Consider the following 57671-nt stretch of genomic DNA (forward strand, 5'->3'; position numbering starts at 1 on the left):
ACCGGCGCGATCGTCCGGCCGGATGCTCCGGCCCACACCTGCCCCGAGCACCTCCGGCGGCTCGGCCTCGCGCCGGTCCGGCGCCCTGCCTTCCTCACCCGCCTGGACGGGGTGGCGATCCCGACCGGACGAGGCGCCGATCCCCCCGGCACCGACCTCCTGACCGGAGGGCCCCCGATGTGCCGGGCGAGGGTCCTGCTGCCACTGACGCAGCTGGTCGTCGCGCTGCGGATGGCGCCCGTCCCGGAGGAGATCGACGAGACCGCGACCTGCGAGCTGACCCATCGCCGCGGCACCCATCACAGCCTGGTCGCCGAGGTCGACGCCGACCACGCCCTGTGGGCGGCATGGGAGGTGAACGGCTCCCCCTACCTCCAGATCCTCCCGGACTGCCCGTCGACGAGCCCGGACCACATGGACGGCTGCTCGCTGTACGGCCGCCACAAAGGCCCGCACACCTGGCAGTTGCGCGATCCGGAGCGCGCCACCGCCCGGTCGGCGGTGGCGGCACCGCTCCCGTAGCCGCCGCGCCGCGCCCCCGCGGCGAGGACGGCCCGCGCTCCCGGACACTTCCCCGGGCGCTCCCGCCGTACCGCCCTCGTGTTCCGATACGGGGGGGAGCCGCCCGGACCGGCCGGTGCGGTGCGTGACACAGGCCACAGGAACTCCCCGTGGGTCACGGAGAGAACCGGGTGTGAGGGACACAGACAACGAAACGCGCCGACGCGTACGCGAAGGGGACCGCGAGGTCTTCGCCCAGCTGTACGAGCAGTTCGCGCGCGCGGTGTACAACCACGCGCTGCGGCTGACCGGTGACTGGTCGACGGCCGAGGAGGTGATGTCCGAGACGTTCCTGGCGGCGTGGCAGGCCCGCGCGCGCGTCGAGGAGGACGGCGGGACGCTCCTGCCCTGGCTGCTGGGCATCGCCACCCACAAGGCCGGCAACGCCAGAAGGGCGCACGGCCGCCGCCAGGGCTTCCTGGCGCGGCAGCCGCGGCCCGACGCCCAGGAGGACTTCGCACCGGAGGCCGCCGGACGCATCGACGACGCGCGGCGCCTGCGTGCCGTGCACGCGAGCCTCGACCGGCTGCGCCGCCAGGAACGGGAGGTGCTGGCCCTGTGCGTGTGGGGCGGCCTGGACTACCAGCAGACCGCCGAGGCGCTGGGCGTGGCGGTCGGCACCGTACGCTCCCGGCTCTCCCGCGCCCGCAGGAGGCTGGCCGCTCTGGCGGAAGAAGGCATGGAACGGCCCGGCGCCCGCGGAGAGATGACGGGTGAGGCCGTGACCGCGGCCCTGACCGTAGGAGAGAGGCCCGCATGAAGGACACCACGTCGCCCGCCACCCGGGAGCCGCGGCACGATCGCGAGGCGATCGCCCGGATGCTGCCCGCGCCCGCCGAATGGGACGTCCCGCAGGCGCGGTTGGCGCACCACCGGGACCGGCTGATGCGCCACATCGACCAGCACGGCGGCACTGCCCCCGCTCCGACCCGGACCCGGCCCCGGCTGCTGCGCCCCGCGCTCCTGGCCCCCGTCACCGCGCTCACCCTGGCCGGCGCGCTGACCGCCGGCGTCGTGCTGGCCCACCCCGGAGCGCGAACCTCCCGTGACCGGGCGGACCTCCGTACGGAGCCCGCCGCGGCCCTGCTGACGCGGATCTCCGATGTCGCGGAGCAGCGGACCGTCCCGACCGTGCGCGCGGACCAGTACGTCTACACCCGGGAGAAGGTCCGCGGCGCGGACCTCAGCAGCGGCAAGGCCGTGCTGGGGCCGTTGCAGGACTCCGAACGGTGGCTCTCCCAGCAGGCCGGCCCGGTCCGGCAGGAGGGTCTGCAGCGCGTCGACGGGCAGACCAGCCGCATCAACGCCGAGTTCGGCGACACCGCTGGCACCCCCGCTGGCATCTCCCGCCCCACCTACGCGTGGCTCGGGTCGCTGCCCACCGACCCCGACGCTTTGCTCGCCGCTCTCAAGGCGCAGCAGCCCTCGACGAACGACAGCGCGCCCGACCAGTGGGTGTTCGACGAGATCGGCGACCTGCTCGGCGGGGTGATGCCGCCGCGCACCGCCGCCGCGCTCTACCGGGCCGCGGCGAGGATCCCGGGCGTGACCCGCGCCCCCGGGGCCCGGGACGCGCTCGGCCGCCAGGGGCTCGGCATCGCCCGGGTGGACAGCGGGCACGCCCTCCGGACCGAGTGGGTCTTCGACCCGGCGGACTTCAGGTTCCTCGGTTCCCGCACCGTGCTCGTCAAGGACACGGCGTACGCCAAGGCCGGCACGCTGATGTCCGGCTCGGCCGAGATCGAGAACGGCGTGGCCGACCGGGCGGGTCAACAGCCGGCCGCGGGCGAGCTGACACGGACGCGTGACGCCGGCTGACGTGGGCTGACGCCGGTCGACGCCGACTGGAGCCGGTCGACGCCGCGTTGAGGCCGGGGCGGGGCCGGCCCGGGTCGCCCGACGCGACGCGGCACCGTCCCCCGTCCGCCCGGGCGACGAGCGGTGCGGGACTCCGGGACGCTCAGCCGTACGGATGCGCGTTCAGTCGGTCGTGGATCGCGCGCAGCCACGGCCGGCGGACGGCGGGCAGCCGCGCCAGCGCGTGCAGGAGGATGCGCCGGTCCGGCTCGAACAGCCGCGTCGGGTGCAACGGCAGCGGATCGTCGCGCAGCACGCCGGCGGGCAGACCGCCCGTCGCGGGAATCGGCAACTGCCGCCGGGGGAAGGCCAGATACGTCCAGACCTCGGCGGCCAGCGGCACGGTGTCCGCGCTGCCGGCCGGCTGCCGGGCCGTGCCCGTCCGCGGGTCGAGCGGGACCAGGGCGATGTCGCGCGGTGACCCGGGGGCGGGCAGGCCGGGCCCGGCCAGGACCACCCGCCTCGCCGGCGGCCCCGCCGGGAGCACCGCGTCGAGCGTGCGGGCGAAGAACTCCGCGGTAAGGCGGTCGGCCACGTCCACCGCGGCACCGGCCGAGGCCGCCAGCAGAGGGGCCAGCGCCGCCCCGATCGCCGCCTCCCACCGCGGGTTCCACCTGCCGGAGGCATCCATCGGGGGCGTACCCGCCGGTTCCTCCGGCGGCGTCCTCCCACCGCTCACCGTGGCCGTGCGGCGCCCCGTCCGGTGCTCCGCACGGTCGTCGGGAAGGCGGAACACGGCGCGCGGGTCCAGCCACACCGCCTGCCAGAACGTGCAGTCGTCGATCCTGGTCGCGACCGGCCGGCCGCATCCCGCGCACGCCAGGTTGGGGCCGTCCCGCCCGTCGAGTCCCAGGCAGTAGCCGTCGCAGCGCTCCGGGATCAGGACGGTCCCGCGGGTGTCCCCGGGCGCGACGGCGACGGCTCCGGGCGCCCCGAAGGAAAGGGCCGGCACGGGCGCGAACACGCCGCGGACAGAGGCCAGTTCGGCCCCGATCTCGCTCCACGGCCGCCAGGGCGGCCCCGAGGGTTCGTCATCGACCGCGTAGGTGCCCGGCTCCATCAGCGCGGGCAGCAGATCGTGCCCGACGTTCTGCCGGGCGTGGACGGGAAGGGCGACCCGTGACACGGGGACCGTCAACACCGCGCCGCATCCCGCGCACCCGAATACGGCCACGCGCCCTCCCCTCGCTCGGACACCGGCATCATGCCGGGCGCCCGTGCGGCGGCCAACAGGTTTTCCCGTGCACCGCCGCTCATATGACTCTCGCTCATTCGTTCTCGAACCGGTCGTGCGTTCGCACGCCCATTCACGGGCCCGCGGGTCCGGCGGCCGGAACGCGCGAACTCCGCACCACGGACCGGGGGCAGAGCATTTCGGCCGGTCATCGCCCCTCTGGCACGGGCGGTCCGGCCGACCTCGATCTTCGGACCCGGAAATTCGGCCGCCCGGCGCGACCGGCAGGCCGTTTTCCCCGTCCCGAGGCGCGCGGTGGCGGAACTCATTGGCCGTAAAAACGGGCGTTCGATTCACGGGCATTTTCGTCTCGCATATTCTTTCCTTCACAGGCCAGCCACAACTTCCAGGAGGACGCGCCCGAATGGCTGCTCGACGAATCGTCACTCGCCCGCCCAACGAGCGGCTGCAGGCCCTCATCAGCGAGGCGGGTTGTTCCAACGTCGGATTGGCGCGCCGGGTCAACCAGGACGGTGCCGATCGCGGCCTCGACCTGCGCTACGACAAGACGTCCGTCAGCCGCTGGCTGAGGGGCCAGCAACCGCGCGGCTCGACCCCCGCGATCATCGCCGGCGTGCTCGGCCGGAAGCTGGGGCGCGAGGTGTCGGTGGAGGAGGTCGGCATGGCGCGCAACCGCGAAATGGACGCGTCCGAGATCGGCCTGGCCTTCGCACCGACGCTGGCGGAGGCCATCGACCAGGCCACCGGCCTGTGGCACGGCGACGCCTCCCGCCGCGACCTGCACACCGGTTCGCGGCTGGCCGTCTCGACGCTGCTCGCGCCCAGCCGGGACTGGCTGATCGCCGTACCGGACCGCGAGGTGGCCCATATCGGGGACCAGCCGGTCACCTCCGACGAGGTCGAGCTGATCGCCCGGGTCACCCGGTACGTCGGGGATCTCGACCACCGGTACGGCAGCGAGCACGTCCGGCCGCTCGCCGTGCACTACCTCGACACCGTCGTCTCCCGCATGCTCAAGGGCTCCTACGGCGGCGACGTGGGACCGCAGTTGTTCGCCGCCGCCGCGCGGTTGACCGAGCTGACCGGCTCCATGGCGGCCGACAGCGGCAAACCCGCCCTCGCCCAGCGCTGCTACATCCAGGCCCTGCGGCTGTCCCAGGCCGCGGACGACCGCCGCTACGGGGGCTACGTGCTGGCCGCGGGGATGAGCCACCTGGCAGCCGAACTCGGCTACCCGCAGGAGGTGGCGCAACTCGCCCGCACCGCCCAGGAGGGCGCCAGAAGGAACGTCACCCCTGCGCTGGAGGCGTGCCTGTATGCCGCCGAGGCACGCGGGTACGCGCTGCTCGGCGACCGCCAGTCCTGCAGCCTCGCGGCGGGACGGGCGCTGCAGGCCATGGACAGATCCGTGCCGGACCGCGAACCCGACTGGATCGCGCACTTCGACCGCGCCCGCCTGGCCGGCGAACTGGCGCACTGCTACGTCGATCTGCGGCATGCCGCGCTCGCCGCGCGCCATGCCGAGGAGGCGATCATCGGCACCCCGGAGCACCGGGTGCGCCGGCGCGCGATCAACCTGCTGCTGCTCGCGACCGCGCAGATCCAGGCCGGCGAGGTGGACGAGGCGTGCGACACCGCCACGGAGGCGGTGGGCGTGCTCGCCCGCGTCCGGTCCGGGCTGGGCGTGGAGTACCTGAAGCGGGTCCGGTACCAGCTGCGGGCCTTCGCCGAGCGGAGCGCGGTACGCGACTTCGAGGAGCTGCTGCGTGAGGGGACGGCCCGGCGGAACGCCGACTCCCTGACCGTGCAGGGCGGATGACCGGAGCCGCCGCGGGGACCGCGCCGTAGGCGCCCCGCGGCGGCGGCCCCGCGGCGATCACTCGCCTGCAGACACGTCGCCGCGCCGGCCACCGGGGCCGGCGCGGCGACGTGTTTGCAGGCACCTTTTTTCAGCCGCGGCGGACGAAGGGAAGCCGGATAACCGTCCGATCAGTGAATCAGCATGATTTTCACTCCGTACCCGCCGACCCGCGAAGCGGAATTCCGCATGGCCCAAAACGGCCCGGTCAATGCCGAATTCCGGAATTCCGGCGGCAGGGAAGAACCGCCGGATCGCGGCCGGATGGCACCGGGCCGCACCGGTGGGCAGGGGCGCCGACGCGTGACAGCGCACGCGCAAGCGGCACCGAACAGACCGCCATGACACATGAAACTAGCAGGTCAGGCAGACCGTTCCGGTGGGGCACGGGTGGACCGCAGGGGGGCGAGGAAGCACTGGGGGGGTGCGGCGTTGGCACGCAGGGGTGGTACACCGAATACGCGCAATTCCGCGCGCCACGTTATACGACTACTTTCCCCGCCTTGCTTTCCATTCCCCCTGGTGATTTGCTGTGCGCATCCAAACCGGTGGACCGCCCATCTTTCTGGGGGAGCTCGACAGGCGGTCCCCACCGGCCCGAAAATCCGAAAGGGATGTCGTTCGTCCGCCTGTGTCGTGGGCACACTCCTCCCGGAGATGTGAATCCGCCATCCGGTGCAATTCCGGACAGTGGCTGGTGCGGCCCGCGACCCAGGACGAAGGAGCATCCCCATGAGGCGCCGCACGCGCGCCGCCCCCGGACCGGGGAACCTCTGGGAGTTCCCCAGCCGCCGGACCCCGGCCGACCGAACACCCCCACGATCGGCCGGGGTTCCGCGTGGGCCCGCAGGAGCGATCCGCAGCGGGCGATCCACACCGGGCGACCCGTTCCTCGCGGCTCCCGCGACAGAACCCCGAATCGGCCCGAAAGCACCCCCCTCATGAACGAACCCACCATGGACCTGGCGCCCCCCTCCTCGCTGTCGGTTCCGGCCCCACCCCCCGGCGGGCCCGCGATCGGTGGCTCGACGATCCCGGGCTACGGCCACCGGCTCGGGGGCTGGGCCTTCGTGCCCGCCACGTTCGGGCCGCCGGGCGGCCACACCGTGCCCTACCTCGAACGCGACGGCCTGCGGGTGCACCTGCACCACTGCGGCACCGAGTTGGAGCGGTTCGCGGATTCGATGGCCGACATCCAGGCGAAGGTCGCACGTCTCTACGACGCCTGCCAGTGACCGGAGTGACCGGGGCGGGCGGGCCAGGATGCCCGACCGGTCCGGCATCCGACTAAGGACGCATCTACTTTCATGTACGACTTCCCCTACGCTCCCTACCCGCGCGACCTTGACGGCAACGACCTCTTCCCGCCGCCGCGTTCGGAGCCGTGGCCCGACCTGGAGACGACGAAGCCGCAGGTCGTCGTCGCCGAGTACGAGGGACTCGACGGGATCTGGCGGCCGGACCCCGAACCGGCACACCCGTCGAACATGCCCGGCATCCAGGTCGAACCCGCGCGGGTGCAGGTGCCGTTCGCGGCGGGCGAGGACCCCGTGCCCCGGCAGCGTCACCGCAAGCCGCGCCGAACGCAGCAGCCGGGGCAGGAGACGGGCCGGTGGGAGAGACTCGGGCTCGCGATGCTCTACATGACCATCGCCATCCTCGGCATGGTCTGCGTCCTGGGCGGCACCGTCACCCACGGTTCGCTGCGCCACCTGGCCGGGACGGACACCCCGCAGGGGCTCGCCGCGTACTGCCCGCTGCTCGTCTACGGGCCCTGGACGGTCGCCTCGCTGTCCATCCTGCACGCCACGTTCCACCGCCGCCGGGCACCGCATGCCTGGTGCGTGGTCCTCTTCTTCTCGGTGCTCACCATCGTCTTCTGCGTCCACCAGGCCGCTCCGCTCACCGTGTTCACCACGACCGCGGCGAGCCTCCCGCCGGTCGCGACGGTGATCTGCCTGCACCAGCTCGTCCGGCAGATCACCCTCACCCGCCCGCTCCAGCCCCGACGTGCCGTCAACCTCACCAAGCCCTGGACGTCCTCCGAGACCCCCGGCTGAACCACTCCTCCGGGCCGCGGCGTCCGTTCGGCCGTCGGCGGCCGGGTCGGCCTGCTACCTTCCCCCGGTGCATTCCCTCACCGAGCAGGCCCTGTTCACCCGGCTGCGGGAGGCGCGGCGGGTGCTGGTCGCAGGCGCCGGCGGAGGATTCGACATCTACGCGGGGCTCCCGCTGGCCCTCGCCCTGCGTGCGGCCGGCAAGGAGGTGCACCTGGCCAACCTCTCCTTCGCCGACCTCCACGGCCTGAGCCTGGACGTGTGGCTGGACCAGGACGTCGCCGCCATCCGCCCGGACACCGATGCCCGCGGCGACTACTTCCCGGAACGGACGCTCGCCCGCTGGCTCGACGCCAACGGGCTCCCGTCGACCGTCCACGCCCTCAGCCGCACCGGTGTGCAACCGCTGCGCGCCGCCTACCGGGCGCTGCTCGCCCACCTGGGCGGCGTGGACGCCGTCATCCTCGTCGACGGCGGCACCGACATCCTCATGCGCGGCGACGAGCACGGCCTCGGCACCCCCGAGGAGGACATGGCCAGCCTCGCCGCGGTGGACGGGCTGCCCGAGGTGCCCCACCGGCTGGTGGCCTGCCTCGGCTTCGGCGTGGACGCCTACCACGGGGTCAACCACTCCCTGGCGCTGGAGAACCTGGCCGCCCTGGAGCGCGACGGCGCCTACCTCGGCGCCTTCTCCCTCTCCCGGGACAGCACCGAGGGCGCCCTGTACCTCCAGGCCGTCGCCCACGCCCAGGCGTCCACCCCCGACCACCCGAGCATCGTCAACGGCTCCATAGCCGCGGCCGTCCGCGGGGACTTCGGGAACGTCCAGTTCACCGAACGCACCCGGCGCAGCGAGCTCTTCATCAACCCGCTCATGACCCTCTACTTCTGCGTGGACCTGCCGGGCCTGGCCCGCCGCAACCTCTACCTCGACCGCCTGGAGCACACCCACCTCACCCGCCAGATCAGCTCCGCCATCGAGGACTTCCGCGCCGCCCTCCCCCGCCAGCGCCCTCCGCGCACCTTCCCCCACTGAGCCCACAGGGTCCGTTCCACACGGTCCGCATTCGGGGGGTGCCCCGGTCGGGCGGCGACTGGTCGTGTGGCCTGCGGGGCGCGAGCGCGGCGTGCGGGCCGGGCGAGCGGGTCGGTATCCCATGCTGATGGAGCGTCAGCAACGGGCTGGCGGGGGGCGGCTGGAGGCGGGTGTCGCGTTCATGAGCTATCGGCTGCGTGCGGGATGGGCTGCTGCGCTGTGTGCCGTGTCCTTCGTCTCCGTGTGGGTCGTGCAGCGCGCCGTGCACGTCTCGCTCATCGACGTCATGGTCTACCGGGCAGCAGGGCAGACCGTGCGCGACGGCGGCGACCTGTACGCCATGCGGGCCACGCACGCGATGCTGCCGATGACGTACCCGCCCTTCGCCGGGCTGCTGTTCATCCCGCTGACCTGGCTCGACGTCGCCCACATGCGCACCGCGGTGACCGCGGGGAACCTGCTGCTGACGGTGGTCCTGGCCGCGCTGTCGCTGCGCCTGGTGCTGCGCCGCCGCCCCGGCACGGCCGCCGTGCTGGCCACGGCCGCGTGGGCGGCGTGGAGCGAGCCGGTCTGGGCCACCATCCGCTACGGCCAGGTGAACCTCCTCCTGGTGTGCCTGGTGCTGTGGGACTTCACCCGCCGGGCCGGCAACCGGTGGGCCGGCATCGGCACCGGGCTGGCGGCGGCCATCAAGGTCACGCCGCTGCTGTTCCTGGTCGTCCTGGCCGGGGCGGCCGCGGCCACCCGCGGGCGCGACGCCCCTTGGCTGCGGCGCTGCCTCACCGCCACCGGCGCCTTCGGCGGCGCGACCCTCCTGGCGGCCGCGGCCCTCCCGCACGACTCGCTCCGCTACTGGACCAGCTGCGCCTTCGCCCCCGACCGGTCCGGCTCCGCGGTGAACATCGCCAACCAGTCGCTGCGCGGTGTCGTCGCCCGCGCCCAGCACACCGCGCATCCCGGCCCGCTCTGGCTGGTCGTCGCCGTCCTGGTCGCCCTGTGCGGCATCGCCGTCGCGGTCGCGGCGCTCGCGTCGAGCGACCGGGTGCCGGACGCCACCGCGTGGGGCGCCGTCACCTGCGGCATCACCGCGCTGCTGGTCAGCCCGATCACCTGGACCCACCACTGGGTGTGGGAGGTGCCCATGACGATCCTGCTCGTCCACGAAGCGCTGCGCCGGCGTGATCCGCGCTGGTCCGTCGGCGTGGCGGCGTGCGTGGTGGTCTTCTGCTCCGACGTGGTGTGGGCCCTCCCGCACGGCCCCGGCCGGCCCGAACTCCACGAGGGCGCCGGCCAGATACTGCTCGCCGCGAGCTACCCGCTGGCCGGGCTCGCCTTCCTCGGGACGGCCGTCGCGGTCACGGTGCGGCCCCGCGTGACCGCTCCGGCGGAGACCACCACCGTCTACCCCTGACAGCCGCGGCCGGGCCGCCGGACCCGCACGCCGGCCCGGCCGGCGGCGGGCCGCACGGACGGGAGAGGGCCCCATGAGCATCGCGTCGCGCGGCAGACTGGTCGACCTGGCCCGGGAAGCGGCCAGGTTCGGCGCGGTGGGAGTCTGCGGCATCTTCGTCAACCTGGGCGTGTACAACCTGCTGCGCGACTCCACGTCCCTGCTCGTGCTGCAGGCGGGGGTGATCGCCACCCTGACGGCCGTCGCCTTCAACTACGTGGGCTTCCGCTGGTTCACCTACCGCCACTGCGACCCGCGCCGCAGGCTGCGGCGGGTCGCGCTCTTCCTCGCCTTCAGCGCGGTCGGCGTGGTCATCGAGAACGGCGTCTTCTACGCCGCCACCCGCGGGCTCGGCTGGAGCAGCCCGCTGCGCAGCAGCACCGGCAAGGCAGTGGGGATCGCACTGGCCACCGCGTTCCGCTTCTGGGCCTACCGGACGTGGGTCTTCACCCTGCTGCCCTCCTTCCCGGAGCCCACGCGGCAGCCCGCCGGGGAGTGAGGAGCCGCGGCCGCGGGGGGCGGACCGGCGCCCGGGGAGCGCGGACCGGCCTCGCGCCGATCGCGCCGCACCGGACGCAGGCGCGCGGTCCGGGGAGCACGCACCGCCTCCCGCGGAGTCCGCGCCCCGGACCGGGAACCAGCCTCGCGCGGCCGCGCCGCATTGGTCCCGCCACCGCACCCGGCGCGAACCCGCGGCACAAGGAGCACGCACCGGCACCGGAGGAGTCCGCGGCCGGAGCGGTGAAGTGTCCTCGCGGGGTGGCGCCGCGGGTCCCCGGCGCGGACCCGCGGCCCGGGAAGCACCCGCCGGCGCCCGCATCGGTCCCCCGCCGCAGCCGGTGTCGGGGGGGTCCGGGCGAAGAAGGGCCTCGTCGCATGTCCGCCCGGGGCCTCGCGGCGGGAGACTGGAAGGGGAAGGCGTCCCGCCCGGTGGCGGGCCGCCGGCCTGGAACGGGTGTGGGAGGTGCGATGAACGGATCGCTGCCACTGGGCCGGATCGCCGGTGTCCCGCTGCGGATGCACTGGAGTGCCCCCCTGCTGATCGTCTTCCTGGCCTTCGGGCTGGCCGGCGGGGTGCTGCCGGTCTGGGCCCCCGGCCACTCCCAGGGGGTCTACGACGCGCTGGCCGTGGTCGGCGCACTGCTGCTGATGGTCAGCCTGGTCGCGCACGAGGCGGCGCACGCCCTCGTGGCGCGCCGGGCCGGCGTGGAGGTCGAGGACGTCACGGTCTTCGCCCTCGGCGGGGTGACCCGGATGGGGTCGGCCACCACCCCGCGCAGCGCCGGCTGGATCGCCGCGTGGGGCCCGCTGACCAGCCTGCTGCTGGGCGGCGCCGGCCTGGGCGCGGCGGCGCTGGCCGGCCACGTCCTGCACTGGACCCTGCTCGCCGCGCTGCTGGCGTGGACCGGCTGGGCCAACGTGCTGCTCGGCGGCTTCAACCTGATCCCGGCCGCCCCGCTGGACGGCGGCCGGGTGCTGCAGGCGGTGATCTGGCGGATCCGCGGGGACCGCGAGCGGGCGGCCCGGATCGCGGCGCGCTGCGGGCAGGTGGCCGGAGCGTTGATGGTTATTGGCGGCTGGCTGGAGATCCTCACCGGCCGCGTGGGCGGCCTCTGGCTCGCCCTGCTCGGGTTGTTCGTGCTGATGGCCGCCGCCGCGGAGGTGCGCCGGGCCGCGGTGTTCGAGGCCGTGCGCGGGATGCGCGCGGCCGACGCGATGCGGCCGGTGGTCACCGGCCAGGACTGGCAGAGCGTGGACCGGTTCCTCGCCGAGACGATGCCGCGGGCCGCCGGCCAGTACGTCGTGCCGGTGACGGACCTCGACGGCCGGCCCAGCGGCGTGGTGACGCTGCCCGCGCTGAGGGCGGTGCCCGCCGCGCGGCAGGCCGGGGTCCGCGTCCGCGAGGTCGCCGCGCCCCTGGACACCTGCACGCTGGCGGGGCCCGACGATCAGCTCACCGACGTCCTCGACCACGCGGTGACGACCGCGAACCGGCCGATCCTGGTGATGGCCGACCGGCAGCTCCTCGGGATGATCACCGCCCAGGACATCCTCGGCCTCACCCGCAAGCCGCATCCGCCGGCCTGGCCGCCCTCCACGCGCAGGGCCGGGCACAGCCACTGACGAAGCGGCGCCCCCGAAGCTTGGGCTCAGCCGTACAGGCGCGGGACGTTGCCGCGCGGCGCGGGCCGGTGCCGGGCGGCGGGCCCCGCGGCGAACCCGGTCAGCACGTTCTCGGTGACCTGGGTGACGAAGGCGCGGGTGCGGGCGTCCATGGTGTGGTCGACGCCGTCCAGGCCGGTGCCGGCCATCAGGCCCTCGACCCAGCGCATCGTGCCGGTGGCGAAGACGCCGGCCCCGCTCGGCGCCGTGTAGTACGCCGAGTCGGAGTGGCTGCGCCGCCCCTGGCAGACCAGCGGCGAGTGCGCGACGACCTCGATCGGCGCCGGTGTGGGCGAGTCCGGGGTGACCCGGTCGTACTCGACGCCGACCAGGTGGGCGAAGCTCTCGCCGCGGCGCACGCCGGTGCCACGGAAGGCCCAGTGGTCGGGGTTCTCCACGACGTAGGGCGCGTCGGTGGGGAAGCCCTCGTAGAGGACCCCGGTCAGCGAGGACTCGGGGTCGGATCCCGGGCCGCTGCGGAAGTCGGTGGTCGCCATCGTCGGGTGGTCGGCCAGGTAGGGGTCGGCGGAGAAGTCGGTCTTGAAGCACACCACCGCGGGCGGCGCGGTGGCCGGGCCCGGTTGCAGGCGGATCCGCCGGAAGCAGGTGTTGGCGCCCAGGAAGAGCAGGTTGGTGCCGGCGTCGCGGGCCGCGGTGACGTGCTGCCGCTGCTCCGGGGTCCAGTACTCGTCGTGGCCGAGCGCGACCGCGGTGGTCGCGCCGGCCAGCACGCCCGGGTCGCGGTGGACGTCCATCCCCGTGGTGTACGCCAGCGGGATGCCCGACCGCTCGGCCAGCACCACCGCGGCCCGCTCGTAGGCCAGGAACTTCTCGGCGCCCCGGCCGGCGTAGGGCCGCTCGAAGGAGACCTCGTACGCGCGGCGCTCGTAGGAGCGCCCAGCGCCGTAGTAGAGGCAGTTGCCGCCCCAGTCGTTGTACGCCTGCCACGTCGCCGGGGCGTGCATGAGCAGGGTGCGGCCGCGGGCGCGGGCCGAGCGGACCACCAGGGGGACGTACCGCTGGTACCCGCTGTCGGCCTCCAGCCGCAGCACGTAGGCGCCCTCCGGCCAGCCCCGGGCCGAGATCTCCAGGCTGGGGTCCCAGCCGGCCCGGATCATCCGGGTGTCCAGGCTGGTGCTGATGGGGCCCTGCCGCCGGCCGGGCACCGTGTGCGAGGCCCACACCAGCGCCGCCTGCGCGCCGCCGTACCAGCCGATCCGGAAGGCGGAGACGCGGAAGGCACGTGCCGTGGTCGACACGTGCAGGCCGAAGGTCTCGCCCGGCAGGACGCTGACGCGGTCGGCGTAGCCCTCGATCGCGTCGGGCGGGCCGGTCGAGGAGAGCTGCCAGCCGTCGTTGCCCTTGAGCGCCCCCTGGCCGTGGATCCGGAACCGGCCCGGGTCCGTGGTGGACGGCGTGGGGTGCGGCCGGGGCGCGCTCGCGTCGCATCCGGCTCCGGCGGCGGCGAGCAGCCCGGTGGCGGCGACCCGCAGCACCTGACGCCGTCCGGGGTGCCCGGGATGTGTAGGACCGCGCGGTGCGGCGCCGGTCCCGTCAGGACCCGGGGGGACCGGTGGAGCGGAGGCGTCGGGGCGGGGCCGGGACCGGTCCTCCCTGCTGTGCATGACGCCGCCCTCTCCGTCCGTGCCCGCTGCTTCCCTGCCCCGATCGTCCGGCAGCAGGTGCGCGCGGGCGAGCCGGACGGGGCCGAAGGGCGCCACCGGCTGAGCCCGTTGGCGCATCCGGGGGCGCACCGGGGCGCCGGCCGGGCCGGGTCAGTGACGGTGGGCGAGGGCGCGGCGCAGGTCGTCGAGGCCGTCGGCGAGGTGGCGGCGCAGGGAGGGGGTCAGGTCGGTCCGGGCCAGGCACTCCTCCGCCGCGCGCACCGTGTCCGGGTGGGCCGCGCCCGCGGGGAAGAGCTGCCGGCCGAGGGCGGCGGTGACGGCGCCGCCGCGCTCCCCGACCGCCGGGATCTGCTCGAAGTACCTTCGTACGTAGTCCTGTTGGGCCTGCGGTGCACCGGAGCGCCAGAAGCCGTCGGCGGTCGCGGCGAGCAGCGGGCTGGAGAGCGCGTCAGGGGTGAACAGCCGCTGCCAGGCACGTTCCTTGGCGGCGTCGTCCGGGAGCGCGGCGCGGGCCCTGGCGGCGCCCCGCTCACCGGTGTCACTGGGGTCCGCCGCCAGCTCGGCGGCGATCCGCTCCTCGCCGGCCGCCCCGGTCGCGACGAGCCGGGTCAGCGCGTCCCAGCGCAGGTTCGCGTCGAAGACGACGCCGGTCGGCCGGTCGCTTCCGTCCAGCCAGCCGGACAGCTCCGCCAGCCGCTCCTCCCCCGCGGCGGTGGCGATCACGGCACGCAGGGCGGCGATCCGCAGGCCGGGTCCGGCGTCCGGGCGGGCGAGCAGCGCCCGTGCGGCGTCGCCGAGCAGGTCCAGCGCGGCGGGCCGGTCGTCCGGGCCGAGGTACCGGGCGACGACGTGGTCGGAGGCGAACGCCAGCACCGCCGCGACGATGGAGTCCGCGCTCTCGGCCGGGAGGTGGGCGGCGACCAGGCGCAGGTAGCCGGCGGCGGTCAGTTCGGCGCTGCGGGTCAGGTCCCGGAGGTGTTCCCAGAGCACGGCCCGGGTCAGCTCGTCGGCGACGGCGGACAGCGAGGCGCCGGCAGTCGCCGCGGAGTGCGCGTCGAGCCGGATCCGCGCCCACGTCAGGTCGCCGTCGTTGGGCAGCAGCAGGTCGGGGCGCGGCGCGCCGGCGAGTTCGGGCAGCGGGGTGCGCCCGCCGGGAGCGACGTCGGCGTCCAGCCGCCGGGCCGCCACCAGCGCCCCGCCGTCCCACCGGTAGGCGCCGACCCGCACGCGGTGCGGGCGGCTGCCCTCGTTGACCAGCACGGCGGAGGTGACGGTGCCGCCCGTCTCCTCGACCTCGATCCGCAGCGTGTCGACGCCCGTGGTGCGCAGCCACAGGTCCGCCCAGGCCGGCACGTCGGAGCTGCCGGCGGAGGTCAGTGCGGCGAGGAAGTCGGGCAGGCCGGCGTTGCCCCGGCGGTGCCGGGCGAAGTACGTGTCGAGGCCGCCGAAGAACGCCTTGTCGCCCAGCGTGTGCATCAGCTGGTGCAGCGTGGAGGCGCCCTTGGCGTACGAGATCCCGTCGAAGGTGGAGAGCGCCTCGGCGACGGAGGCCGCACCGGTGGCGGCGACCGGGTGGGTGGTGGGCCGCTGGTCGGCGTCGTAGCCCCAGCTCTTGCGGCTCGCGGAGAACAGCGTCCAGGCGCCGGTGTGGCGGGTGGCCTCGGCCGCGACCCGGTAGCCGAGCACCTCGGCGAAGGACTCGTTCAGCCACACGTCGTCCCACCAGGCCAGGGTGACCAGGTTGCCGAACCACATGTGGGCCATCTCGTGGCACACCACCACGGCCCGGAGCGTGCGCTGCTCGTCGGTCGGCGCGGAGCGGAAGAGCATCGCGTCCTGGAAGGTGACGCAGCCCGGGCTCTCCATCGCCGCCCAGTTGAGCTCGGGCAGGAACGCCTGGTCGTATCCGCCGAACGGGTAGCGCTCCGTGAAGAGTTCGTGCAGCCGGTCGAACGACGCCCGGGTCACCTCGAACAAGTCCGGCGCCTCGCGGTCGAGTTCGGCGGCCAGCGAGCGGCGGGCGTACAGGCCGAGCGGGATGCCGTCGTGCTCGGCGTGCACGGCGTGCAGGGGGCCGGCGACCACGGTGGTGAGGTAGGTGGAGATCGGGCCGATCGGCGCGATCTCCCAACGGCCGTCGGGGCGCTGCCGGGAGGCGCCGTTGCCGATCACCGTCCAGCCGTCGGGAGCGGCGACGACGAAGGTGAACGGCGCCTTCAGGTCCGGCTGGTCGAAGCAGGCGAAGACCTTCGGGGTGAGATCGGGAGCGCACGCCGCGTAGACGTACACCTCGCCGTCGGCCGGGTCGGTGAAGCGGTGCAGGCCCTCCGCGGTGCGCGAGTACGGCATGTCGGCCTCGACCAGCAGCTCGTTCCCGGCAGCCAGGGCGGGCAGCGGCAGGCGGTTGCCGTCAAGGGTGGCGGGGTCGAGCGGGCGGCCGTTCAGCTCGGCGCGCAGCAGGGTGCCGGGCTCGATGTCCACGAAGGACGCGGCGCCGGGCTCCGCGCAGTCGAAGCGGATCACCGCGGTGCTGCGGAAGACCTCCTCGCCGCGGGTGAGGTCGAGCGTGACGGTGGAGGAGAGGACGTCGAGCAGGTGCGCCCGGGTCTCGGCTTCGTTGCGCAGAAGGGCCGGCATTCCCGCATGCTGCCGCAGTCGGCGCGGGTCGGACAACCCGAATTGCCGCGGCCGCGCCCGAGGCGCGCGGCCCCGGACGCGGCGGGCGCCCGGGGTTCAGGGGCGGCTGCGGCCCCACGTCTGGAGCGCGTAGGGCCGCCCCTTCTCCTCCCCCGTGATCAGCGGCACGTCCAGCAGGTGGAAGCCCGCCCTGGTGGCGACGGCGACGCTGGCGGCGTTCTCGGGCTCCAGTTCCAGGATCACCTCCGCCGCGCCGAGCCGGTCGAAGGCGTACCCGGCCATCACCCGTACCGCGCGGGCGGCGAGCCCCTGGCCGCGGTGGGCCGGGCCGATCGCGTAGCCGAGTTCGGTGCCCTCGGGGGCCCGCCGCAGCATCACCTCGCCGAGCGGCGCGCGGCCGTCGACCGTGACGGCGAGCAGGATCGCGGTGCCCTCCGCCCGCAGTTGCCGTGCCCGGTCGAGCCGGGCGCGGGCGGCCGCCTCGTCGAAGGGGGAGACGATCGGCGTCCAGTACGCGATGTCGGGATGGTCGAACAGCTCGGGCATCGCGGCCAGGTCCGCCTCGGCCCAGTCGCGCAGGACGAGGCCCTCCCCGGCCAGCTCGATCCGGTCGGGAAAGGGCGGTGCGGACGCTGCGCTGCTCATCGGACGAACCTCTCCGGCCTGTTCGGGACGAGGCAGCATAACCGGACGCGGGCCGTCCTCCCCGCGGACCAGGCACGCAGGCCGGAGCGATCGACGGGCACGGCCGTTCATAGCCGTTGGTTATCACCGAGGTTCTTGGACAGGGCCGCACCGGGGACCCGACGATCGAACCCGCAACGATCCGGCGCCGGTTCGACGAAGGGCACTCCTATGGCCACCCTCACCCCGCACCTGGTCGTCCGCGACGTGGAGCGCGCCGCCGAGTGGTACGCGAAGGCACTGGACGCGCGGGAGCGCGGCCGCATCCCGCTGCCCGGCGGCAAGGTCCTCACGATCGAACTCGCCTTCGGGGACTCGACCGTGATGATCGCCGACGAGTTCCCGGAGCAGGGCATCGTCTCGCCCCTGGCCCTCGGCGGTACGTACGGGGCCCTTCAGATCACCACCGCCGACGTGGACACGCTGTGGCAGCGCGCCCTGGACGCGGGCGCCACGGTGTTCCACCCCTTGCAGGACACCTTCTGGGGCGAGCGGCACGGACAGGTGGTCGATCCGTTCGGGCACCGCTGGGGCCTGGCGCAGCACCTGCGCGACGTCTCCCCGGACGAGGTCGCGCGGGAGGCGGCGCGCTTCTTCGGCGGCTGACCGGGCACGAACGCACCACCACGCACCACCACGCACGACGACAGGAACCACGAAGGGGGAGAACGACTGTGCGCTACCGGCTGCTGGGTCGGACCGGGCTGCGGGTCTCGGAGCTGTTCCTCGGTGCGATGACCTTCGGCGAGCAGGGCGGAGTGGGCGCCCCGCCCGAGGAGTGCCGCGCCATGCTCGACGCCTACGCCGACGCCGGCGGCAACGTCGTCGACACGGCGATCAACTACCGCGGCGGGGAGAGCGAGACCATCCTGGGCGAGCTGCTCGAAGGCCGCCGGGACCGCTTCGTCCTGGCCACGAAGTACACCGTCTCCCGGGACGGCGGCGATCCGAACGCCGCGGGCAACCACCGCAAGAACCTCACCCTGTCCCTGGAGACGAGCCTGCGGCGGCTCCGCACCGACCACGTCGACCTGTACTGGGTGCACCTGTGGGACCGGCACACCCCGGTCGAGGAGACCATGCGGGCGCTGGACGACGCCGTGCGCGCCGGGAAGATCCTCTACGTGGGCATCTCCGACGCACCGGCCTGGGTCGTCGCGCACGCCAACACGCTGTCCGAGTGGCGCGGCTGGACGCCGTTCGCGGGCCTGCAGGTCCCCTACAACGTGCTCAACCGCGACATCGAACGCGAACTCCTGCCCATGGCCGAGGCGTTCGGGATGAGCGTGGCCGCCTGGGGGCCGCTGGCGGGCGGCGTGCTGTCCGGCAAGTTCACCCGGGCCGGCGCTCCCCCCGGGCCCACCCGGATCGCCCCGGACTCGCTGGGCGAGCGCGACCTGGCCGCGGCCCGGGCCGTTCAGGAGGTCGCCGACGGGCTGGGTGCCACCGCCTCCCAGGTGGCGATCGCCTGGACCCGCGCCCGTTCCCGCGCGATCCACCCGATCCTCGGCGCCCGGAGCGTGCGGCAGCTGCGGGACAACCTCGGCGCCCTCGACGTCACCCTGCCCGCGGACGCCGTCGAACGCCTCTGCGCGGCGGTCGAATTCAGCGCGGGCTTCCCTACCGACTTCATCGACCGGACCAGCCCCTGGGTCTTCGGCGAGGCGTCCGCGCGGCTCGACGGGAGGCGTTGACCCGGTGATCCCCGCGGACGCGGCCGCTCGGTCAACCGCCGGGGCCGCGGGTGGTCCACGTGGAGCCGTCCGCGGTGACCGCGAAGGAACGGGTGCCGGGAAGGGACTCCAGCCAGCCGCAGGCGAGGTCCCCCATGGCGTAGCCGGCGGTGGCGCAGGTGTCCGCCTCGGTCAGGCCGCGGCAGATCACGGTGAGGGAGGCCGGCGCGGCGCGCGGCGGCCGGCCGGTGCGGGGGTCGACGATGTGGCAGCCGCGTTCGGCGGACCCGGAGGTGGCGACGGCGAGTTCGCCGTCGGCGTGCACGACCGTCGCCAGGGCGCCCTTGCGCAGCGGGTCGCTCACGCCGATCCGCCAGGGCCCGCCGTGCACCTGGACGTCCCCGCCGCCGTTGACGCACACCGCCGCCGCGCCGGCCGAGGCGAGCATGGCGGCCGCGCGCTCCACCGCCCATCCCTTGACCAGCCCGGTGGGGTCGAAGGCGCCGCCGGCCCCGTACCGGGCGCTGAACCAGCCGTCGCTGCGACGTTCGGCGTCCTCGCAGAGCCGCATCACCTCCCACACCTCCGGCGTGCACTTCGACAGCGCCAGCGTCCCGGCGCCCAGGCGGCTGATCTGGCTCTCGGGCCGGTAGGGGGAGAACACCTCGTCCACGTGGTGCAGCCAGGCCACCGCCGCGTCGAGGGCCGCCTCGACGCGCGGGCCCGTGCCGCCGCGCACGTCGAAGGAGAAGACGGTGCCCATGGTGTGCTCGACCCGCCGCACCCGGTCGGCCCGCGCGTCCTGATCAGCCCGGTCCACCCGGTCCACCCGGCCCGCCCTGCCGTCCGTGCCCGGCACGCCCGCCACGTCAGCCAGGTCAGCCACCTCAGCCACCCGCCTTGTCGAGGGCGCTCTGCAGGGACTGGATGTAGCCCTCGCTGGTGTAGGTCGCCCCGGAGACGGTGTCGATCTTCGCGCTCTGCGCCGCGATCGCCTCCTGCGTGAGCTGGGGCACCGCGAAGGTGGTGATCTCCTGGTCGCGGGGGCTGTCCTCGGGCACCTGGAGGGCCGACACCGCGGTGATCCTTCCCGCCTTGAGGGTGACTTTGAGCTGGACCGGCCCGTAGCGGGTCTGCACGGTGTCGCCCTGCACGGTCCGGGTCCCGGCAGTACCCCCGGACGCCCCGGACGAGCCGCCCGACCCCGCGGCGGGGGACGTCGCGGAGGCGGACGGGGCGGGCGCGGGGGCCGCGGACCGGGTGGTGGCGCCGGCCGCCTCCGCGGTGGTGTGCGGCTTGAGGCTGAGCAGGAGGACGACGCCGCCGGCGGTCGCGACGGTGCTGAGCAGGACACGCCGCAGGGGGCGGCGGGAAAGGCTGTTCACGGGCGTCTCACAGTTCGAACGACTCGTGGTGGATGTGGCGGGCCGGTACTCCGGCGGCGCGCAGCGCCTCGTAGGACGCCTGGGCCATGCCGGGCGGTCCGCACAGGTAGACGTCGTGCTCGGCGACGTCCGGCACCGCGACGCGCAGCAGGTCGGCGGTGAGCCGCGGGCTTCCGCCGTCGGGCTGGTTGAGCAGGTAGTGCAGGCGGGCGCCGCGGGAGCGGGCGATCGCCTCCAGCTCGCCGCGCAGTACCAGGTCGTCCGCGGTGCGGGCCCGGTGGATCAGGGTGAGGTCGCCCGGCCGTGCCGGCAGCGACTCGAACAGGGCGCGCAGCGGCGTCACCCCGACCCCGCCGGCGAGCAGCAGCACCTTCCGCCGGGTCCTGCGGTCCGCGGTCAGCGCGCCGTACGGTCCCTCGGCCCAGATCCGGGTGCCGGGGCGCAGCCGGGCCAGCGCCGCGCTGTGGTCGCCGGACGCCTTGACGGTGATGCGCAGCAGGTCCGGCCGCGGCGCCGTGGACAGCGAGTACGGGCTCGCCGTCCACCACAGCCCGGGGGCCAGGAAGCGCCAGCGCAGGAACTGGCCGGAGCGGGCGGCCAGCTCCGGCAGCCGGTCGCCGCACACGATCACCGACACCACGCCCGGCGCCTCCCGGACCACCCGCGCCACGCGCAGCCGGTGCCGCAGGTTCAGCCGGAGCGGCGCCGCGATCCGGTACCAGAGCACCGCCGCCGCGGCGGCCGCGTACAGGGCGTACCAGAAGGCGCGGGCCAGGGGGTGGGTCGCGAAGTCCGCGCCGAGGGCGAGCTGGTGCCAGAAGGCGAGGAAGACCGCGAGGTAGGTGAGCAGGTGCAGGTAGTACCAGGTCTCGTAGCGGACCCGGCGGCGCACCGCCCTCGCCGAGACCACTCCCACGGCGAGCAGCAGCAGCCCCCCGATGGTGCCCTTGAGCATGTCGGGATAGGTCAGCACGACCGAGGTCGTCTCGCCGACCAGGCCGGAGTGGGCCTGCACTGCGTAGCCCCACAGGACCAGCGTCACGTGCACCAGCAGCAGGCACACGGTGTACCGGCCCAGCGCGGCGTGCCAGCGGGCCACCCGGTCGCTGCCCACGCCCTGCTCCAGGGCGGGCACGCGCGCCATCAGGCCGACCAGCAGCGCGCAGGAGTAGCCGCAGAGCAGCCCGGCGATCCGGCCCGCGCCGATCAGCCAGTCCGCGGTGCCGACCACGGTGCTGGTGTCCTGCCACCACAGCGCGAGCACCGCGGCGACGCCGGCCCAGCCGAGCACGAGGACCGGTACGGCCGGGGAGCGCCGCCCGGGCGTCGCCACCGCGTGCCGCGCCGGACGCGGGCCGTATGTGGTGGTCATGGGGGAAATCCTTTCCTTCGCCCTGCACGGCCACTGTGCGGGCGGAACCTCTCAACCAGCTCTGAGTCCGCCGTCCCCGGGACGGGTCACAGCGGATTCAGAGGAGAACCGGAGCCCGCCCCACCTCTTCGGCGAGGGATGCTGGACGGACCATGGACACCGCACCGCGCGTTCCGCCCGCGCCCCTCACCCGCCCCGACGGCTCCCCCGTCCGGGTCCTCGTGGTCGACGACGAGCCCGACCTGACCGAGGTCCTGGCCGGTGCGCTGCGCTACGAGGGCTGGCAGGTGCGCACCGCGGGCGACGTCGCCTCCGCGCTCGCCGAGGGCGACGCCTTCCGGCCCGACGCGGTGGTCCTGGACATCATGCTGCCCGACGGCAACGGGCTGGCCGCGCTGCGCGGGCTGCGGGCCGCCCGCCCCGACGTGTGTGTGCTCTTCCTCACCGCGCGGGACTCGGTGGAGGACCGGGTCGCGGGCATCACCGCCGGCGGCGACGACTACGTGACCAAGCCGTTCAGCCTGGAGGAGGTGCTCGCCCGGCTGCGCGGCCTGCTGCGCCGCGCGGGCATGACGCGGGAGCGGGACGACGCGGCACTGCTCGTGGTCGGCGACCTCACGATCGACGAGGACGCGCGGGAGGTCACCCGCGGCGGGGAGGCGATCGACCTCTCGCCGACCGAGTTCGAGCTCCTGCGGTACCTCATGCGCAACCCGCGCCGGGTGCTGAGCAAGGCGCAGATCCTCGACCAGGTCTGGTCGTACGACTTCGGCGGCCAGGCCCACGTGGTGGAGCTCTACATCAGCTACCTGCGCCGGAAGATCGACGCGGGCCGGCCGGCCATGATCCACACCGTGCGCGGCGCCGGGTACGTCCTGAAGGCCGCGCCGCAGTGAGGCGGTTCCTGCCGCGCACCCTGCGGGCCCGGCTCACCTGCGGTCTGGTGGTGCTGCTGGCGGTGAGCTGCGCAGCGGTCGGGATCGCGGCCGTCGTCACGCTGCGCTCGTTCCTCACCGAGCGGCTGGACCAGCAGCTCACGCAGGCCGGCGGGACGTTCCCGGCCAGCCTCGAACACCCCGGGCACGGTGAGCCGGACGGCGACAACCACCACGTGGACACCCGCCGGCAGACGCCCGGCACCTTCGGCGCCCGGCTGCTGGACGGCAAGGTCACCGCGGCCGGCGTGGTCCGGTCGGGCGCGAACACGTCCGTGGCCCTGACCGCCGCGGACCGGGCGGCCATCGCCGCGGTCCCGGTGGACGGGCGGAGCCACAAGCTGGAGCTGTCGGCGCTGGACGACTACCGGGTGCGGGCCGTCGACGGGGACGACGGCGACGTGCTGGTGACCGGCCTCCCGCTCAGCGGGGTGGAGGACGCCGTGACCCGGCTGGTCGCGGTGGAGGGCGCCGTGTTCGGCGGGGCGCTGCTGGTCGCGGGAGCGGCGGGCGCGTTCTGGGTGCGGTGGTCGCTGCGGCCGCTGCGCAGGGTCGCGGCCACCGCGGCCGCCGTGACCGCGCTGCCGCTGGCCAGCGGGGAGGTGGCGCTGCCCGACCGGGTCCCGGACGCCGATCCGCGCACCGAGGTCGGCCAGGTCGGCATCGCCCTGAACCGGATGCTGGGCCACGTCGAGAACGCGCTGGGCAAGCGGCACGCCAGCGAGGAGCGGCTGCGCCGGTTCGCCGCCGACGCCAGCCACGAGCTGCGCACCCCCGTCGCCTCCATCCGCGGTCACGCGGAACTGGCCGGGCTGCACCCGGGCCCCGTGCCGCCCGGGGTGGCCCGCGCGCTGGAACGGATCACCGCCGAGTCGGCACGGATGGGCAGCATGGTCGACGACCTGCTGCTGCTGGCCCGCCTGGACGCCGGCCGGCCGCTCGCCCGCGAGCCGGTCGACCTCACCCGGCTCGTCCTGGACGCCGTCGACGACGCGCGCGCCGCGGGCCCCGGCCACCGCTGGGTGCTCGACCTGCCCGAGGCCCCGGTCACGACCACCGGGGACCCGCTGCGGCTGCAGCAGATCACCGGGAACCTCCTGGCCAACGCCCGCCTGCACACCCCCGCCGGCACCCGCGTCACCGTACGGCTCCGGCAGGACGGCCCGCGGGTCCGGCTCGTGGTCGAGGACGACGGTCCCGGCATCCCCGAGGACCTCCTCGGCACCGTCTTCGAGCGCTTCGCCCGCGCCGACCACACCCGGCCCGGCCCGCAGGGCCACGGCGCCGGGCTCGGCCTCGCGATCGTCCACGCCGTCGCGACCGCGCACGGCGGCGCCGCCGAGGTGCGCAGCCGCGCGGGCGCGACCGTCTTCACCGTCACCCTGCCCGGGGGGCACCCGGCGGCGGGGTGACCCGGCCGGGGCGGTCAGGCCACGATCAGGCGCAGCCCGAGTTCCGCCGCGTCGAGGGCGACGAGGTCGCGGTTGCGGTCCGCCCAGCGGCCCGAGGACAGGTCGTCGCGCAGGCCGTTCACGGCCCGCTGCTCGGCCTCGGGCCCGACCCTGGTCCAGACCGACACCGCCCGGCGCACCTCCTCGTCCAGATACGCCTCGGGCCGGCGCCAGTACGCCTCGAAGAAGCCGTCGGCGCAGTCCCACGGGACGAGCACCGGCTCCGCGCGGCCCCCGATCGCCTCGGTCAGGTCGGCCAGCGAGGGCCAGTCGACGAGGAGTTCGGCGAATTCGGGCAGGTAGTCGCGGGTGAGCCAGAACCGCCGCTGCCAGCCTGTCCCGCTCGCGTCGTAGGTGAACACCACCACCCGGCGGGCCACCCGCCGCATCTCGCGCAGCCCGGCGATCGGGTCCTGCCAGTGGTGGACGGTGCTGAAGGCCATCGCGGCGTCGAAGGACTGGTCCGGGAAGGGGAGGCTCTCCGCGGCGGCGGCCACGCACGGCGCCGCGCCCGCGGGACGCTGCGCCCGCATGACCGCCGACGGTTCCACCGCGGTGACCTCGCGGTCCGTGGGCTCGTAGGAGCCGGTGCCCGCCCCGACGTTCAGCACCGTCCGCGCGTCGCCGAGCGCCTCCCACACCCGCGCGGCGATCCGCGGCTCGGTGCGCCGTGTCGCCGGGTAGGCGGACCCGATCGTGTCGTACAACTGTGCGCCGAACACGCGTAGTTGCTCCTCGGGAGTGGTCCTGATCCCCATGGCCCGTGCCTCCAGTTCCCTGTCGATGGCCGTCACCATGGCCGCGGCGCGGTCCCGCTGCTCCCGCAGCAGGCCGCGCAGCCGGCGCAGGTGCGCGACCGCGTCGGTGGCGGGGTCGTCGACGAGGTCCGCGATCTCGCGCAGTCCGAAGCCCAGCCGCCGGTAGGCGAGCACCTCCCGCAGCCGCTCCACGTCGCCCGAGGAGTAGGCCCGGTACCCGGCGGCCGTCCGGGCGGACGGCTGCACGAGGCCGATCTCGTCGTAGTGGTGCAGCGTGCGGACGGTCACGCCGGCCAGTTCGGCCACACGCCCCACGGTCAGGTGCTCTTCCACGCCCCCGACCATGCGGCATGACGCCACGTGAGGGTCAAGGGCCCCGCCGCCGCGTTCCGCCCGCAGACTGGGCCGATGACCGACATCAAGCGCAGCGCGGGCCTGCTCCTCTTCCGCCGGACCGGTTCCGGGGTGGAGGTGCTGCTCGGCCACATGGGCGGGCCGTTCTGGGCCCGCAAGGACGCCGGCGCGTGGACGGTGCCGAAGGGCGAGTACGAGGGCGGCGAGGAGCCCTGGGACGCCGCGCGGCGCGAGTTCCGCGAGGAGTTGGGGCTGCCCGCGCCGGAGGGCGAGGCGCTGCCGCTGGGCGAGGTGGTGCAGTCCGGGGGCAAGCACGTGACGGTGTGGGCGGTGGAGGGGGACCTCGATCCGGCGGACGTGGTGCCGGGCACCTTCACGATGGAGTGGCCGCGCGGCTCGGGGCGCACCGCCGCCTTCCCGGAGTTGGACCGGGTGGCGTGGTTCGGGCTCGACGCGGCGCGCGGTGTCGTCGTCCGGGCGCAGGCGGAGTTCCTGGACCGCCTCGCGGTGGCGGTCGGGTGACCACGCAGGAGCCCCCGGCCGCGGCGACGTGCGCGCCGCGGCCGGGGGCCCTGGGAGCCGGGTGGCGTCAGCCCACCGCGACGTCCGAGGAGTTGACCAGGGCCAGACGGTGGTTGTACTGGATCGTGTACACCGTGCCGGCGCCCGGGATGTAGGTCTCGGTGGGGCGCGTGGTGCCGTTGGCCGGGTAGAAGTCGTCCCGCTGGACCGGCTGTTGCGTCGCCACGTACGCCTGCCCGGAGGGGAAGGCGTACTTGCTGAGCGCGGGTGCGGAGTCCGGGGCGAGGCCCGCGGGGTACTCCGACGCGTCCGGGTACGCCTCACCGAAGAGCGGTGCGGTGGCACCGGTCGGCTGGACGATCTTCACGTGCTTCGCCCGGACCGTGTTGGCGCCGTCCGGGTTGTCGAACCACACCTTCTGGCCGCCGTACCAGATCGCCGTCCAGTCGCCCTGCTGGTCCGCGACGACGAACTGCTGGCCCGCCGAGACCGTGGCGCTCCAGTCGTTGATCTCGTCGGTGCCCGGCGCGGCGTTCGCGTGCACGTACGGGTCACCGGCCAGCGGCGCGGTCGCGCCGGGCGCGCTGCGCACGAACAGGAAGTTCGACGGGGCGGTCTGGTCGGTGCAGGAGGTCGTCGCGCCGGTCGGGTCGTCCGCCGGGCAGACGCTCACCGTCTGGTCGTCGGACGCGAACTCCGGGGCGATCGTCACCGCGGTGCCGACCGGGCCCACGCCGTGCCGGCCCGCGTCCGTCGGCGCGCCGAGCATGGCCATGAACCGGTTCCAGTCCCAGTACGGTCCCGGGTCCCAGTGCATGCCGGAGACGAGCGAGTCGACCGGTCCGGGCACGTTGTCGTGGCCGATGATGTGCTCGCGGTCCAGCGTCACGTGGTACTTCCTGGCCAGGTACTTCACCAGGTCGGCCGTGTTCTGGTACTGCACCTGCGTGTACCAGCTCGCGCCGTGGGCCGCGAAGCCCTCGTGCTCGACGCCCACCGAGTGCATGTTGAACCAGTAGTTGCCGGCGTGGAACGCGAGGTCCTTGTCGGCCACCGACTGCGTCACGGCGCCGTCGGAGGACCGCATCACGTAGTTCGCCGCGTCCCCGCTGGCCGGGTTCTGGAAGGCGTCGATCGCGGTCTGGTAGGAGGTCTCGGTGTCGTGGATGACGATGTAGTCGACCTTCATCCCGTCCGCGGGACGGTTCGCCACCTGGTAGTTGGTCGTCGCCGCCGGGGCGAGCTGGCAGTCCAGGTTCACCGGGCAGTCGGTGCCCGAGGACGTCGTCTTCTTCAGGTGCAGGGACGCCACCCGGCCGGTGTCCGCCCGCAGCGACGGCTGGGACGCCAGGTCCACGTGCTGGCCGTCGGCGGTGGTGCGCGCGGCGCCCGCCTTCATCGTCGCGAACACGCGGTTGGCGAAGCTCTCGGCCGCCGCCTGGTCGGTGGATCCGCTGTACTTGGCCACCGCGGCGTACCAGTCCGCCGGATCGGTGGGGGTACCGCCTTGCAGGTCCTTCTCGTACGACGCCAGCAGCGCCGCCGCGGCACGGACGTTGTCCCGCCGGTCGGTGCGCACCTGCTGGGCGGGCGCGCCGATCAGCTTGGCGCCCGCGGTCAGCGTGTGCAGCGACGGGTCGGCCGCGAGCGACGCGAGGTCCGCGCGGCCGGCCGCACCGGCCTCACCGCCCCCGACCATCGACGGCGTCACGTCGGTCAGGCTCATCGGCCCGTACCCGCCACTGGTGTTGTGGCCCTGGTGGACGTCCCACTGGGACTCCTCGTACGCGACGGCCATCAGTACCGACTCCGGCACCTTGGACTCGTGCGCCGCGAAGGCGAAGTCCTGCTGCTCCCCCGAGGAACTCGACCCCGAGCCGCCGCCGTGCGGGCTCGCCAGCGCCATCGGCGCCGACACACCCCCGGCGACGACCAGCGTCGCGCCCACGACGTACGCGGTGAGCTTCCGCCTCGATCTGCGCCTGTGCCCCAAGGTCCCTCATCCTCTGCCGTTGTACCGTCTGTTCACTCTCACCCCACGGGTGATCGGACGTCAGCCTACGCGCGATCATCATTCCGGTTGATCGGACCGCGCGGGGGCGGCGCGGCGTGGCGCGGCTCTGCCCGGGATGTGCGCACCACGGACACGGAACGGACACCGAACGGACAGGCCGCGGACAGAAAAGGGCCCCGGGCCGGCAGCCCGGGGCCTTCCTGCGAGCGGGATCGGACGGGGTCTCAGTCCCCGAAGACGTCCGCGAGAACCCGCTTCGTCAGCTCGGTGGACGGCGTGGTGCCGTCGGGAGCCCGGTCGGAGTTGACCAGGACGACGATGGTGGCCTGCTTCTTCGGGTCGTAGCCGACGAAGCTGGAGTAGCCCGGGATCGCGCCGTCGTGGCCGACGAACCCGGCGTAGTCGCCCACCGCCAGGCCGTAGGAGGCGGCGTCGGACGCGGCCGGCCGTGCCTTGACCGTCGCCGCGGTGGTGGCGGCCGGAGCCGCGGTGGAGGTGAAGGTCATCTGCTCCTTCCGCATCTGGGGGGTGAGCAGCTTGCCGGTGGCCAGCGCCGGGGCCCAGCGGTTCAGGTCGGCGAGGGTGGAGGTGACGGCCCCCGAGGCCCACGTCCAGGAGGCGTTCGCCTGGGTGGCGTCCGCCGGCTTGCCGGCCGAGTAGTCGGCCCAGGCCGCGTCCTTGCCGGTGAGGACGGGCGCGGTCAGCGAGGCGGTGTCGCTGAGGTACTGGTAGCCGTGGGCGGCCGGTGCGGCGATCGCGGTGCCGCTGGCGACGCGGGTGTCCTTCATGCCCAGCGGCGTGAAGATCCGCTGCTGGAACAGCGTCTGCAGGGACTGCCCCGTGACGTGCTCGGCGGCCATCCCGAGCAGCACGGTGTCCGTGGCGGAGGAGTGGAACCCCTTGCCCGGCGCGAAGTAGGGCTGGTGTTTGAAGGCGACGTCGAGGAGGGCCTGCGGGGTGTACTTCGTGGCCGGGTGCGCGTCGAGGGCCTTGTTGAGGGCCGGGTCCTGGGCGTAGTCGTACAGCCCGCTGGTCATCTTCAGCAGCTGGCGGACCGTGATGTGCTGCCCGTTGGGCACGCCGGCGACGAGCCGGGAGACGGGTTCGTCAAGGGTGATCTTGTGCGCGCCGGCGAGTTGCAGGATGACGGTCCCGGTGAAGGTCCGGGTGACGTCGCCGATGCGCATGTGGTCGGCGGCGGACATCGCCTGGCCGGTGCCGAGGTTGTCGGTGCCGAGCGCCGTGGTGGTGGTCCCCCACTTCGGCATGGTCACCGAGACGATGGCGCCGGGGATGCGCAGCTTCTGCATCGTGCCGAGAAGGTCGGGGACGAGCTTCTTCTCCACCAGCCCGGTCTTGTTCGGGTCCGGTGCGGGGTGGGCGATGGCCGGGCCGCGCGCGCTCGCGGGCAGGGCGGCCGTGAGGGGCAGGATCGAGGCGATCAGCACCGCCCGCCAGGCGCGTCCGCGCGTGAGCACGGGTCGCTTCCGGAAGACGCGGGAGGGGTCGGGGGAGGTGGCCTGCGCCGGAGCGGTGAGTGCCGGACGGCGCGTCCGTGCGGTTTGCGTACGGGGGGTCATAGCTCGCTTCCAGTTCGCCGCGAGGGTGGGTTGGGGCAGCAGTGTCACCCGCGGTGCCCGATTCACGGCTTTTGCTCCATCGGTGAGCGTGTCCCCGGCTCCGCCGGCCGACCCGGCGGCAGCAGCGGCCGGACGTCCCGGTTCACCAGCGCCGGCACGGCAGTTGGGTGAGCGCGCGGGTTGTCACCGCGACCGGGACCGTCACCGGAACGGCGCCCGGCCCGGCAGCGCCGGGGTCCACCGATCGGTGGACGGAAGGTTCGACCGGGCGATCCTCCTGCCGCCGGGGGGCGTGCGACCGGCATCGAGGGCATGCGCAATCCTCCTGTCCGCAGGTCTCGTCGGAGCGCCGGGCGCCCCTGGCGGGCGAGGGTCGGCTGGTTCCTGGCCGGGTTCGTCTTCGTGGCGCTGTGCCTGGGCGCCGGTGCGGCCCCGGGCGGGCACGCCACGTCCACCGCCACGCGGTGGTGACCGCGATCGACGGCGGCCTGATCACCCGCCGTCCCGGCCCGCGCCGGCCGTCGCCGTCCCGGCCGGGTGCGCCGGCAGCCCGGGGTCCCGCACGGCCGCGGCACGCCCGGGCTCACCCGTTCGGCGGTCAGTGGGTGGCCGGGCGGCGGACGGCGGAAGACCCTGGTGAGGGGCACGGAACCGGGGTGGACAAGGAGCGTCACCTGATGGCCAAATACCTCATCCAGGCGAGCTACACCACCGAGGGCGCCAAGGGCCTGCTGAAGGAGGGCGGCACGGGGCGCCGCAGGGCGATGGAGGACGTCGTCGCCGGTCTGGGCGGCACCATCGAGGCGGTGTACTTCGCGTTCGGGGAGTACGACCTGGTGAGCATCATCGACTTCCCCGACGCGACATCCATGGCCGCGGTGAGCCTGCGGGTCAAGGCGAGCGGCGCCATCGACACCAGGGCGACCCCGCTGCTGACCGTCGAGGAGATCGACGAGGCGGCCCGCACCGAGGTCGCGTTCCGGCCGCCGAAGGCGTGACGTGAGCGACGGCGTGCGTAGGGGCGTGAGCGTGAACGTGCGGCAGACGCGGGGCGGGCGCGGCGACGGCCCGGCCGGAAGGAGGAGCGGGCGATGAGGGCACTGGAGACGATCGGTTTCTCGCTGCTGGTGATCGCGATCTGTATCGGGACCCTGCTGTTCCTCATGGGCGGCACCCACTACCAGCGGAAGAAGTAGGGAAGCAGCGGCGCCGCGGGGTCAGACCTCGATGTTCGACCCCATGATGACGGTCCGCTCGCGGGGCAGGCCGAAGTGCTCGGCCGCGTCGGCGGTGATGTACGAGGTCGCGACGAACAGCCGCTTGCGCCACGGCCGCATCGTGGGCGCCTTCCCGCGGCGCAGCTCGATGGTCGACAGGAAGTAGGACGCGCTGTCGAGGTTCAGGCGCCCCTCGGTCCTGGCCGGGTCCAGCATGGCCAGCGCGGCGGGCACGTCGGGCTTCTCCATGTAGCCGTAGCGGGCGGTGACATGGATGATCCCGTCGTCGGAGTAGCCGAGGCCGTCGATGATGACGCGCTCGTCGGGCCCGACCCGGGGCATCGGCACCGTCTCGATGCACAGGATCACCACGTGGTCGTGGCGCACGTGGTTGTGCTCGACGTTGGCCCGCATGGCCAGCGGGGTGGTGTGCTTGTCCCGGTTGAGGAAGACCGCCGTGCCCGGGACCTGGAGCACCTCCGGCTTCCCCTCGCGCAGGTCGTCCACGAACTCCCGCAGCGAGCCCTCGCGCCGGGCCCGCTCCTCGGTGACCGTGCGGCGGCCGCGCTGCCAGGTGGTCATCACGGTGAACGCGGTGAGGCCGATCAGCAGCGGCAGCCACGCGCCGTGGATGAGCTTGGTCAGGTTGGCCGCCACGAACAGCAGGTCGACCAGGAGCAGGAAGGTCGCCCCGATGCCCACCAGCCAGGCCGGCGTGCCCCACCGGGTCCGCGCGACGTAGAAGAACAGCAGGGTGGTGATCGTGATGGTGCCGGTGACCGCCATGCCGAAGGCGAACGCCAGGGCCGTGGAACTACGGAAGGCGAAGATCAGGGTGAGCACCGAGGCCAGCAGCAGCCAGTTGATGAAGGGCACGTAGATCTGGCCGATGGTGGACTCGGAGGTGTGCGCGATCCGCATCCGCGGCAGGTAGCCGAGTTGGGCGGCCTGCGAGGTGACCGAGTAGGCGCCGGTGATCACCGCCTGGGAGGCGATCACCGTGGCCGCGGTGGCCAGGAACACCATCGGCAGCCGCCCCCAGTGCGGCACCAGCAGGAAGAACGGGCTGCTGATGTTGCGGGGGTTGTCCAGGATCAGCGCCCCCTGGCCGAAGTAGCTCAGGATGCAGGCCGGGAAGACGAGGAACAGCCATGCGCGGGTGATCGACCGGCGGCCGAAGTGCCCCATGTCGGCGTACAGCGCCTCGGCGCCGGTGACCGCGAGCACGACCGCGGCCAGCGCGAAGAACGCCGTGCCGAAGTGGCCGGCCAGGAAGCCCAACGCGTAGCCGGGCGAGAGGGCCTTGAGGATGCCGGGGTGGTCGGCGATGCCGCCGATGCCGCAGGCGGCGATCACCGAGAACCACAGCACCATCACCGGCCCGAACACGCGGCCCACCGCGGCGGTTCCCCTGCGCTGGACCAGGAAGAGCACCACGATGATCGCCGCGGTGATCGGCACGACGGCGTCTTTCAGGGACGGTTGGACGACCTTGAGCCCTTCGACCGCGGACAGCACCGAGATCGCCGGGGTGATCATGCTGTCGCCGAAGAACAGCGACGCGCCGAAGATCCCCAGCGCCGCCAGCACCATGGCCGCCCGCCGGCTCCGCTGCGCCTTCCCCTGCCGGAGCAGGGTGATCAGCGCCATGATGCCGCCCTCGCCGTCGTTGTCGGCGCGCATCGCGAGGAGCACGTAGGTGACCGACACGATGATCGTGACCGACCAGAACACGAGCGACACGACGCCGTACACGTTCTGCGAGGAGACCGGCACGGGGTGCGGGTCGTCGGGGTCGAACACGGTCTGCAGCGTGTAGAGCGGGCTGGTCCCCAGGTCCCCGAAGACGACGCCGAGCGCGCCGATCGTCAGGGCCAGTTGGGCCGTTTTCCGCGCGCCCGACCCGGGTTCCCGGACCTCCGGCGCCGGCTCCGAGCCGCCGTCAGGCACGTTTCCCCGCCCACGATCAGGCATGACGTTCCTCCTCCGCGCGGTCTTCGTGGCCGGATCGGCGCACCAGCGGACGATATCCCGATCCTCGCGCGCGGCCGGGATGCCGGGCGCCCCCGTCCCGGCGCCTCCTCCACCACCCCGTCTTCCTCGCGGAGCCGGTCCGTAACGTTTCCCGGGCCCCGGCGCGTCATTGGAGTGTGGACCGTACGGGAGGGGTGGGGCCGGATGCGTAGTGCGGCGACCGATGCGTACCGGGAGTTCGCGGCGGCGCGGGCGGGGCACCTCTTCCGCTCCGCGTGCCTGCTGGCCGGGGGCGACACCCACCTGGCCGAGGACCTCGTCCAGGAGACGCTGGGCCGGATGTACGTGGTGTGGGGCCGGATGGGCAAGGTCGACAACCCGGCCGGCTACGCCCAGACGGTGCTGGTGCGCACCTTCCTCACCCACCAGAGGCGGCGCAGCAGCCGGGAGAGACCGTCCGCCGAGCTGCCGGACCGCCCCGCGCACGACTCCGGCGGGGACGCCACGCTGCGGGTCACCCTGCTGACCGCGCTCGCCGCGCTCGGGCCCAAGGACCGGGCCGTGCTGGTGCTGCGCTACTGGGAGGACCACAGCGTCGAGGAGACCGCCGCGGCCCTGCAGTCCACGCCCGGCGCGGTACGCACCCGCTCCGCACGCGCCCTCGCCCGGCTCCGCCACGAACTGGACGGCAGCCTGGTCGATCTCGTGACCGGCTGAACGGGCCCCGACGATCGGCTCGTTCGGCCGGCCGGCCCCGAACGCGGCCGTGCCCGCGCGGTCCTGTCCCTCCCGGGGTGCGCCCCACGCACCTGGCCGCTCCCCCGCTTTCCCTCCCCCCCGCTCGCTTCCGTTCCCCCTTCACCGACCGTGCCCCCAGAAGACGGAGATCCCGCATGCCCAACCACCCTGACCCGACCGCGTACGACGCCTCCGACGACCCGGCCGGCGCCGCCGAGGCGGACGCCTTCACCACCGCGTTGCGACGCGCCGCGGACGGCCTCCCGCCCGCCGACGGCCGGGCCCTGGTCGCCGCCGGGTTCGCCCGCGGCCGTACGCTGCGCCGCCGCCGCGCGGCGGTGGTCACCGCGGGGGTGGCGGTGCTCGCGCTCGCCGGAACCGGCGGCGTGCTGGCGGCCGGTGCCGGCCACGGCACGGCGACCGGCACCGCGACCGGCGTCGCCGCCGCCCCGGACCGGTCCGGCGGCTCGCCCGCGTCGGGGAGCCTCGCGGCCACCGCCAAGGCCGTCCCGCCGGTGAGCGCACGGCGGATGGAGGACCTGCTGGTCTCGCTGCTGCCGCCCGGCACGATCTCCGGGCGGGACGGGCGCGGCACCGACGACCCCCTGCCGCCGTACGCGCACGTGGTGTTCGACGACGGCCACGGCCCGGCCGCGATCGAGGTCATCGTCGAGAACGGCGGTGCGGCCCCCGCGGAGTGCTCCTCCGACGCGCCCGCCGGCACCTCCTGCACGCAGTCCCACGTCCACGGCGGCACCCTCACCGTGCTGAAGACCTTCGAGTACCCGGACCACCGCGCCGAGACCAAGGACTGGGAGGCCGTCTTCCGCACGAAGGACGGCGCCCAGGTCACGGTCAACGAGTGGAACGCCGCCGCGGAGAAGGGCGCTCCGGTGAGCCGCCCCGAACCGCCGCTCAGCGCGGCCCGGTTGGGCGCCCTCGCGACCAGCGACGTGTGGCGGAAGGTGATCGCCGCGACGCCGCGCGCGGACAAGGCCGGTGTGCCCGGGAAGGCCGGTGCCGGCACGAAGGACGGGGCGGTCCCGAACACGTCCACCGGCGTGGTGGCGGGCTGAGCACGGCCGCGGCGGCGCCCCTCCCGGCCCGGCAGGGCGGGAGGGGCGCCGCCGTACGTCCGCGGGTGCTCCGCCCGCTCCCGGAGCGCCGTCCGGACCCGTCCGGCGTAGCGTGGGAACCAGGAACGTGCTGCCGTCTCCGTCGGACCGCCTGCCGGGAGCGACCGCCTTCCGCCGCGGTGCGACGGGCGGAGGAGGAGCGATGTCCGTTGCGGAACTCGACCAGGCGAAGCAGGAGGCGTTCGCGGGCCGGATGATCCAGGTGGTGAACGACACCTGCCTGGGGCTGATGGCGGGCCTGGGCCACGAGACCGGCCTGTTCGACACGATGGCCGGCATGGCGCCGGCGACCAGCACCGAGATCGCCCGGGCCGCCGGGCTGCACGAGCGCTACGTCCGGGAGTGGCTGGGCGCGATGGTGACCGGCGGCATCGTCGACTACGAGCCCGAGCGGGAGGCGTACACCCTGCCGCCCGAGCACGCCGCCTCGCTCACGCGGGCGGCCGGCCCCGACAACCTGGCCAGGATCGCCCAGGACTTCGGGATGATGGGCGAGGTGGAGCAGCGGGTGGTGGACGCCTTCCGCACCGGGGCGGGGGTGCCGTACTCCGCGTACCCGCGGTTCCAGGCGCTGCAGGCGGAGGAGTCCGGCGAGGTCTTCGACCGCTCCCTGGTCGACGGGATCATCCCGCTGGCGCCCGGCCTCACCGAGCGGCTGCGCGCGGGCATCGACGTGCTGGACATCGGGACCGGGCAGGGCCGCGCGGTGAACGTGCTGGCCAGGGCCTTCCCGGCCAGCCGGTGCCACGGCCTGGACGTGTCCGAGGAGGGCATCACCACGGCACGCGCCGAGGCGGCCGAATGGGGCCTGGACAACGCGGAGTTCCACCTCGGTGACAGTACGCAGCCGCCCGGCACCTACGACCTGGTCACGGCGTTCGACGTCATCCACGACCTGGCCCGGCCGGCCCGCACCCTTGACGCCGTCGCCCGGGCGCTGCGGGACGGGGGCGTGTTCCTGATGGGGGACATCGCGGCGTCCAGCCGGCTGGAGGAGAACATCGACCACCCGCTGGGGCCCGGGCTCTACACCTTCTCCGTCTTCTACTGCCTGAGCGTCTCGCTCGGCGAGGGCGGCGCGGGCCTGGGCACCGTATGGGGCGAGCAGACCGCCCGGCGGATGCTCGCCGAGGCGGGGTTCGGCCGCGTCGACACCCGGCGGATCGAGAGCGACATCCTGAACGTCTACTACGTGGCGAGGCGTTAGGGCCTGTCGCTCGGATCTGCGCGGCGCCGGATCGGGGCCCGGTGACGAGGTGTTATCGCACCTCGGACGCCGCCGGTCACGCCGGGAGACGCTATGGTTGCGGCTTGCTCGGACCCGTCCCCACGGCCCACTGATCTGCGGTGCACGAGAACATGGCACGACCCGGCAGTCCACGCGTGCGCGCCACCGGAACGCCGGCGGCGCGGCGGGTGCGTGCCACCGCACGTCCCACCCATGAATTCCGAAGACCCGGCAAGACACCTTCCACCAGCTCGTCCCTCGATCAATCGGGGCCGGAGCGACGGTGCGCGTGCCGGGTCACGTCCGGGGCGGGCGGGTAGGCCCACCTCCTCCGCCGGCGGCTGCTCGGCCGGCCCGCCGCCGTCATGCCTTCCGGTCACGGGAATGGGTAAGACATGCAGACGGCGCAGTCAGGACTGGTCGGCCGCGACCGGGAGATCGGCGAGGTCGAGGCGATGCTCACCGCGGCCGCGGGCGGCGCCGGCCGGGTGGTGGTGGTCAGCGCGGGCGCGGGGACGGGGAAGTCCGCGCTCCTCGACACCGCCCTCGACCGGGCCCGGCGCGAGGGGTTCACGGTGCTGTCGGCCCGCGGGATATCCTCCGAGCGCGAGCTGCCGTTCGGGCTGGTGAGCAGGCTGTTCGAGCCGGTCGCCGCCGAACTGGCGCAGGCCGGGCCGCCGTTCACCGGACTCGGCCACGAGGCGCCGCACCCGCCCGCCGGCTGCTTGCCCGACCACGCCCTCTCGGTCGAACTCCACGCCTTCCACCGGGCGCTGGCGCGGCTGTCCACCCGGGCGCCCGTGCTCGTCGCCGTCGACGACCTCCAGTACCTCGACCGCGAGTCGCTGCGCTGGCTCAGCGCCCTGCCGCAACGCGTCGACCACGCACGGATCGCGGTGATGCTCACCGTGTGCCCGGGCGAGCCGTGCGCCGACCCCGCGGTGCTGGACGAGCTGCTGTCCGTGAGCGCGGTGGAGTTGCACCCGGCGGCCCTGAGCGCGCCCGCCACCTCGACAGTGATCGAACGCGCGCTGGACGCCGCGCCCGACGCGCCGTTCGTCGCGGCCGTCATGCGGGAGGCGGGCGGAAACCCGCTGTCCGTCACCGAGTTGACCTCGGTGCTGCGGGACCGGGCGGTCACCCCCACCTCCGACTCGGCGGGCGTGCTCGACGACATCGCGGTCCCCCGGCTCGCCGCCCGGCTGCGCGCCCGGCTGCGCCGGATATCGCCGCACGCCCTCGACATCGCCCGCGCCACCGCCGTGCTGGGGGCCGAGGCGGACCTCGCCCGGGTCGCCCGGCTGTGCGGTCTGGCCCCCGAGGCGGTCATGGCGGTCGCGACGGCGCTCGGCCGGGCCGGGCTGATGGAGCCCGCGGGCGAATCCCTGGCGTTCGCCCAGCCCTTGACCCGCAGCACGCTGCTGAGGGACGTGCCGCTCGCGGACCTGCACGCGCTGCACACCAGGGCGGCCGGAATCCTGCGGGCCACCGGCGCGCCCGGCGACCGGGCGGCCGAGCAGCTCATGGCGGCGTCCGCGCCCGGGGAAGGGTGGGCCGCCCAGCCGTGGGCGGCCGACGTCCTGCGCGAGGCCGCCGCGACCGCGCTCGGCCGCGGCGAGCCCGAACGGGCCGGCGCCTACCTCGCCAGGGCCCTGCGCGAACCGCTCCCGGCCGCCACCCGCACCACCCTGCTGGCCGAACTGGGCCACGCCGAGGGGTTCGTGGACCTCGGCGCGGCGATCGGCCACCTGACGGCGGCGACCCGGGACCAGCGCGTCCGGGACGGCAGTCCCCGGGCGGAGCGGGGCGTGCGTTCCGAACACGGACGGGCCGACGACGTGCTGCCGGACGACGTGCGGGCCGTACCGGCCGGGCAGCCGCCCGAGCACGCCCTCCCCGAGCGGGCGCTGCGCGAGCTGGCCGAGCACCTCACCGCCACCGGCCGCCCCGACGAGGCCCGGCACCTGCTCTCCGAGCGGCCGGAGTCGATACCCGGCGCGCGCGCCCTGTGGCTCGCGGAGCTGCGGTGCGACACCGAGGCGGAGAACGCCGGCGGCCCGCTGCCCCGCCTGCGCCGGCCGGCCCGGCCCGACGGCGTCGACGAGGGCCGCTACCTCGGCCTGCTCGCCACGCGCACCGCGCGGGCCGGCCGCTCCCGGTCCCGGGCCGTGGCATTCGCCGAACAGGCGCTGGCGGTCCTCCCGGTCACCCCGGAGGCGCTGCCGCCCACCCTGCGCGCCGTGCAGGTGCTCGCGCAGGCCGGCCGGGCCGAGGACGCGATCGAGCGCTGCGACGAGCTGGCCGGGCAGGCAGCGCGCTGGGGTCACCGGCCGGGCCTGGCCGCCGTCCGGTCGCTGCGCGGGCTGGTCGCGCACCGGCTGGGCCGGATGCCGGCCGCGGCCGAGGACGCCGCGGCCGCGCTGGAGCTCCTCGTCGGGTGCCGCGCCCCCCGGCACAGCGGCGCGACCGTGGAACTGCTGGCCCGGCTGGTCGAGATCCACGTCGAGCTGGGCGGGTACGACGAGGCCGCGGCCCTGATCGTGCAGGCGGAACCGCGCCCCGAGGCGTGGCGGACCTGGGGCGGCACCGCGCTGCTGCTCGCCCGGGGCCGGCTGCGGGTCGCCGCCGGGCAGCCGGCGGACGGGCTGCGGGACCTGCTGGCGGCCGGCGGCCGGCTGCCGGCCTGGAAGGTGGACAACCCGGCCGTCGCGCCGTGGCGGTCCGGCGCCGCGCGGGCGCTGCTGGCGCTCGGCGAGCCGGCCGAGGCCCGCCGGTACGCCGCGGACGAGGTGGAGCAGGCGCGGCGCTGGGGCACGCCCGGCCCGCTCGCGGCCGCCCTGCGCGCGATGGGCGCCGTCGCGGGCGGCGCCGAGGGGCTCGCGGTGCTGGAGAAGTCGGTCTCCGTGGCGGAGCGTTCGGACGGCCGGCTGGACCTGGCGCGGTCGCTGGCGGAGCACGGTGCGGCGCTGAACCGCGCGAAGCGCCGCGAGCCGGCCCGGCGGGCGCTGCGTGCGGCGCTCGACCTCGCAGAGGAGTGCGGCTGCGCCGACCTGGCCGGCCGGGCCCGGATCGAGCTGTACGCGTCCGGTGGCCGCCCACCGAGGTCCACCGACACCGCGGGGGTCGCCGCCCTCACGGCGGCCGAGCTGCGAACCGCCACCCTCGCCGCGGAGGGCCGCACCAACCGGGAACTCGCGGAGATCCTGCTGGTGGGCCTGCGGACCGTCGAGGTGCACCTCACCCACGCCTACCGCAAGCTCGGCATCGAGGGCCGCGAGCACCTGCCCGCGGTGCTGCTCGGCCGCGCGGACCCCCGGGTCGAGTCCCGCGCAGACTCCCGCTGAGCGCACCACGCTTCCGCCGCCTGCGTTCGAACTCCCTTGGCGCGCACCGCACTTCGTCCCACGCCCGCGGACTCCCGCTGACCACCGCGGACTTCCGCGCTGCCCGCGTGGACCCCCGCTGCGTGCCCGAACGCTTCCCCAGCGTGGCCCCGGCCAATCCTGCACACAGTGAACGCATAAGGCGCACAGCATCCTGACGGGATCCGCTGCGGGCGGCAGCCGTAAATCGTAAGTCGCAGGAATGTCCGCATCGCGGTCGACGCCGTGCCGCGGTGGGAGGAATAGCCGTTCGAAGTATGTGAAGAAATCGTCGGCATCCGGTGGGCGATCGGCCACGAATACCGGTAGCGGTACCGAAAGGCTGACCGAAACATCGAGGTGACCGGGGTGGCCGGGGGGCCGGAACGCGTACTAGCGTCCAGCGTCGAACGGGAGTTGTGAAATACGTTCGGACCGTCATTCGAACATCCGGCTCCCGCTCACCACGGAATTCCGCAGAGCCACGAAGGGAACGCAATTCATGCGTAACACCACTCCTCAGGTCGAGACCCGCGAGCTTGCCGACGGCGACCTGGACAACATCTCCGGTGGCCTCGGCGTCGGCGTGGACCTCAACGGTCTGGGCCTGGACAGCCTGCTCGCCCCGGTCGCCAACGCGCTGCCCGTCGGCGAGGTCACCGGCCTGGTCGGCGGCGCCACCAACACGCTGACGGGCCTCACCGGTCTCGCGGGTCTCTGATCGCGAGATGCCCGACCATGGCCCCGGAACTGCCTGTTCCGGGGCTTGGCCGTGCCCGGCCGCACCTCGCCGTGCCCGGCCGGGTCCGGCCCTTCTCCCCCGGGTCCGTCCCGTACTTCCGGCCGGGTCCGGCCGAGACGAACGCCGTTGAAGGAATGGTCCCGTGCAGTTCCGGCAGAAGGCGCTCGACAAGCTCGATGCGCCCGAAGAGCTCGACATACCGGTCCGCTTCGCCCGCCCGCAGGGCCGGCTGGCGCTCGCCGTCGCCGCGGTCGTCCTCGCCGCCGCGACCTTCTGGGCGGTGACCGGCACGGTCTCCTCGAAGCTGACCGCCCCGGGCATCCTGACCCGGGTGCAGGGGAGTTACGTCCTCCAGAGCCCGTTCGCCGGCCAGGTCACCGAGGTGTACGCCAAGGAGGGCGACGAGGTGGCGAGCGGCGCGCGGCTGCTGAGCGTGCGCACGGCCACCGCCGTCGAGGCGGTCCGCGCGGTGGCCGCGGGGCGGGTGACCGCACTGACCGCCAAGATCGGCTCGGTGGTCGCCACCGGTGCCGACCTGGCGACGCTGGAACACGCCGATACCCCCAACGACCCGCTGGTGGCGGTGCTGTACGCGCAGGGCGGCAGCGCGTCGTCGATCGTGGCGGGCGCCGCGGTCGACCTGACCGTGCAGACCGTGCCGACGCAGGCATACGGCGTGCTGCGCGGGCGCGTGCTCGCCGTCGGACGGGTGCCGGAGACCCGGCAGCAGATCACCAGCTTCCTGGGCGACGAGCAACTGGGCGAGCAGTTCTCCGCGAAGGGCCAACCCGTGGCCGTCGTCGTGCAGTTGAACCGCTCGTCGCACACGAGGTCCGGCTACACGTGGTCGTCGACGAGCGGGCCGCCGTACACGGTCGACTCGCGGACGCTGATCAGCGGCGCCGTCCACCTGGCCGCCCAGCATCCGATCGACTGGGTGAAGCCGTGACCGCGCGGCACACACCGGCGCCGGCCGCGCGCCGCCCGAAGCGCCAGAAGACCGTTCGCACGCCCAGCGTCCTGCAGATGGAGGCCGTGGAGTGCGGCGCCGCCGCGCTCGCCATGGTGCTCGGCCACTACGGCCGCCACGTGCCCCTGGAGGAACTCCGGATCGCCTGCGGGGTCTCCCGCGACGGCTCCCGAGCGAGCAACGTGCTGAAGGCCGCCCGCGGTTACCGCCTTGAGGCCAAGGGCATGCAGATGGAGTCGGAGGCTCTGGCGGGAGTACGCACCCCCGCCGTCCTGTTCTGGGAGTTCAACCACTTCGTCGTCTACGAGGGAACGGTGCGGCGCTTCGGCCGCCGCGGTGTGCGCCTCAACGACCCCGCGCGCGGACGCAGGTTCGTCCCCGAGGACGAGTTCGACGCCGGCTTCACCGGCGTGGTGCTGACCTTCGAGCCCGGTGCCCGGTTCCGGCCCGGCGGCCGCAGACCCGGGATCGCCGGCGCGCTCCCGGCCCGGCTGCGCGGCACCCGGGGCACGACGCTGGCCGCGCTGATCGCCAGCTTCCTGCTGGTGGCCGTGGGGGTGGCGGTGCCCGCGCTGAGCCGCGCGTACATCGACAGCTTCCTGTTCGGCGACCGGACCTCGCTGCTCCCGGTGATCTTCTCGTCGATGGCCGCGCTGGTGCTGCTGACCGCGGTGCTCACCGGGGTGCAGCAGTCCAACCTGCTGCGCGGCCGGATCATCTCCTCCACCCTCGGCAGCGCCCGGTTCCTGCGGCACCTGCTCCGGCTGCCCGTGACGTTCTTCGCCCAGCGCAGTCCCGCCGACCTGGTGCAGCGGCTCCAGTCCAACGACTCGGTGGCCGAGACGCTGGCCCGGGACCTCGCCTCGGCGGGCGTGGACGCGGTGGTCGTGGTCCTCTACGCGGTCCTGCTGTGGACCTACGACCCCCAGTTGACCCTGCTCGGGGTGGGTCTGGCGCTGCTGAACATCCTCGCGCTGCGCGTGGTGGCCCGGATCAGGAGCACCCGGGTGCACAAACTGCGGGCCGATGGCGCCCGGTTGACCAACACCGCTTACAGCGGGCTGCAGTTGATCGAGACGATGAAGGCCACCGGGGGCGAGAACGGCTACTTCCGGCGCTGGGCCGGCCAGCACGCCACGACCCTCGACGGTCAGCAGCGGCTGGGCGTACCGAGCGCGGCGCTGTCCGTCGTCGCGCCCACCCTGGCGGCGCTCAACAGCGCGCTGATCCTGCTGATCGGTGGCACGCGGGCGGTGGAGGGCAGCATCTCGATCGGGCTGCTGGTCGCCTTCCAGACCCTGGTCACCAGCTTCACCGCGCCGGTCAGCCGGCTGAGCGCGGTGGCCGGCCGGGTGCAGGACTTCACCGCGGACGTGGCCCGGCTCAAGGACGTCGAGCGTTTCCCGGCGGACCCGCTCTTCACCCGCGACCGGCCGGCCGACGGCACCCGCCGGCTCAGCGGCCATGTGACGCTCGACCACATCACCTTCGGGTACAGCCCGCTCGACGAGCCGCTGCTCACCGACTTCTCGCTGTCGGTCGGCCCCGGCCGCCAGGTGGCGCTGGTCGGCGGCTCCGGCAGCGGCAAGTCCACGGTCTCCCGGCTGATCTCGGGCCTGTACCAGCCGTGGGAGGGCGAGATCCGGATCGACGGGCACCTGCTGTCCGACCTGTCCCGCGGCTCGCTGTCCGCGTCGGTGTCCTTCGTCGACCAGGACATCTTCCTGTTCGAGGGCACCGTGCGCGACAACGTGGCCCTGTGGGACCCGTCGATCCCCGACGAGGCCGTCGTCGCCGCGCTGGAGGACGCCGCCGTGCTCGACGCGGTCGCCCGGCGCCCCGGCGGGATCCACGCCCGGGTGGAGCAGGACGGCCGGAACTTCTCCGGCGGGCAGCGGCAGCGGCTGGAGATCGCCAGGGCGCTGGTCCGCCGGCCGAGCGTGCTGGTCCTCGACGAGGTGACCAGCGCCCTCGACGCGGAGACCGAGCAGGTGATTATCGACAACCTCCGGCGGCGCGGCTGCGCCTGCGTGGTGATCGCACACCGGCTCAGCACGGTCCGCGACAGCGACGAGATCGTGGTCCTGGACCGCGGCCGGGTCGTGGAGCGCGGCCGGCACGAGGACCTGGTCGCGGCCGGCGGGCCGTACGCCGAACTCGTCAGGGAGCGCTGACGTGACGTCCGTGCACCCGCCGGTGGCCGGCGGCGCCGGACCGGGTGACCCGGTGCTGGACGCGATGGGCGGGCTGGGCGAGCCGGTCGCACCCGCCGGGCGGCGCAGCCTGTCCCTGGAGGGCCCGCATGTGCTGTGGCTGGTCGCGCGCGGAGCGATGGACCTGTTCGCGGTCGACGCGGCGCAGCAGGGCCGCTGGCACTTCCTCGGCCGGCTCGGCACCGGCACGCTGCTGCTCGGACCGGCGGAGGGACCGCAACACACCCTGGTGAGCCGCCCGTTGGAGGGCTGCGAGCTGCGCCGGATCACGCTGCGGGAGCTGTTCGGCACCGGCTACGGCGACCAGGGCGCGCAGGGCGGGTACGCCGACGGCTCGGTGTACTTCGACGGCGACGGAGGCTGGGCCGAGAGCAGCCAGGCGTGGGGCGGCGGCCCGCTGGAGAACGCGTTCGCCCGGGGGATCGGCCGCGGCCTGAGCGTCCTGTTCGACGCACCCGTGGACGGCCGCCCGGTGCCGGGCGGGGGACCCGGCGCGACCGGCACCGGCGAGGGGCCGACCGATGAGGGCATCCTGTGGATGCCGGTGGCGCCCGGCAGCGTGCAGTACGCCGGCCCGTACGGAGCCGGGTACGGGAACGGCTGGGTCGACGGGTACGGGTACGGGCAGGACGGCGGCACCGCGAACGGCATGCCGTACCAGGGCGGTTACACCGGGGAGCCGGGCGGGGAACTGCTCGTCGACGGCCGGATGTGGCGGCGCATGGTGGACCAGCAGACCCGGCTGCTGCTCGCCCTCGACCGCTGGATCGAGCAGTCGGAGCAGGCGCACGAGGACCGGGCGGCCGCCGGGATCAAGGCCGGTGAGGCGGTCCGCGAGCAGGCCGACCACACCCTGCTCTCCGCGCTCGGCAAGCCCGGCTCCGCCCGGCCCGGCTCGGGCCGGACAGCGGCCGTACCGGGGGGCACCGCCGGTGACGACGGCACCCTCGCCGCCTGCCGTCTGGTCGCCGACGCGGCCGGGATCGATCTCGGGGCGGCCGCGAAGGGCGGCGCAGGTCCGGACGGGACCGACCGGCTGAGCGCGGTCGAGCGGATTGCCGTGGTCGCGCGGGTGCGGACCCGCAACGTCCGGCTCAGCGGCCGATGGTGGCGGGAGAACGCCGGCCCGCTGGTGGGTCACCGCGCCGCCAGCGGCGCCCCGGTCGCCCTGCTGTGGCGCCGCGGCGGATACGAGGCGGTCACCCCGGCCACCGGGCGCCGCGCGCGGATCGACGGCGACAACGCGGCCGAGTTCGCGCCCCGCGCGGTGATGTTCTACCGGCCACTGCCCGACGAGCCCATGTCCGCCCGCCGGTTGCTCGCTTTCTGCATGCGCGGCACCGGCGCGGACCTGCGGGCCCTGCTGCTGGGCGGGCTGGTGGCGGTCGGCCTGGGCACCCTGGTGCCGATCGCCACCGGCCGGGTGCTCGGGACGTACGTACCGAACGCCGAGAACAGCCTGATCGTCCAGACGTCGCTGGCGCTCGTGGCCACCACCGTGGTCTCCGCCGCCTTCAGCCTGATGCAGAGCACTGCCGTGCTGCGCGTCGAGGGCCGGGTCGAGGCCACCCTCCAACCCGCCGTCTGGGACCGGCTGCTGAGGCTGCCGACGCGGTTCTTCGCCGAGCGCTCCACCGGCGAGCTGGCGAGTGCGGCGATGGGCATCAGCGCGATCCGCCGGGTGCTGTCCGGCACCAGCTCGGTGATCGTGCAGTCCGGCACGGTCGGCGCGGTGAACCTCGTCCTGCTGCTCTGGTACAGCGTGCCGCTGGCCCTGGTCGCGCTCGGGATGCTGGCCGTGATCGGGGCGGTCTTCGTCGGCCTCGGGCTGACCCAGCTGCGCTGGCAGCGCAAGCTGGTCGTGCTCACCAACAAGCTCAACAACCTGGCCTTCCAGACGCTGCGCGGCCTGCCGAAGCTGCGGGTCTCGGCGGCGGAGAGCTTCGCCTACGGCGCCTGGGCCGGGGAGTTCGCGCACAGCCGCGAGCTGCAGCAGCGGGTCGGCCGGACGAAGAACCTCGTCACCGCCTTCAACGCGGTCTGCCTGCCCTTCTGCACGCTCACCATGTTCATGCTGCTGGCGGGCCCGGCCCGCGGCAGCCTGTCGGCCGGCGCCTTCCTCACCTTCAACACCGCGGTCGCGATGATGCTGACCTCGGTCACGCAGCTGACCGGCGCGCTGCTCTCGGCCGCCGCCGTACTGCCCCTGTTCGAGCAGGTCAGGCCGATCCTCGAGGCGGCTCCCGAGGTGCGCGGCGGCAGCACGCAGCCCGCGGCACTGTCCGGCGCGATCGACGTCCGGAACCTCTCCTTCCGGTACGGCGACAGCGCCCCCCTGGTCCTGGACGACGTGTCCTTCCAGGTGCGGCCGGGCGAGTTCACCGCGATCGTGGGTGCCAGCGGCTGCGGCAAGTCCACGCTGCTGCGGCTGCTCATCGGCTTCGACCGGCCGGTCTCGGGCGGCGTGCACTACGACGGTCAGGATCTGGCGGCCCTGGACCAGGCCGCGGTGCGCCGCCAGTGCGGGGTCGTCCTGCAGAACGCGCAGCCGTTCACCGGCTCGATCCTCGACTGCATCCGCGGCACCGGGACGTACTCCCTCGAAGAGGCCTGGGCGGCCGCCGAACTGGCCGGCCTGGCGGCGGACATCAAGCAGATGCCGATGGGGATGCACACCGTGCTCTCCGACGGCGGCGGCGCCGTCTCGGGCGGGCAGCGGCAGCGCCTGATGATCGCGCAGGCACTGATCCGCCGCCCCCGCGTCCTCTTCTTCGACGAGGCCACCAGCGCGCTCGACAACGAGACCCAGCGCGTGGTGATGGAGAGCACCCGCGCGCTGCGGGCCACCCGAGTGGTGATCGCCCACCGGCTGTCCACGATCATGGATGCCGACCGGGTGATCGTGCTGGCCGACGGGCGCGTGGTCCAGCAGGGTCCGCCGGCCGAGCTGCTCGCCGACACCGACGGCCTCTTCCACCTCCTGGTCCGCCGCCAACTCCAGTGAGCCGCCGGCCCGGGCCGGGCTCCCGCGCCCGGCCCGGGCCGACCCGACGTGTCAGCCCTGGGAGCAGATGCCGGTGAGCCTGGCGTCCTGGGCGGCGGAGTGCCCCCGGTCGGTGCTGAGCACGTGGCAGCCCGGTGCCATGCCGTCCACCCGCAGCGAGCCGTTGTCGTACGTGGCGGTGACGCGCCGGCCGTCCACATAGACGGTGGTGTCGGTGGCCGAGCCGCCCGGCAGGTAGACGTCCGCGCGGGTGTTGGGCGGGATCTCCACCCCGACGTCGACCCTGCTGCCGACGGTGTCGAAGGCCGCGCCGATCTCGCCCTTGCCGGTGGGCACCGTGACGTGCGCCCACCCGACCGCGGCGGGCCGCGGCCGGATGTCGAAGGTCGCGTATCCCGCGGTGGTGGGCCGGATGCCGAACATGTCCTGCGGGATGTCGAAGGCCGGGGAGGCCGCCCAGGGGTGCGAGTAGGTGGTGTTGGACTTCAGGGACAGGTCCCACGCCTCCATGGTGGCGCCCGCCCCGGCCTTGATCATGTTCAGCCAGCTGTCGGTGCCGGTGGACGTGAGCATGCTGTGCGCCAGGTCCGGCCGGTTCCCGTCGTAGAGCGCCTGGATCATGAACGCGGCGCAATAGACGCTGCAGGCCATGCCGCGGGTGCCGAGGTAGCTCGCGACCTGCGCGGCCTGCTGGTCGTCGGCGAGGCCGAACGCGGTGGCGAACACGCTGGCCTGGACGGCGTAGTGGTCGATCGGGGCGCCGCTGTTGTCGAGGCCGTCGCGGTAGGCGCCCTTGGCGGGATCCCACATCGTCGCGTTGACCGCGGACCTGATGGCAGTGGCCTTCGCGGTGTCGGCGGCGGCGTCCGCGGTGCGGCCGAGCGCCGTGGCGATGTCGGCCATGTCCTCGTAGGCGCGGTACGAGATCGCGTTGATCACGGTGTTGTACGAGCTGAACACGTACCCGTCGCGCTCGGACGCCGGCCAGTCCACGATGTCGCAGTCGGTGCAGCTGCTCGCGCCGGTGTCGCCGGTGGTCTTGTGGATCAGCCCGCTCGCCGGGTCGAACCAGCGGTCCGGCAACTTGCCCTGGAGCGCGGTGTAGTCGGCGGCGAGCGCGGTGGTGTCGCCGGTCGCCTCGTAGCTGTCGTGCATGGCCAGCACCAGGTACATCGGCCACTCGGTCGGCCAGGTACGGGTCGACAGCAGGAAGTTGAGCGAGTAATCGCCGAGGGTCGCGTCGCCACCGGTGTAGAGGTTCGCCATCAACTGCAGGTAGGAGTCGGCCTCGTAGACCCCGCGCTCACGCTCCCAGGAGTCCACGTAGAGGTTCTGGTTCGACATCTCCACGGTGTTCCGGGACAGCGCCCACACCTGGTCGAGCGCGCTGTCGGAGGAGTCGAAGGTGCCGGCCGAGGTGTCGAACGGGTAGACGTACGCCTCCGCCGTGAGGTCCTTCGCGGTCAGGCCGGTGGGGGCGCCGGTGATCTGGACGTAGCGGAAGACCCGCAGCCCCCACGTCTCCAGGTGCTGGGTGCCGGACCGCAGCGTCCACCTGTCCTCGTAGGTGTTGCCCGCCGAGGTCTGGTAGCGGACGGTGTCGGTACCCGACGGCACCTGGCCGTAGCGGATGTCGAGCACCTGCCCGGCGCTGCCGGTGAGGTCGAGCGACAGGCCGCCGATCCAGCTGCGGCCGTAGTCGACGTAGTAGTCGCCCGGGGCGTACTCGACGACCGAGGCGGGGGTCTCCCGCCGCTGCCCCACCTTGGCGGTCGGCGTGGGCTCCAAATCGGTGAAGGCGCCCTTGAGCGCGGGCGCGGACCAGGAGGAGTCGTCGAATCCGGGCGCGGCGAAACCGGTCGGGTAGGCGCGGGAGTCGAAGTCCTCCACCGGGGCGGTGTAGTAGCTGGTGCCGATGCTGCCCGCGCTCGGCAGGACCGCGGCGCCGTTCTCCGCCTTCCAGCCGGCCCCGGTGCCGAAGGTCCGGGTGGTGCCGTCGGTGAACCGGACCACCAGGTCGGCCAGGAAGCGCCGGTCGCTGGTGGTGTAGGCGAGCGCGCCCAGGGTGTTGGCCGCGCCGGGGCGCAGCAGCGAGGTGACGTCGTAGCCGTCGTAGCGGGTCTCCGCGCCCAGCGGCCGGGTCGGGCCGACCCCGACGAAGCGGCCGTTGACCCACATCTTGTAGACGAACTGCCGGGTCGGGGCGGTGGAGGAACCGGTGGCGTACAGGTGCGCCCAGGCGATGTGCCGGCCGGCGGGCAGGGTGACGTCGCCGCGCAGGAACGCCCAGTCGGCCGAGCCGAAGCCGGTGCCGCAGTTCTTGCTCCGGTCGATGAACAGCGCCTGGCCGGTGACGGTGCCGCAGCTGAAGTCGGTGCCGGCCGGGTCGCTGAAGTCGTTGGCGTACAACTGCGTGCCGTCGGGGCCGGTGACGGTGATGTCGTCGAACGTGGCCTGCTCGGTGCTGCCGGTGCGGAAGCCGATGCCGCCGGAGGCGAAGGTGGCGTCCGTGGTGGTGTCCACCAGGGTCCAGCCGGTGTCGGCGGCGGGCTTGAGGTAGGTGGTGAAGGTCGACCCGTCGGCGACGATCCGGAAGTCGTACGCCGTGCCGTCGGCGAGCGCGAAGGGCAGCGGCTCGGCCGGCTTCAGGTTGGAGAAAGTGCCCTTCTTCTGGACCTGCGGGGCGATGGTGTTCTCGCCGTTGCCCTTGAACTGCCACAGGTAGAAGTCGCTGGTGTCGGACTCGCGGAAGGTGACGCTGGCGTACTTCGCGTCGATGACGAAGCTGCCCTGGAAGGTGTAGTCGGTCCACGGCGCCGGGTCGGCGGCCCAGACGGGGGTGGCGCCCGGCCAGGCCGTGCCGGGTCCGGTGCCGAAGGAGGCGGCGGCGGACCACGCGGAGGCGGTGCGCGCGTCCCAGGTGCGCACCCGCCACGCGTAGCCGGCCGCGGCGCCCAACGCGGGGCCGCCGTAGGCGATGTCGCCGCTCGCCGCGGAGGCGATCCGGCCCGAGTCCCACACGTCGTGGCCGCGGGCGAGGTCGGCGGCGGTGGCCGCGACCTCGATCTCGTAGCCGCTCTGCCGGCCCGCGCCCACCTTCCACCCCAGCAGGGGCGTGCTGTTCGGGTCGACGTCGACGGGTGCGGTCAGCCCGCCGACGGTCAGGCCGTGCGGTGCGGCGCCGGCGCTTCCCCGGCCGGAGTCCGGGTGGGGTGCGGCGACAGCGGAGGGAGCCGCGACGCCGAGGACGACGCCGGCCGCGGTCAGCCACGCGGTCAACGCGGCGAGCAGGACCGTACGTCGGTGACCGGCCGATCGGGACTGCGCCATCGTGACCTCCGGATGAAACGATTCATCCGAGGAGACCGCGACGGCCTCCCTCGGAGCAGTGGTGAGACGGCTGCCATCCTGATGGGTCCGGGAACGGCTGTCAATGAAAGTGAAACGTATTCGCGCTCCCGCCAGGCACGTTGCCGCCACCGGCGCGCGACCCCGGTCCCCGTCAGCAACGCGTCGCCGGTGCGGCCACCCGTCGACCCGCGTCAAGAACCCGATAAACTGCTCGCGGTGAGCCGGGAAGTCTGGTCGGCACAGGGAGTCGGCTGTCACAGGAGGTGACAGCGACCCCGCTGTAGCGATCGGGAGAACAGTTCATGCGAGCGGTGGGATCGATCCTCTTCCTGGTGGTCCTGGCCACCGCCGTCGCCACCTTCGCCCGCCGCTGGCGGATCCCCGCACCGTCGCTGCTGGTGATCGCCGGCCTGGGTGTGGCGCTCATACCGGGCACGCCCGCACTCCACATCGCACCGGACACCATCGCCTTGGTGGTGCTGCCGCCCCTGCTGTACGCCTCGGCCGAGGAACTGTCCCTGCGCGACCTGCGGTTGGTGTGGCGGCCGGTGACCGTCCTCGCCTTCGGGCTGGTCCTGGCCTCCGCCGCCGCCGTGGGCGCCCTGGCGGTCGCCCTCACCCCGCTCCCCCCGTCGATGGCCTTCGTGCTCGGCGCGGTGCTGGCGAGCACCGACCCGGTGGCGGTGACCGCGCTGGGACGGCGGCTGTCGCTGCCCGGCCGGGTCCAGGTGCTGGTGCAGGCCGAGAGCCTGTTCAACGACGCGACCTCGCTGGTGCTGTTCAAGGTGGCCGTCGGCGTGGCGGTCGCCTCGACGACGGTGCACTGGCCCCTGGCCGGCGGCGAGTTCGTACTGCTGGCCGGGGGCGGCACGGTGGTCGGCGCGCTGCTGGCCTGGCTGGTGGCGCTGATCAGGCGGCGGACCACGGACCCCGTACTGGACACGGTGATCGCGCTGGTCACGCCGTACGCCGCCTACGTGCTCGCCGAGTCGGCCCGCACCTCGGGGGTCACCGCGGTGGTCGTGGCGGGCGTGCTGCTCGGCCGTTCCGGGCACCGGCTCAGCGACGCGCGCATCCGGCTCCAGGTGCAGGCGGTCTACGCCGTGGTGGTGTTCCTGCTGGAGAGCGTGGTGTTCAGCATCATCGGCCTCGAACTGCCCACGCTGGTGCGCGACCTGCCCGACGGCACCGGGTGGTGGCCCCTGCAGGCGCTGGCGATCGCGGTCGCGCTGCTCGGCATCCGCGTGCTGTGGATGCTGCTGCTGCCCGCGGCGGGCGGGCCCGCCGGCCACCGGCCGTCCTGGCGGGTCGCGGCGGTGGTGACCTGGGCCGGCACCCGCGGCGTGATGCCGCTGGCCGCCGCGCTGTCCATCCCGCTCACCGCCACCGCGGGCCGGGCGCTGCCGGGGCGCGAGCTGGTCCTGGTCCTCACCACGGCGGTGGTGGTGCTCACCCTGGTCGTCCAGGGGCTGACCCTCGCCCCGCTGGTGAACCGCAGCGGGATCGCGCTGGAGCCGGAGCACACCGCGCAGGAGGAGGCCACGGCACGCGACGCGCTCACCCGCGCAGCGCTGACCCACCTCGACCACCTCACCGGCCTGGAGACCCTCCCGGAGATCGTGCTCCACCGCATGCAGCACCACCTGACCGCCCGGCTCGACGACGGGGCCGGCGACCCGCGGACCGCCTCGACCGACGCCACCTACCGGGACCTGCGGCTGGAGATCATCGCCCTGCAGAACACCGAGCTGCGCCGCCTGTACGACGACCACCGGATCAGCGACACCACCCGCCGCCGCCTGCAGAACGACCTGGACCGCGAGGAGTCGGCGCTCGGCGGACGGTGAGTGCGGCCGGCCGCCGGCCGGGAGTGAGGGCGCCGCTCCGGACCCCGGCGGGGCGGGCGGGACGGGCCGTTCACGGCCGGGCCGCGGGCCGGACCGAAGAGGCGCGGCGGACCGGAAGCGGACGCGTGTCAGGGACGCGTCCCGCTCCGTACGGTCCACCGCGCCGCGGGGCCGGACCGCCGCGGGGAAGGACACGGCGGTGCGGCGGGCAGGCCCGGACCCTCGGGGCCCTGGACCCGCACCCGCCGCGGGCGGCCGGGACGTGCCGCTCGCCGCGGGCCCGGCCACCCGGGGAGCCTCCGATCCGCGGGGCCGGGCGGTCCCTCCGCCCCTCCGGTGAACCAGCCTGCTACGAACCTCCCAGCTCAGGGCCCCTTTTGACGACCCCCTGTCGGCGGTACCGGAGGTCTTGACGCCCCGTTGACGACACCGCCGATGACCGCGCTCCCCCGAGGGGGATCAGGTGGCGGCGCGGCGAACTTCTCCGGTCGGGCAGGCGAGCGGGCCGTCAACTCTCCGCTTCACAGGTTTGATTGACACCTTTTGTCATCTTTTCGGGCGTACGCCTCACGTAGCGTGAAGCTCTCTTCGGGATCACCCGCACCGCGCGTGGAACCGCGCGCTCGCGGCGACAAAAAGGCAGGCCACCAGCGCAGGCAGGGGCGACAGATGAGCCACACGGGGACCGGCGCGCAGAGCCGGCCGCAGCGTCACGCGGCAGCGCCCGGCGGAACGGAGCGGGCCGGCGGGACCGGCCCGGGGTCCGGAAACGGAACCCTCCCGGTCGACCGGACCGGACCGGTATCCGGCGGCGGACCGGGACCGGAGGCGCTGCCGGAAGCGGTCCCCGCACCGGCCCCCGCGCCATCTCCCACGGCCGCCACCTCCGCCACGGCCTCCGCCGGCGCCGGCCGGCGGCGGGGACGCGAGCGCCCGCGGCTGTACGCCATCGACGCCCTGCGGCTGACCGCCGCGCTGATGGTCGCGGTGCACCACTACGTCGGTACCTACCGCGTGGACAAGCCGCACAACCCGATCTGGGACCAGCGCGCGTCCCACATGATGCCGACCGTCTTCCGGCTCGCCGCCTACGGCTGGGTGGGCGTCGAGATCTTCTTCGTCATCAGCGGGTTCGTGATCTGCATGTCCTGCTGGGACCGCCGGCCGAGGGACTTCTTCGTCTCCCGGGTGATCCGGCTCTACCCCGCGTACTGGTTCGGGGTGGTGTTCACCACCGCGGTCCTGACCGCGCTCCCCGCGGTGTGGCCGCGGCCGTCGATCCGGCAGATGGTCTTCAACCTCTCGATGCTCCAGTCGGGTGCCAAGATCGGCAGCGTGGACAGCGTCTACTGGACGCTCTGGTCCGAACTGCGCTTCTACCTGGTCTTCCTGGTGGTGGTCGCCACCGGCCTGACGTACCGCAAGGTCGTCGTCTTCTGCTGCGTGTGGGGCACCCTGGCCGCGCTCGCCCCGGTGTCCGGCTTCCCCGCCCTGCAGTTGCTCGCCGACCGCGACTCGACCTGGTACTTCATCGCCGGCCTCGCGCTGTACCTGATGCACCGCTTCGGGCCGGACCTGCTGCTCTGGGGCATCCTCGCGATGTCCTGGGTGATGGCGTCCGACGAGCTGGGGCGGCGCATCGTCCACGAGGGGGTCTCCAGCTGGCGCGGGGCGATGATCCTCTTCACCCTCTTCCTGCTGGTCATGGTCGGGGTCGCGGTCGGCTGGACCGACCGGTTGCAATGGAAGTGGCTCGCCACCGCCGGCTCCCTGACCTACCCCTTCTATCTGATCCACTACGCCGCCGGGACCACGGCGATCCACTACCTGCACGACCGGGCCGACCCGCGCGTCCTGGTCGTCTCGGTGCTGGCGGCGGCGCTGCTGCTCAGCTACGGCGTGCACCAGCTGGTGGAGCGCCCCCTCGCCCGCTCCTTGAAGCGCGGCCTCACCGGCGCCTTCGACCGCCTCGGCTCGCCCCCGGGGTAGGGCGCGTCCAACGCCCCTCCCCCGCCCGGGAATCCGGTCGCGTCGGGCACCTTGACGTGAACCTGTCCGACGCTGACACTTCACTTCGACCCGCGGGTGAGAGCGCTCTCAGAACTCGGCGCGGAAGGAGACCGGCCCCCCACCCCGGTGCGCGCCTTCCGGTCTCCGCGCCGGGTCCGGGCTCACCGCGGCCCTGTCGCACCGGCAGAAAGGTCAGCATCCCGTGAAACGCACGCTGCCGTCCGGAACCGCACCCGACCGCCGCTCCCGCGGGCGCCGCGGCCCCCGCGGGCCGCTCGCCGTCCTCAGCTCCCTCCTCCTGCTGCTCGCCGGCGCGCTGGCGCTGACGGTCTCCGGCGGTTCGGCCGCGGTGGCCGCACCCGCACCCCCCACCGGCTGGACCACCGTGTTCAGCGACGACTTCAACGGGGCCTCGGGCACCGGCCTCGACCGCTCCAACTGGCTCTACGACACCGGCACCGGCTACAACTACCCCGGCGCGGCCGGGAACTGGGGCACCGGCGAGCTGGAGACGGCCACCGACTCGACCACGAACGTCTACCAGGACGGCGCGGGCCACCTCGTGATCAAGCCGGTCAGGAACGCGGCCGGGCAGTGGACCTCGGGCCGGATCGAGACCCAGCGCACCGACTTCGCCGCCCCCGCGGGCGGGCAGTTGGAGATCAGCGCCTCCCTCCAGCAGCCCAACCCGCAGAGCGGGCTCGGCTACTGGCCGGCGTTCTGGGCGATGGGCGCGGCCGCGCGGCCGGTCGGGGCGACCAACTGGCCGGGCATCGGCGAGATGGACATCATGGAGGACGTCAACGCGCTCAGCCAGCACTCCACCACCTTCCACTGCGGGGTCTGGGCCGGGGAGTGCCATGACCCGGACGGCATCAGCAGCGGGCTCCAGGCCTGCGCCGGCTGCCAGACCGGCTACCACACCTACTCGGTGATCGTGGACCGCACCAACACCGCGGCGGAGCAGCTGCGGTTCTACCTCGACGGCGCCCTGACCTACACCGTCAACGAGAACGAGGTCTCCACGGCCACCTGGCAGGCGGCGGTCGACCACGGCTTCTTCGCCATCTTCGACGTGGCGATCGGCGGTTCGTACCCCAACAAGGTCTGCGGCTGCACCTCGCCCTCGGCGGACATCACCTCCGGCGCGGGCATGAGCGTGGACTGGTTCGCGGTCTACCAGACCGGCAGCGGGAGCAGCGGCACCACCGGCGGGACGACGACCGGAGGCACCACGACCGGCGGAACCACCACGGGAGGCACCGCCACCGGCGGCACCACGGGCGGCGGCACCACCACTCCCGACTTCACCGAGAACGCCACCCGGGTCGACGCGAGCCACGCCCTGATCAGCTTCACGCCGACCACCGCCGCCGCCTACGTCGACGTGCACTACCTGGTCAACGGCGCCGGCCAGCAGAACTTCCGGATGGCCGACAACGGCGGGACCTGGACGCAGACCGTCGGTTCCCTGACCGCCGGCTCGGTGCTGACCTACTGGTTCACCTACGAGAAGAGCGGCCCGCAGTACGACTCCCCGCACTACACCTACACCCAGAGCTGAGCGGCCCGCACGGACCGCTCCCCCGGCCGCCCGCGCCCCCGGGCCCGCGCCACACGCGGACCCGGCGCGGGCGGCCGGCACGTCACGGCTCGGGCACCGTCTGCTGCCCGGGGTGCCCGATCCCCTCCGGCACCTCGACCAGCAGGCCCGAGGAGTTGGTGGGCCCGACCGCGCCCGCGCCCGGTCGGGTCGGGCCGCGCCGTCCTGCTGGTGCACGGCCAGCGCCTCGTTGCCCGGCACCGGGTGCCCCCGGCGTCGGATCCGCTGTGGCCGAAGGAGTAAACGTGCCGGCCCGTCGCGGAGTTGAAGGCGGTGCCCGCGGCCCCGGCCGTGGTGATCAGCGGTCAGCCGCCGATCACCGTCACCCCACGTCCTTCCAGTGGTCGTAGGCGCTGACCATCTGGAACGAGCGGCCAGGACAGGAGAAGGAGCTGTTCCCCGTGTCGTAGTGGGAGTCGGAGTTCGCCGAGGACGCGGCGGACCAGACACCGCTCTTGCGCACCGATATCCCGCTGGACTCGAAGGTCAGGCCGGCCATGTCGTCGCACGAATGGGCCTGGCCCGAGGTGCCGACCGAGGAGTAGAGCTCCTCGATGTCCCAGCCGTCGGTGCGACCGGACTGGTTGGTGCCGGACTGGGTGAACAGGGTGTCCCACCGGCCGGTCGCGTAGTCGTAGAGGGCCGCGGCCCAGGTGTTCGTGGCGGAGTCGGTCTTGATCACCCGCCCGGTATAGGCGCCGGAGCCGTTGGTGTAGGTGGCCAGGAAGGAGCTGTCGACGGTCACCGAGGCCGCGAAGCTGACGCTCCCGCACCAGTCCCAGGCGGAGACGGAACGTCCCGATGTCGTGTAGACCGTGACCAGTTCGACGCAGGAGCCGCCGGGCGGGTACATGGTCGGGGTGTAGATGGTGGTGTCGCCGTTGTGGACCGTGAACCGGGTGGAGACCGACTGGGTGGCGCAGGACCCGTCCGCGCCCGACTGCGACAGGAAGGCGGTGCCCTGCGACGGGTGGATGTCGGTCAGCGGCCGCAGCGCGGGGTTCACCCCGGCCGTGCCGAGCGGGCCCTTGGCCGCGATGCCGTACTGCGCGCGGCGCTGCGCGGTGAGGGTGGAGAGCCGGCTCTTCACCTCGGCCGGGGACAGCGACCCGTGGACGGCGCCGCCCGAGGCGGCGGAGGCGGCGGAACTGCACGCGGCCGCGGCCGCCCGGGGGCTCGCCGCGGCGCGGGCGGGATGCGCGGGACTGGCGGCGGCGGTGCCCAGGCCGCAGCCCAGGACCAGGGCGACGGTGGCGGCGAGGACGGTCGCCGCGGACTTCGGACTTCTCACGCTGATGCGATCCTCTCGGGAGGGGGGAACGGGACCGGGAAACGGATCCCGTAATGCATGTCCATGACAATGCCTCGCCAACCGGGACGGCGGCCCCCGGCTGATCCCGACCGGCACCCGGCGGATGCGTGGGCGGTGCGCGGCCCGCGCGTCAAGGCCGCGTCAGACGGAGGGCGCCGCGCGTACGGATCGCGTAAGGGAGGGCGTCCCACCTGCCGCGACAGCGCTTCCCTGGGGACGTACGGCAGCGCGCGGGCGCGGCGGGTGAACGACGTGGCGCCCGGCGGGGCCGGTGGCGGCACGGAAAGGAGCGGGCACCGTGGCAGAAGGCGGCCGAGTGATCCTCGGAATCAGCGGTTCGCTGCGCGGACTGGCCGCGCTGCACCGCGCGGTGGACGAGGCCCGGCGGCGTGACGCCGAGCTCACCGCGGTGCTGGCCTGGACACCAGTGGGCGGGGAGGTGGCCTACCGCAGGTACCCGTGCCCGCCGCTGCTGCGGGAGTGCGAGAGCGCCGCCGCCGCCCGGCTCCAGCAGGCGTTCCTCGACGCCTTCGGCGGGTGCCCCGAGGGTGTGCGGGTCCAGCTGGCCACGGCCCGCGGCGAACCGGGGGCCGCCCTGACCGTGCTCGCGGACCGGCCGGACGACCTGCTGGTGGTCGGGACGGGCCGGCAGGGCGCGTTCCGGCGGCTGCTGCACGGCGGGGTCAGCCGGTACTGCCTGGCGCACGCCCGCTGCCCGGTGCTCGCCGTCCCGCCGTCGGAGCTGATGCGCGACCTGGACCGCACCACCCGCATCCTCGGCGAGCGCCCCCTCAAGCGCCCGGCCCGGCACGTCGCCGACCTCGCCTCCCGCCGGCGCGCGGTCGGCTGAGCGGGCCGGCCCGCGCCGGCACCGCGCGGGCCGCGCCCCCGGTGCCGCCTCAGCGCATCGTGGACAGGGCGCGGTTGAGCCGCACGACGTTGACGTGCGGCTCGCCCAGGAAGCCGAGCGCGCGCCCCTGGACGTGGCTGTCGACCAGGCGGCGCACGGCGGCCGGCGCCAGCCCGCGGGCCCTGGCGACGCGCGCGACCTGCTCGCGCGCGTAGGCCGGGGAGATGTCGGGGTCGAGTCCGGAGCCGCTGGCCGTGAGGGCGTCGACGGGCACCGTCCGGGGCGCGACGCCGTCGAACGCGGCGACGGCGGCCCGCCGCTGCCCGACCGAGTCGATCAGGACGCCGTTGTTGGGGCCCAGGTTGGACGCGCCCGAGGCCAGCGGGTCGTAGCCGCCCGCGGAGGGCCGCGGCTGGAACCACTTCGGGTCCGGCGACGGGGTTGTCCGGCCCTTCTGGAGCGGCAGGTCGAAGTTCTGCCCGAGCCGGCTGGAGGCCACCTTCCTGCCGTCGACGCTGATCAGCGAACCGTCGGCACTGTGGGTGAACGCGGCCTGGGCGATGCCGGTGACCGCCAGCGGGTAGACGACGCCGGTGATGACGCTGAGCACCAGCAGCAGCCGCAGCGCCGCCAGGTACTGCCGGACCAGGGGGCCGGGGCGCGGGGCCATGGGATCGCCTCTCTCTCGGTGGGGTCGCGGTCCGCCGGGGTGTCAGCGCAGGCCGGGGATGAACTGCACGACGAGGTCGATGAGTTTGATGCCGGCGAAGGGCGCGACGAGGCCGCCGAGGCCGTACACCCAGATGTTGCGGTTGAGCAGCGCCGCCGCCGACGAGGGCCGGTAGCGCACGCCGCGCAGGGCCAGCGGGATCAGCGCGATGATGATCAGCGCGTTGAAGACGATCGCGGAGGTGATCGCCGAGGTCGGGCTGTGCAGGCCCATGATG

44 protein-coding genes (2 of these 44 cut by a window edge) are annotated in these 57671 nt (G+C 74.1%); 29 read left to right on the forward strand and 15 right to left on the reverse strand.

Annotation, left to right across the window (positions count from 1 at the left end; all coding sequences use genetic code 11):
* The 3 genes from C4U44_RS27605 to C4U44_RS27615 all read left to right on the forward strand — a co-directional run.
* A protein-coding gene (locus tag C4U44_RS27605; RefSeq protein ID WP_103888761.1) for a hypothetical protein crosses the window boundary here: on the forward strand, positions 1-522 show its 3' portion. The gene continues 72 nt to the left of window position 1, outside the view; 522 of the gene's 594 nt are visible here — the last part of the coding sequence; its start codon lies off the left edge, out of view; the stop codon is at positions 520-522.
* Between the two features lie 172 nt (positions 523-694).
* Positions 695-1321: an RNA polymerase sigma factor gene (locus C4U44_RS27610; protein ID WP_103888762.1), complete on the forward strand. Its 627-nt coding sequence runs from the start codon at positions 695-697 to the stop codon at positions 1319-1321.
* Positions 1318-2379 (forward strand): CU044_5270 family protein, encoded by a 1062-nt coding sequence (locus C4U44_RS27615; RefSeq protein WP_103888763.1) that lies wholly within the window; start codon positions 1318-1320, stop codon positions 2377-2379. The genes C4U44_RS27610 and C4U44_RS27615 overlap by 4 nt, the downstream gene beginning before the upstream one ends.
* Positions 2380-2521: 142 nt before the next feature.
* On the opposite strand, the gene C4U44_RS27620 is transcribed toward C4U44_RS27615, so the two are convergent.
* Positions 2522-3592 (reverse strand): hypothetical protein, encoded by a 1071-nt coding sequence (locus tag C4U44_RS27620; RefSeq protein ID WP_103888764.1) that lies wholly within the window; start codon positions 3590-3592, stop codon positions 2522-2524.
* Between the two features lie 424 nt (positions 3593-4016).
* On the opposite strand from C4U44_RS27620, the gene C4U44_RS27625 reads away from it, so the two are divergent.
* From C4U44_RS27625 to C4U44_RS27655, 7 genes are all read left to right on the forward strand, one after another.
* Positions 4017-5432 carry a transcriptional regulator gene (locus C4U44_RS27625; RefSeq protein WP_235032389.1) on the forward strand — a complete coding sequence of 472 codons (1416 nt, stop codon included), beginning with the start codon at positions 4017-4019 and terminating at the stop codon, positions 5430-5432.
* A 980-nt stretch (positions 5433-6412) separates the two neighbouring features.
* Complete coding sequence (locus tag C4U44_RS27630; RefSeq protein ID WP_103888765.1) at positions 6413-6706, forward strand: hypothetical protein; 294 nt, start codon at positions 6413-6415, stop codon at positions 6704-6706.
* 72 nt (positions 6707-6778) lie between these two features.
* On the forward strand, positions 6779-7531 hold the full coding sequence (locus C4U44_RS27635; protein WP_103888766.1) for a DUF2637 domain-containing protein: 753 nt from the start codon (positions 6779-6781) through the stop codon (positions 7529-7531).
* 67 nt (positions 7532-7598) lie between these two features.
* Positions 7599-8564, forward strand: a complete 966-nt coding sequence (locus C4U44_RS27640) for a DUF1152 domain-containing protein (RefSeq protein ID WP_235032390.1) — start codon at positions 7599-7601, stop codon at positions 8562-8564.
* Positions 8565-8790: 226 nt separating this feature from the next.
* On the forward strand, positions 8791-9975 hold the full coding sequence (locus tag C4U44_RS27645) for a glycosyltransferase 87 family protein (protein WP_160145115.1): 1185 nt from the start codon (positions 8791-8793) through the stop codon (positions 9973-9975).
* Between the two features lie 73 nt (positions 9976-10048).
* Entirely contained in the window at positions 10049-10513 is a 465-nt protein-coding gene (locus C4U44_RS27650) for a GtrA family protein (protein ID WP_103888768.1), read from the forward strand.
* A gap of 470 nt (positions 10514-10983) precedes the next feature.
* On the forward strand, positions 10984-12138 hold the full coding sequence (locus C4U44_RS27655; protein WP_103888769.1) for a site-2 protease family protein: 1155 nt from the start codon (positions 10984-10986) through the stop codon (positions 12136-12138).
* Positions 12139-12164: 26 nt separating this feature from the next.
* Here the strand turns inward: C4U44_RS27655 and C4U44_RS27660 are convergent, their stop codons facing one another.
* From C4U44_RS27660 to C4U44_RS27670, 3 genes are all read right to left on the reverse strand, one after another.
* Positions 12165-13673 carry a N,N-dimethylformamidase beta subunit family domain-containing protein gene (locus C4U44_RS27660; RefSeq protein WP_235032391.1) on the reverse strand — a complete coding sequence of 503 codons (1509 nt, stop codon included), beginning with the start codon at positions 13671-13673 and terminating at the stop codon, positions 12165-12167.
* A 279-nt stretch (positions 13674-13952) separates the two neighbouring features.
* Complete coding sequence (gene pepN / locus C4U44_RS27665; protein WP_103888770.1) at positions 13953-16439, reverse strand: aminopeptidase N; 2487 nt, start codon at positions 16437-16439, stop codon at positions 13953-13955.
* A 96-nt stretch (positions 16440-16535) separates the two neighbouring features.
* Complete coding sequence (locus tag C4U44_RS27670) at positions 16536-17084, reverse strand: GNAT family N-acetyltransferase (protein WP_103888771.1); 549 nt, start codon at positions 17082-17084, stop codon at positions 16536-16538.
* Positions 17085-17294: 210 nt separating this feature from the next.
* Here C4U44_RS27670 and C4U44_RS27675 point away from each other — a divergent pair, with 210 nt between their 5' ends.
* Positions 17295-17729: a VOC family protein gene (locus C4U44_RS27675; RefSeq protein ID WP_103888772.1), complete on the forward strand. Its 435-nt coding sequence runs from the start codon at positions 17295-17297 to the stop codon at positions 17727-17729.
* A gap of 68 nt (positions 17730-17797) precedes the next feature.
* Positions 17798-18817 (forward strand): aldo/keto reductase, encoded by a 1020-nt coding sequence (locus C4U44_RS27680; protein ID WP_103888773.1) that lies wholly within the window; start codon positions 17798-17800, stop codon positions 18815-18817.
* Positions 18818-18848: 31 nt separating this feature from the next.
* On the opposite strand, the gene C4U44_RS27685 is transcribed toward C4U44_RS27680, so the two are convergent.
* The 3 genes from C4U44_RS27685 to C4U44_RS27695 form a co-directional block, all read right to left on the reverse strand.
* Positions 18849-19559, reverse strand: coding sequence for an FAD:protein FMN transferase (locus tag C4U44_RS27685; protein ID WP_103888843.1), 711 nt, complete (start codon positions 19557-19559; stop codon positions 18849-18851).
* Positions 19560-19683: 124 nt separating this feature from the next.
* Entirely contained in the window at positions 19684-20181 is a 498-nt protein-coding gene (locus C4U44_RS27690; RefSeq protein ID WP_103888774.1) for an FMN-binding protein, read from the reverse strand.
* A 7-nt stretch (positions 20182-20188) separates the two neighbouring features.
* Entirely contained in the window at positions 20189-21553 is a 1365-nt protein-coding gene (locus C4U44_RS27695; RefSeq protein ID WP_103888775.1) for a ferredoxin reductase family protein, read from the reverse strand.
* Between the two features lie 152 nt (positions 21554-21705).
* On the opposite strand from C4U44_RS27695, the gene C4U44_RS27700 reads away from it, so the two are divergent.
* Together C4U44_RS27700 and C4U44_RS27705 are read left to right on the forward strand one after the other, a co-directional pair.
* The gene (locus tag C4U44_RS27700) at positions 21706-22449 is read left to right on the forward strand and encodes a response regulator transcription factor (protein ID WP_103888776.1); all 744 of its coding nucleotides are present in this window, start codon (positions 21706-21708) and stop codon (positions 22447-22449) included.
* Positions 22446-23900, forward strand: a complete 1455-nt coding sequence (locus tag C4U44_RS27705; RefSeq protein ID WP_103888777.1) for a sensor histidine kinase — start codon at positions 22446-22448, stop codon at positions 23898-23900. Before C4U44_RS27700 ends, C4U44_RS27705 begins: the two co-directional genes overlap by 4 nt.
* 14 nt (positions 23901-23914) lie before the next feature.
* Here C4U44_RS27705 and C4U44_RS27710 read toward each other — a convergent pair whose 3' ends face one another.
* Positions 23915-25042 (reverse strand): MerR family transcriptional regulator, encoded by a 1128-nt coding sequence (locus tag C4U44_RS27710; RefSeq protein ID WP_200823428.1) that lies wholly within the window; start codon positions 25040-25042, stop codon positions 23915-23917.
* 63 nt (positions 25043-25105) lie between these two features.
* Between C4U44_RS27710 and C4U44_RS27715 the strand changes: the two genes are divergently transcribed.
* Entirely contained in the window at positions 25106-25573 is a 468-nt protein-coding gene (locus tag C4U44_RS27715; RefSeq protein WP_200823429.1) for an NUDIX domain-containing protein, read from the forward strand.
* A gap of 67 nt (positions 25574-25640) precedes the next feature.
* Here C4U44_RS27715 and C4U44_RS27720 read toward each other — a convergent pair whose 3' ends face one another.
* Positions 25641-27566 carry an N-acetylmuramoyl-L-alanine amidase gene (locus C4U44_RS27720; protein WP_322973684.1) on the reverse strand — a complete coding sequence of 642 codons (1926 nt, stop codon included), beginning with the start codon at positions 27564-27566 and terminating at the stop codon, positions 25641-25643.
* A gap of 245 nt (positions 27567-27811) precedes the next feature.
* Positions 27812-29065 carry a serine hydrolase domain-containing protein gene (locus tag C4U44_RS27725; RefSeq protein ID WP_235032392.1) on the reverse strand — a complete coding sequence of 418 codons (1254 nt, stop codon included), beginning with the start codon at positions 29063-29065 and terminating at the stop codon, positions 27812-27814.
* 414 nt (positions 29066-29479) lie between these two features.
* Here C4U44_RS27725 and C4U44_RS41660 point away from each other — a divergent pair, with 414 nt between their 5' ends.
* Together C4U44_RS41660 and C4U44_RS27730 are read left to right on the forward strand one after the other, a co-directional pair.
* The gene (locus tag C4U44_RS41660) at positions 29480-29638 is read left to right on the forward strand and encodes a hypothetical protein (protein WP_160145116.1); all 159 of its coding nucleotides are present in this window, start codon (positions 29480-29482) and stop codon (positions 29636-29638) included.
* A 206-nt stretch (positions 29639-29844) separates the two neighbouring features.
* Complete coding sequence (locus C4U44_RS27730; protein ID WP_103888848.1) at positions 29845-30165, forward strand: GYD domain-containing protein; 321 nt, start codon at positions 29845-29847, stop codon at positions 30163-30165.
* A gap of 219 nt (positions 30166-30384) precedes the next feature.
* Here the strand turns inward: C4U44_RS27730 and C4U44_RS27735 are convergent, their stop codons facing one another.
* Positions 30385-32358 carry a potassium transporter Kup gene (locus C4U44_RS27735; protein WP_103888778.1) on the reverse strand — a complete coding sequence of 658 codons (1974 nt, stop codon included), beginning with the start codon at positions 32356-32358 and terminating at the stop codon, positions 30385-30387.
* 204 nt (positions 32359-32562) lie between these two features.
* On the opposite strand from C4U44_RS27735, the gene C4U44_RS27740 reads away from it, so the two are divergent.
* From C4U44_RS27740 to C4U44_RS27775, 8 genes are all read left to right on the forward strand, one after another.
* Entirely contained in the window at positions 32563-33075 is a 513-nt protein-coding gene (locus tag C4U44_RS27740; RefSeq protein WP_103888779.1) for a SigE family RNA polymerase sigma factor, read from the forward strand.
* Between the two features lie 176 nt (positions 33076-33251).
* On the forward strand, positions 33252-34172 hold the full coding sequence (locus C4U44_RS27745) for a hypothetical protein (protein WP_103888780.1): 921 nt from the start codon (positions 33252-33254) through the stop codon (positions 34170-34172).
* Between the two features lie 202 nt (positions 34173-34374).
* Entirely contained in the window at positions 34375-35439 is a 1065-nt protein-coding gene (locus C4U44_RS27750) for a class I SAM-dependent methyltransferase (RefSeq protein WP_103888781.1), read from the forward strand.
* A gap of 416 nt (positions 35440-35855) precedes the next feature.
* Entirely contained in the window at positions 35856-38804 is a 2949-nt protein-coding gene (locus C4U44_RS27755; RefSeq protein WP_103888782.1) for a helix-turn-helix transcriptional regulator, read from the forward strand.
* Between the two features lie 520 nt (positions 38805-39324).
* A complete protein-coding gene (locus C4U44_RS27760; RefSeq protein ID WP_103888783.1) occupies positions 39325-39543 on the forward strand; it encodes a type A2 lantipeptide in 219 nt (72 codons plus the stop codon).
* A 163-nt stretch (positions 39544-39706) separates the two neighbouring features.
* Positions 39707-40513, forward strand: coding sequence for an HlyD family efflux transporter periplasmic adaptor subunit (locus C4U44_RS27765; protein WP_103888784.1), 807 nt, complete (start codon positions 39707-39709; stop codon positions 40511-40513).
* The gene (locus C4U44_RS27770; protein WP_265737344.1) at positions 40510-42708 is read left to right on the forward strand and encodes an NHLP family bacteriocin export ABC transporter peptidase/permease/ATPase subunit; all 2199 of its coding nucleotides are present in this window, start codon (positions 40510-40512) and stop codon (positions 42706-42708) included. Before C4U44_RS27765 ends, C4U44_RS27770 begins: the two co-directional genes overlap by 4 nt.
* A gap of 1 nt (position 42709) precedes the next feature.
* The gene (locus C4U44_RS27775; RefSeq protein WP_407642900.1) at positions 42710-45751 is read left to right on the forward strand and encodes an NHLP bacteriocin export ABC transporter permease/ATPase subunit; all 3042 of its coding nucleotides are present in this window, start codon (positions 42710-42712) and stop codon (positions 45749-45751) included.
* Positions 45752-45802: 51 nt separating this feature from the next.
* Here the strand turns inward: C4U44_RS27775 and C4U44_RS27780 are convergent, their stop codons facing one another.
* Positions 45803-49081 carry a family 78 glycoside hydrolase catalytic domain gene (locus tag C4U44_RS27780; protein ID WP_103888786.1) on the reverse strand — a complete coding sequence of 1093 codons (3279 nt, stop codon included), beginning with the start codon at positions 49079-49081 and terminating at the stop codon, positions 45803-45805.
* A 323-nt stretch (positions 49082-49404) separates the two neighbouring features.
* Between C4U44_RS27780 and C4U44_RS27785 the strand changes: the two genes are divergently transcribed.
* The 3 genes from C4U44_RS27785 to C4U44_RS27795 all read left to right on the forward strand — a co-directional run bounded on the left by C4U44_RS27785 (position 49405) and on the right by C4U44_RS27795 (position 54523).
* A complete protein-coding gene (locus tag C4U44_RS27785) occupies positions 49405-50949 on the forward strand; it encodes a Na+/H+ antiporter (RefSeq protein ID WP_103888787.1) in 1545 nt (514 codons plus the stop codon).
* Between the two features lie 669 nt (positions 50950-51618).
* Positions 51619-52938 carry an acyltransferase family protein gene (locus C4U44_RS27790; protein ID WP_103888788.1) on the forward strand — a complete coding sequence of 440 codons (1320 nt, stop codon included), beginning with the start codon at positions 51619-51621 and terminating at the stop codon, positions 52936-52938.
* 223 nt (positions 52939-53161) lie between these two features.
* On the forward strand, positions 53162-54523 hold the full coding sequence (locus C4U44_RS27795; protein ID WP_235032394.1) for a glycoside hydrolase family 16 protein: 1362 nt from the start codon (positions 53162-53164) through the stop codon (positions 54521-54523).
* Positions 54524-54884: 361 nt separating this feature from the next.
* On the opposite strand, the gene C4U44_RS27800 is transcribed toward C4U44_RS27795, so the two are convergent.
* Positions 54885-55853, reverse strand: coding sequence for a hypothetical protein (locus tag C4U44_RS27800; RefSeq protein ID WP_103888789.1), 969 nt, complete (start codon positions 55851-55853; stop codon positions 54885-54887).
* 319 nt (positions 55854-56172) lie between these two features.
* Here C4U44_RS27800 and C4U44_RS27805 point away from each other — a divergent pair, with 319 nt between their 5' ends.
* Positions 56173-56724, forward strand: coding sequence for a universal stress protein (locus tag C4U44_RS27805; RefSeq protein ID WP_103888790.1), 552 nt, complete (start codon positions 56173-56175; stop codon positions 56722-56724).
* Between the two features lie 49 nt (positions 56725-56773).
* On the opposite strand, the gene kdpC is transcribed toward C4U44_RS27805, so the two are convergent.
* Together kdpC and kdpB are read right to left on the reverse strand one after the other, a co-directional pair.
* Positions 56774-57394 carry a potassium-transporting ATPase subunit KdpC gene (kdpC, locus tag C4U44_RS27810; protein WP_103888791.1) on the reverse strand — a complete coding sequence of 207 codons (621 nt, stop codon included), beginning with the start codon at positions 57392-57394 and terminating at the stop codon, positions 56774-56776.
* A gap of 42 nt (positions 57395-57436) precedes the next feature.
* Positions 57437-57671: the final stretch of a potassium-transporting ATPase subunit KdpB gene (gene kdpB / locus C4U44_RS27815; protein ID WP_103888792.1), read on the reverse strand. Its footprint extends 1901 nt past the window's final position; 235 of the gene's 2136 nt are visible here — the last part of the coding sequence; its start codon lies beyond the right edge, outside the window — the gene reads right to left on this strand; its stop codon occupies positions 57437-57439.

The organism is Actinacidiphila yanglinensis (assembly GCF_900107965.1).
GTDB classification, from domain to species: Bacteria; Actinomycetota; Actinomycetes; order Streptomycetales; family Streptomycetaceae; genus Actinacidiphila; species Actinacidiphila yanglinensis.

Excerpts from the sequence above, each read along its gene's own strand:
- C4U44_RS27615 (WP_103888763.1), top strand. The coding sequence starts at position 1,318 with ATGAAGGACACCACGTCGCCCGCCACCCGGGAGCCGCGGCACGATCGC.
- C4U44_RS27625 (WP_235032389.1), top strand. The coding sequence starts at position 4,017 with ATGGCTGCTCGACGAATCGTCACTCGCCCGCCCAACGAGCGGCTGCAG.
- C4U44_RS27630 (WP_103888765.1), top strand. The coding sequence starts at position 6,413 with ATGAACGAACCCACCATGGACCTGGCGCCCCCCTCCTCGCTGTCGGTT.
- C4U44_RS27635 (WP_103888766.1), top strand. The coding sequence starts at position 6,779 with ATGTACGACTTCCCCTACGCTCCCTACCCGCGCGACCTTGACGGCAAC.
- C4U44_RS27650 (WP_103888768.1), top strand. The coding sequence starts at position 10,049 with ATGAGCATCGCGTCGCGCGGCAGACTGGTCGACCTGGCCCGGGAAGCG.
- C4U44_RS27655 (WP_103888769.1), top strand. The coding sequence starts at position 10,984 with ATGAACGGATCGCTGCCACTGGGCCGGATCGCCGGTGTCCCGCTGCGG.
- pepN (WP_103888770.1), bottom strand. The coding sequence starts at position 16,439 with ATGCCGGCCCTTCTGCGCAACGAAGCCGAGACCCGGGCGCACCTGCTC.
- C4U44_RS27670 (WP_103888771.1), bottom strand. The coding sequence starts at position 17,084 with ATGAGCAGCGCAGCGTCCGCACCGCCCTTTCCCGACCGGATCGAGCTG.
- C4U44_RS27675 (WP_103888772.1), top strand. The coding sequence starts at position 17,295 with ATGGCCACCCTCACCCCGCACCTGGTCGTCCGCGACGTGGAGCGCGCC.
- C4U44_RS27685 (WP_103888843.1), bottom strand. The coding sequence starts at position 19,559 with ATGGGCACCGTCTTCTCCTTCGACGTGCGCGGCGGCACGGGCCCGCGC.
- C4U44_RS27695 (WP_103888775.1), bottom strand. The coding sequence starts at position 21,553 with ATGACCACCACATACGGCCCGCGTCCGGCGCGGCACGCGGTGGCGACG.
- C4U44_RS27700 (WP_103888776.1), top strand. The coding sequence starts at position 21,706 with ATGGACACCGCACCGCGCGTTCCGCCCGCGCCCCTCACCCGCCCCGAC.
- C4U44_RS27710 (WP_200823428.1), bottom strand. The coding sequence starts at position 25,042 with ATGGTCGGGGGCGTGGAAGAGCACCTGACCGTGGGGCGTGTGGCCGAA.
- C4U44_RS27715 (WP_200823429.1), top strand. The coding sequence starts at position 25,106 with ATGACCGACATCAAGCGCAGCGCGGGCCTGCTCCTCTTCCGCCGGACC.
- C4U44_RS41660 (WP_160145116.1), top strand. The coding sequence starts at position 29,480 with ATGCGCAATCCTCCTGTCCGCAGGTCTCGTCGGAGCGCCGGGCGCCCC.
- C4U44_RS27730 (WP_103888848.1), top strand. The coding sequence starts at position 29,845 with ATGGCCAAATACCTCATCCAGGCGAGCTACACCACCGAGGGCGCCAAG.
- C4U44_RS27735 (WP_103888778.1), bottom strand. The coding sequence starts at position 32,358 with ATGCCTGATCGTGGGCGGGGAAACGTGCCTGACGGCGGCTCGGAGCCG.
- C4U44_RS27740 (WP_103888779.1), top strand. The coding sequence starts at position 32,563 with ATGCGTAGTGCGGCGACCGATGCGTACCGGGAGTTCGCGGCGGCGCGG.
- C4U44_RS27745 (WP_103888780.1), top strand. The coding sequence starts at position 33,252 with ATGCCCAACCACCCTGACCCGACCGCGTACGACGCCTCCGACGACCCG.
- C4U44_RS27750 (WP_103888781.1), top strand. The coding sequence starts at position 34,375 with ATGTCCGTTGCGGAACTCGACCAGGCGAAGCAGGAGGCGTTCGCGGGC.
- C4U44_RS27755 (WP_103888782.1), top strand. The coding sequence starts at position 35,856 with ATGCAGACGGCGCAGTCAGGACTGGTCGGCCGCGACCGGGAGATCGGC.
- C4U44_RS27760 (WP_103888783.1), top strand. The coding sequence starts at position 39,325 with ATGCGTAACACCACTCCTCAGGTCGAGACCCGCGAGCTTGCCGACGGC.
- C4U44_RS27780 (WP_103888786.1), bottom strand. The coding sequence starts at position 49,081 with ATGGCGCAGTCCCGATCGGCCGGTCACCGACGTACGGTCCTGCTCGCC.
- C4U44_RS27785 (WP_103888787.1), top strand. The coding sequence starts at position 49,405 with ATGCGAGCGGTGGGATCGATCCTCTTCCTGGTGGTCCTGGCCACCGCC.
- C4U44_RS27790 (WP_103888788.1), top strand. The coding sequence starts at position 51,619 with ATGAGCCACACGGGGACCGGCGCGCAGAGCCGGCCGCAGCGTCACGCG.
- kdpC (WP_103888791.1), bottom strand. The coding sequence starts at position 57,394 with ATGGCCCCGCGCCCCGGCCCCCTGGTCCGGCAGTACCTGGCGGCGCTG.